56 protein-coding genes and 1 tRNA gene (1 of these 57 only partly in view) are annotated in these 54,996 nt (G+C 60.6%); 36 read left to right on the top strand and 21 right to left on the bottom strand.

Translation table 11 applies throughout. The annotated features are described in order from the left end of the window. The 5 genes from ssuD to ACWGXF_RS20250 form a co-directional block, all read left to right on the top strand. Window positions 1–358: the end of an FMNH2-dependent alkanesulfonate monooxygenase gene (ssuD, locus tag ACWGXF_RS20270; RefSeq protein WP_202789018.1), read on the top strand. Its footprint begins 866 nt before the window's first position; only the last 358 of its 1,224 coding nucleotides appear in the window; its start codon lies off the left edge, out of view; it ends in the stop codon at window positions 356–358. A 10-nt stretch (window positions 359–368) separates the two neighbouring features. Beyond that, window positions 369–1,211: an aliphatic sulfonate ABC transporter permease SsuC gene (ssuC, locus tag ACWGXF_RS20265; protein WP_003066538.1), complete on the top strand. Its 843-nt coding sequence runs from the start codon at window positions 369–371 to the stop codon at window positions 1,209–1,211. 143 nt (window positions 1,212–1,354) lie between these two features. Continuing rightward, a complete protein-coding gene (locus ACWGXF_RS20260; RefSeq protein WP_039051089.1) occupies window positions 1,355–2,353 on the top strand; it encodes an ATP-binding cassette domain-containing protein in 999 nt (332 codons plus the stop codon). Window positions 2,354–2,422: 69 nt separating this feature from the next. Beyond that, window positions 2,423–3,355 (top strand): CysB family HTH-type transcriptional regulator, encoded by a 933-nt coding sequence (locus ACWGXF_RS20255; protein WP_012839005.1) that lies wholly within the window; start codon window positions 2,423–2,425, stop codon window positions 3,353–3,355. A gap of 319 nt (window positions 3,356–3,674) precedes the next feature. Next, entirely contained in the window at window positions 3,675–3,890 is a 216-nt protein-coding gene (locus tag ACWGXF_RS20250) for a TOBE domain-containing protein (RefSeq protein ID WP_003053517.1), read from the top strand. Between the two features lie 306 nt (window positions 3,891–4,196). Here the strand turns inward: ACWGXF_RS20250 and putA are convergent, their stop codons facing one another. Further along, window positions 4,197–8,045, bottom strand: coding sequence for a trifunctional transcriptional regulator/proline dehydrogenase/L-glutamate gamma-semialdehyde dehydrogenase (gene putA, locus ACWGXF_RS20245; RefSeq protein ID WP_256630894.1), 3,849 nt, complete (start codon window positions 8,043–8,045; stop codon window positions 4,197–4,199). 115 nt (window positions 8,046–8,160) lie between these two features. Between putA and ACWGXF_RS20240 the strand changes: the two genes are divergently transcribed. Both ACWGXF_RS20240 and ACWGXF_RS20235 read left to right on the top strand, forming a co-directional pair. Continuing rightward, window positions 8,161–8,637, top strand: coding sequence for an Lrp/AsnC ligand binding domain-containing protein (locus ACWGXF_RS20240; RefSeq protein ID WP_003066527.1), 477 nt, complete (start codon window positions 8,161–8,163; stop codon window positions 8,635–8,637). Window positions 8,638–8,833: 196 nt separating this feature from the next. Beyond that, a complete protein-coding gene (locus ACWGXF_RS20235) occupies window positions 8,834–10,378 on the top strand; it encodes a methyl-accepting chemotaxis protein (protein WP_314353406.1) in 1,545 nt (514 codons plus the stop codon). Window positions 10,379–10,489: 111 nt separating this feature from the next. Here the strand turns inward: ACWGXF_RS20235 and ACWGXF_RS20230 are convergent, their stop codons facing one another. Genes ACWGXF_RS20230 through ACWGXF_RS20215 form a run of 4 tightly spaced genes read right to left on the bottom strand, consistent with a single transcriptional unit; the run spans window position 10,490 to window position 12,864 of the window. Beyond that, window positions 10,490–10,966: a DUF2269 family protein gene (locus ACWGXF_RS20230; RefSeq protein WP_256630892.1), complete on the bottom strand. Its 477-nt coding sequence runs from the start codon at window positions 10,964–10,966 to the stop codon at window positions 10,490–10,492. Then, complete coding sequence (locus ACWGXF_RS20225) at window positions 10,963–11,400, bottom strand: DoxX-like family protein (protein WP_202789222.1); 438 nt, start codon at window positions 11,398–11,400, stop codon at window positions 10,963–10,965. The genes ACWGXF_RS20230 and ACWGXF_RS20225 overlap by 4 nt, the downstream gene beginning before the upstream one ends. Continuing rightward, entirely contained in the window at window positions 11,393–12,277 is an 885-nt protein-coding gene (locus tag ACWGXF_RS20220; protein WP_054075569.1) for an NAD-dependent epimerase/dehydratase family protein, read from the bottom strand. Before ACWGXF_RS20220 ends, ACWGXF_RS20225 begins: the two co-directional genes overlap by 8 nt. A 47-nt stretch (window positions 12,278–12,324) precedes the next feature. Next, the gene (locus ACWGXF_RS20215) at window positions 12,325–12,864 is read right to left on the bottom strand and encodes a GbsR/MarR family transcriptional regulator (protein ID WP_012838998.1); all 540 of its coding nucleotides are present in this window, start codon (window positions 12,862–12,864) and stop codon (window positions 12,325–12,327) included. Window positions 12,865–13,096: 232 nt separating this feature from the next. Between ACWGXF_RS20215 and ACWGXF_RS20210 the strand changes: the two genes are divergently transcribed. After that, the gene (locus ACWGXF_RS20210; protein ID WP_202789220.1) at window positions 13,097–13,408 is read left to right on the top strand and encodes a hypothetical protein; all 312 of its coding nucleotides are present in this window, start codon (window positions 13,097–13,099) and stop codon (window positions 13,406–13,408) included. Between the two features lie 152 nt (window positions 13,409–13,560). After that, window positions 13,561–15,060: a 23S rRNA (uracil(1939)-C(5))-methyltransferase RlmD gene (gene rlmD / locus ACWGXF_RS20205; RefSeq protein WP_039051244.1), complete on the top strand. Its 1,500-nt coding sequence runs from the start codon at window positions 13,561–13,563 to the stop codon at window positions 15,058–15,060. Window positions 15,061–15,095: 35 nt separating this feature from the next. Here rlmD and ACWGXF_RS20200 read toward each other — a convergent pair whose 3' ends face one another. Continuing rightward, complete coding sequence (locus tag ACWGXF_RS20200) at window positions 15,096–16,013, bottom strand: ZIP family metal transporter (RefSeq protein WP_003064130.1); 918 nt, start codon at window positions 16,011–16,013, stop codon at window positions 15,096–15,098. Between the two features lie 3 nt (window positions 16,014–16,016). After that, entirely contained in the window at window positions 16,017–16,652 is a 636-nt protein-coding gene (locus ACWGXF_RS20195; RefSeq protein ID WP_012838994.1) for a superoxide dismutase, read from the bottom strand. 46 nt (window positions 16,653–16,698) lie between these two features. Between ACWGXF_RS20195 and ACWGXF_RS20190 the strand changes: the two genes are divergently transcribed. Beyond that, entirely contained in the window at window positions 16,699–17,052 is a 354-nt protein-coding gene (locus ACWGXF_RS20190; protein WP_167332964.1) for a hypothetical protein, read from the top strand. 131 nt (window positions 17,053–17,183) lie between these two features. On the opposite strand, the gene ACWGXF_RS20185 is transcribed toward ACWGXF_RS20190, so the two are convergent. The 3 genes from ACWGXF_RS20185 to ACWGXF_RS20175 form a co-directional block, all read right to left on the bottom strand. Further along, window positions 17,184–17,684 (bottom strand): DUF2325 domain-containing protein, encoded by a 501-nt coding sequence (locus ACWGXF_RS20185; protein ID WP_012838992.1) that lies wholly within the window; start codon window positions 17,682–17,684, stop codon window positions 17,184–17,186. Between the two features lie 310 nt (window positions 17,685–17,994). Further along, window positions 17,995–18,348: a hypothetical protein gene (locus ACWGXF_RS20180; protein ID WP_003064119.1), complete on the bottom strand. Its 354-nt coding sequence runs from the start codon at window positions 18,346–18,348 to the stop codon at window positions 17,995–17,997. A 145-nt stretch (window positions 18,349–18,493) separates the two neighbouring features. Beyond that, on the bottom strand, window positions 18,494–19,186 hold the full coding sequence (locus ACWGXF_RS20175) for a Bax inhibitor-1/YccA family protein (protein ID WP_003053535.1): 693 nt from the start codon (window positions 19,184–19,186) through the stop codon (window positions 18,494–18,496). A gap of 192 nt (window positions 19,187–19,378) precedes the next feature. Here ACWGXF_RS20175 and ACWGXF_RS20170 point away from each other — a divergent pair, with 192 nt between their 5' ends. Continuing rightward, entirely contained in the window at window positions 19,379–19,786 is a 408-nt protein-coding gene (locus tag ACWGXF_RS20170) for a GlcG/HbpS family heme-binding protein (RefSeq protein ID WP_003053536.1), read from the top strand. A gap of 203 nt (window positions 19,787–19,989) precedes the next feature. Here ACWGXF_RS20170 and hemP read toward each other — a convergent pair whose 3' ends face one another. The 8 genes from hemP to ACWGXF_RS20130 form a co-directional block, all read right to left on the bottom strand. Further along, complete coding sequence (gene hemP / locus ACWGXF_RS20165) at window positions 19,990–20,199, bottom strand: hemin uptake protein HemP (protein WP_003069932.1); 210 nt, start codon at window positions 20,197–20,199, stop codon at window positions 19,990–19,992. A 250-nt stretch (window positions 20,200–20,449) separates the two neighbouring features. Further along, entirely contained in the window at window positions 20,450–20,866 is a 417-nt protein-coding gene (locus ACWGXF_RS20160) for an ExbD/TolR family protein (protein WP_039051230.1), read from the bottom strand. 3 nt (window positions 20,867–20,869) lie between these two features. Continuing rightward, the gene (locus ACWGXF_RS20155; protein ID WP_003069935.1) at window positions 20,870–21,592 is read right to left on the bottom strand and encodes a MotA/TolQ/ExbB proton channel family protein; all 723 of its coding nucleotides are present in this window, start codon (window positions 21,590–21,592) and stop codon (window positions 20,870–20,872) included. Window positions 21,593–21,615: 23 nt separating this feature from the next. After that, window positions 21,616–22,344, bottom strand: coding sequence for an energy transducer TonB (locus ACWGXF_RS20150; RefSeq protein ID WP_012838990.1), 729 nt, complete (start codon window positions 22,342–22,344; stop codon window positions 21,616–21,618). Window positions 22,345–22,488: 144 nt separating this feature from the next. Next, window positions 22,489–22,782, bottom strand: a complete 294-nt coding sequence (locus tag ACWGXF_RS20145) for a (2Fe-2S)-binding protein (RefSeq protein ID WP_034358951.1) — start codon at window positions 22,780–22,782, stop codon at window positions 22,489–22,491. Between the two features lie 95 nt (window positions 22,783–22,877). Next, the gene (locus ACWGXF_RS20140; RefSeq protein WP_452102405.1) at window positions 22,878–24,005 is read right to left on the bottom strand and encodes an alpha-hydroxy acid oxidase; all 1,128 of its coding nucleotides are present in this window, start codon (window positions 24,003–24,005) and stop codon (window positions 22,878–22,880) included. A gap of 120 nt (window positions 24,006–24,125) precedes the next feature. Then, window positions 24,126–24,806: a Fe2+-dependent dioxygenase gene (locus tag ACWGXF_RS20135; RefSeq protein ID WP_256630887.1), complete on the bottom strand. Its 681-nt coding sequence runs from the start codon at window positions 24,804–24,806 to the stop codon at window positions 24,126–24,128. Window positions 24,807–25,114: 308 nt separating this feature from the next. After that, window positions 25,115–27,391, bottom strand: coding sequence for a TonB-dependent receptor (locus ACWGXF_RS20130; protein WP_256630886.1), 2,277 nt, complete (start codon window positions 27,389–27,391; stop codon window positions 25,115–25,117). Between the two features lie 373 nt (window positions 27,392–27,764). Here ACWGXF_RS20130 and ACWGXF_RS20125 point away from each other — a divergent pair, with 373 nt between their 5' ends. The 5 genes from ACWGXF_RS20125 (at window position 27,765) to ACWGXF_RS20105 (ending at window position 32,520) form a co-directional block, all read left to right on the top strand. Further along, on the top strand, window positions 27,765–28,415 hold the full coding sequence (locus ACWGXF_RS20125) for a PepSY-associated TM helix domain-containing protein (RefSeq protein ID WP_039051232.1): 651 nt from the start codon (window positions 27,765–27,767) through the stop codon (window positions 28,413–28,415). Window positions 28,416–28,442: 27 nt separating this feature from the next. After that, a complete protein-coding gene (locus ACWGXF_RS20120) occupies window positions 28,443–28,964 on the top strand; it encodes a DUF2271 domain-containing protein (RefSeq protein WP_012838986.1) in 522 nt (173 codons plus the stop codon). Between the two features lie 149 nt (window positions 28,965–29,113). Further along, complete coding sequence (locus ACWGXF_RS20115) at window positions 29,114–29,914, top strand: DUF4198 domain-containing protein (RefSeq protein ID WP_003069955.1); 801 nt, start codon at window positions 29,114–29,116, stop codon at window positions 29,912–29,914. 87 nt (window positions 29,915–30,001) lie between these two features. After that, window positions 30,002–31,120 carry an FAD:protein FMN transferase gene (locus ACWGXF_RS20110; protein ID WP_232096806.1) on the top strand — a complete coding sequence of 373 codons (1,119 nt, stop codon included), beginning with the start codon at window positions 30,002–30,004 and terminating at the stop codon, window positions 31,118–31,120. Beyond that, entirely contained in the window at window positions 31,117–32,520 is a 1,404-nt protein-coding gene (locus tag ACWGXF_RS20105; RefSeq protein ID WP_452102403.1) for a sulfite reductase subunit alpha, read from the top strand. Before ACWGXF_RS20110 ends, ACWGXF_RS20105 begins: the two co-directional genes overlap by 4 nt. Window positions 32,521–32,623: 103 nt before the next feature. Here the strand turns inward: ACWGXF_RS20105 and ACWGXF_RS20100 are convergent, their stop codons facing one another. Continuing rightward, window positions 32,624–33,019 (bottom strand): helix-turn-helix domain-containing protein, encoded by a 396-nt coding sequence (locus ACWGXF_RS20100; protein WP_012838983.1) that lies wholly within the window; start codon window positions 33,017–33,019, stop codon window positions 32,624–32,626. Window positions 33,020–33,124: 105 nt separating this feature from the next. Here ACWGXF_RS20100 and ACWGXF_RS20095 point away from each other — a divergent pair, with 105 nt between their 5' ends. Then, window positions 33,125–33,385 carry a helix-turn-helix domain-containing protein gene (locus ACWGXF_RS20095; RefSeq protein WP_012838982.1) on the top strand — a complete coding sequence of 87 codons (261 nt, stop codon included), beginning with the start codon at window positions 33,125–33,127 and terminating at the stop codon, window positions 33,383–33,385. A gap of 572 nt (window positions 33,386–33,957) precedes the next feature. Here ACWGXF_RS20095 and ACWGXF_RS20090 read toward each other — a convergent pair. After that, window positions 33,958–34,266: an SWIB/MDM2 domain-containing protein gene (locus tag ACWGXF_RS20090; RefSeq protein WP_003053560.1), complete on the bottom strand. Its 309-nt coding sequence runs from the start codon at window positions 34,264–34,266 to the stop codon at window positions 33,958–33,960. A 278-nt stretch (window positions 34,267–34,544) separates the two neighbouring features. On the opposite strand from ACWGXF_RS20090, the gene rraA reads away from it, so the two are divergent. Then, complete coding sequence (gene rraA, locus ACWGXF_RS20085) at window positions 34,545–35,060, top strand: ribonuclease E activity regulator RraA (protein ID WP_256630884.1); 516 nt, start codon at window positions 34,545–34,547, stop codon at window positions 35,058–35,060. Between the two features lie 16 nt (window positions 35,061–35,076). On the opposite strand, the gene ACWGXF_RS20080 is transcribed toward rraA, so the two are convergent. After that, a complete protein-coding gene (locus tag ACWGXF_RS20080; protein WP_280008579.1) occupies window positions 35,077–35,988 on the bottom strand; it encodes a DMT family transporter in 912 nt (303 codons plus the stop codon). Between the two features lie 6 nt (window positions 35,989–35,994). Here ACWGXF_RS20080 and ACWGXF_RS20075 point away from each other — a divergent pair, with 6 nt between their 5' ends. The 18 genes from ACWGXF_RS20075 to ACWGXF_RS19990 all read left to right on the top strand — a co-directional run. Further along, complete coding sequence (locus ACWGXF_RS20075) at window positions 35,995–36,258, top strand: hypothetical protein (protein ID WP_256630882.1); 264 nt, start codon at window positions 35,995–35,997, stop codon at window positions 36,256–36,258. A 235-nt stretch (window positions 36,259–36,493) separates the two neighbouring features. Then, window positions 36,494–37,825, top strand: a complete 1,332-nt coding sequence (gene aceA / locus ACWGXF_RS20070) for an isocitrate lyase (protein WP_003053566.1) — start codon at window positions 36,494–36,496, stop codon at window positions 37,823–37,825. A gap of 323 nt (window positions 37,826–38,148) precedes the next feature. Next, window positions 38,149–40,068: a threonine--tRNA ligase gene (thrS, locus tag ACWGXF_RS20065; protein WP_452102402.1), complete on the top strand. Its 1,920-nt coding sequence runs from the start codon at window positions 38,149–38,151 to the stop codon at window positions 40,066–40,068. An 82-nt stretch (window positions 40,069–40,150) separates the two neighbouring features. Beyond that, window positions 40,151–40,783, top strand: a complete 633-nt coding sequence (gene infC, locus ACWGXF_RS20060) for a translation initiation factor IF-3 (RefSeq protein ID WP_012838978.1) — start codon at window positions 40,151–40,153, stop codon at window positions 40,781–40,783. Between the two features lie 193 nt (window positions 40,784–40,976). Then, a complete protein-coding gene (gene rpmI, locus ACWGXF_RS20055; protein ID WP_003053571.1) occupies window positions 40,977–41,180 on the top strand; it encodes a 50S ribosomal protein L35 in 204 nt (67 codons plus the stop codon). 26 nt (window positions 41,181–41,206) lie between these two features. After that, the gene (rplT, locus tag ACWGXF_RS20050; protein ID WP_003053572.1) at window positions 41,207–41,566 is read left to right on the top strand and encodes a 50S ribosomal protein L20; all 360 of its coding nucleotides are present in this window, start codon (window positions 41,207–41,209) and stop codon (window positions 41,564–41,566) included. 200 nt (window positions 41,567–41,766) lie between these two features. Then, window positions 41,767–42,819: a phenylalanine--tRNA ligase subunit alpha gene (pheS, locus tag ACWGXF_RS20045; protein ID WP_003069975.1), complete on the top strand. Its 1,053-nt coding sequence runs from the start codon at window positions 41,767–41,769 to the stop codon at window positions 42,817–42,819. Window positions 42,820–42,984: 165 nt separating this feature from the next. Next, a complete protein-coding gene (gene pheT / locus ACWGXF_RS20040; RefSeq protein ID WP_256630880.1) occupies window positions 42,985–45,438 on the top strand; it encodes a phenylalanine--tRNA ligase subunit beta in 2,454 nt (817 codons plus the stop codon). 28 nt (window positions 45,439–45,466) lie between these two features. Beyond that, window positions 45,467–45,793 (top strand): integration host factor subunit alpha, encoded by a 327-nt coding sequence (locus ACWGXF_RS20035; RefSeq protein WP_012838976.1) that lies wholly within the window; start codon window positions 45,467–45,469, stop codon window positions 45,791–45,793. 241 nt (window positions 45,794–46,034) lie between these two features. Continuing rightward, window positions 46,035–46,484 carry a MerR family transcriptional regulator gene (locus ACWGXF_RS20030; protein WP_202789213.1) on the top strand — a complete coding sequence of 150 codons (450 nt, stop codon included), beginning with the start codon at window positions 46,035–46,037 and terminating at the stop codon, window positions 46,482–46,484. Window positions 46,485–46,514: 30 nt separating this feature from the next. Then, window positions 46,515–46,591 (top strand) — tRNA-Pro (locus tag ACWGXF_RS20025). Window positions 46,592–46,796: 205 nt separating this feature from the next. Further along, window positions 46,797–47,372 carry a hypothetical protein gene (locus tag ACWGXF_RS20020; protein WP_256630879.1) on the top strand — a complete coding sequence of 192 codons (576 nt, stop codon included), beginning with the start codon at window positions 46,797–46,799 and terminating at the stop codon, window positions 47,370–47,372. Between the two features lie 41 nt (window positions 47,373–47,413). Next, the gene (locus tag ACWGXF_RS20015) at window positions 47,414–48,925 is read left to right on the top strand and encodes a TolC family outer membrane protein (RefSeq protein ID WP_039051241.1); all 1,512 of its coding nucleotides are present in this window, start codon (window positions 47,414–47,416) and stop codon (window positions 48,923–48,925) included. A 38-nt stretch (window positions 48,926–48,963) separates the two neighbouring features. Further along, the gene (locus tag ACWGXF_RS20010; RefSeq protein WP_256630878.1) at window positions 48,964–49,209 is read left to right on the top strand and encodes a hypothetical protein; all 246 of its coding nucleotides are present in this window, start codon (window positions 48,964–48,966) and stop codon (window positions 49,207–49,209) included. A 182-nt stretch (window positions 49,210–49,391) separates the two neighbouring features. Then, window positions 49,392–51,530 (top strand): type I secretion system permease/ATPase, encoded by a 2,139-nt coding sequence (locus ACWGXF_RS20005; protein WP_256631260.1) that lies wholly within the window; start codon window positions 49,392–49,394, stop codon window positions 51,528–51,530. Beyond that, window positions 51,527–52,939, top strand: coding sequence for an HlyD family type I secretion periplasmic adaptor subunit (locus ACWGXF_RS20000; protein ID WP_039051242.1), 1,413 nt, complete (start codon window positions 51,527–51,529; stop codon window positions 52,937–52,939). Before ACWGXF_RS20005 ends, ACWGXF_RS20000 begins: the two co-directional genes overlap by 4 nt. Window positions 52,940–52,972: 33 nt before the next feature. Beyond that, window positions 52,973–53,611 (top strand): response regulator transcription factor, encoded by a 639-nt coding sequence (locus tag ACWGXF_RS19995; protein ID WP_003069989.1) that lies wholly within the window; start codon window positions 52,973–52,975, stop codon window positions 53,609–53,611. Window positions 53,612–53,869: 258 nt separating this feature from the next. Beyond that, window positions 53,870–54,996, top strand: a 1,127-nt coding sequence (locus ACWGXF_RS19990) for a retention module-containing protein (RefSeq protein WP_452102401.1), incomplete at its 3' end; no start/stop codon positions are given.

Here is a 54,996-nt window from a genome sequence, read left to right as displayed (position 1 = left end):
CCTGGAGATCAGCCCCAATCTGTGGGCCGGCGTGGGCCTGGTGCGTGGCGGTGCGGGCACGGCCCTGGTGGGCAGCGCCCAGGCTGTGGCCGACCGTATCAAGGAATATGCCGATCTGGGCATAGACACTTTTGTGCTCTCGGGCTACCCGCATCTCGAGGAAGCCTATCGCTTTGCCGAACTGGTCTTCCCGCTGCTGCCCGTCAACGTGCAGGAAAAGCTCGGCGGTGGCAACCCCGGCGGCCCGTTCGGCGAGACCGTGGCCAATCTGTACTCGCCGCGAGCCGCCGCTTCGGGAGCCGCTGCTTCGGGAGCCGCCGCTCCAGAGCGCGAGCAGGTCCGAGTGTCGCAAAGCTGAAGGAGAGTGTATGAGTGATGTTCAAACGCTGACCTTGCAATCCGCTGCCCAGCCTGCAAGCCCGCCGGTGCCGCGCCTTGAGTTGCTGGCGCGTCAGTTCGCTTTGCGGCTGCTGCCCTGGCTGTTGCCGGTCGCGCTGATCGCTGCCTGGCAGGCCGCATCAGCCTATGGCTGGCTGTCCACGCGGGTGCTGCCCGCACCGCTGGATGTGTTGCGTGCAGCCTGGGCTCTGGCAGAGTCGGGCGAGTTATGGACCCATGTCAAGGTCAGTGCCGGGCGTGCGCTGGCGGGGCTGGCCATTGGCGGCAGCCTGGGCCTGCTGCTGGGTCTGCTCACAGGCTCGCTGCGCTGGGCCGAGACGCTGCTCGATTCCACGATCCAGATGGTGCGCAACATCCCTGCGCTGGCGCTGATTCCGCTGGTCATTCTGTGGTTCGGCATCGACGAATCGGCCAAGCTGTTTCTGATCAGCGTCTCGGTGTTCTTTCCCATTTATCTGAACACCTTTCACGGCATTCGCAACGTGGACCCTGGTCTGATCGAGATGGGCCGCAGCTACGGCCTCACGCGCTGGCAGCTGTATCGCGACATCGTCTTGCCGGGAGCGCTGTCTTCCATCCTCGTGGGCTTGCGTTTTTCGCTGGGGCTGATGTGGGTGATCCTGATCGTGGCCGAGACCATCTCGGCCCAGGCGGGCATCGGCTACCTGACCATGAATGCGCGTGAATTTCTGCAGACCGATGTGGTGCTGGTAGGCATCTTGCTCTACGCAATCCTGGGAAAGCTGGCCGATGTGTTTGCCCGTTCGCTGGAGCGCTGGTGGCTGCGCTGGCATCCGGGGTATCAGGGGTGACTCCCCCTGAGCCGCTGCGCGGCTTCCCCCTCTCTCTTCGGGAGGGGGACGACATCCTCGCTGCGAGACGGCTCTTGCTGGATGTCTCTGGCCTGGGTAGTGCGCTTTTTGGGGCTTGGTGGAAAGAATGAGAGGAGCTTGCGATGAGTAGTTTGTGGAGTCGTTTGACGCAGTCGCTGGTGGGTGCAGGTGCGCTGAATGCGCGTCAGCCGCTGGTGGCCTGGGAGGCTTCCTGGGACGAGGCCGAGGCCTTGCAGGCGAGTGGAAAGCTGTGGCAGCGGACCAAGGATGCGGAAGAAGAGCAGCAGGGCAGCAGCAAGCAGCCGGATGTGCAGCAGAAAGCGGCCCAGGGTGTGCATCTGCAGACGCTGCAGCTGACCAAGCGCTATGGCGAGCGTGAAGTGCTCAAACAGGTGCAGCTCGATGTCCGGCCGGGCGAGTTCATCGCCATCGTTGGGCGCAGCGGTTGCGGCAAGTCCACCTTGCTGCGCCTTGTGGCAGGGCTGGAAGAGGCCAGTGCCGGGCAGCTACTGATCGATGCGGGCGATGCGCGCGAGCAGCGCCGGCAGAACAGGGATACGCGCATCATGTTTCAGGACGCGCGTCTGCTGCCCTGGAAGCGGGTGCTGGACAACGTGATTCTGGGGTTGCCCGATTCGGCACGCGAGCGCGGCCGCAAGGTGCTGGCGCAGGTAGGACTGGCTGACCGCGAAAACGAATGGCCGGCGCGGCTGTCTGGCGGCCAGCGCCAGCGCGTAGCCCTGGCCCGTGCCCTGGTTCACCAGCCGCGACTGCTGCTGCTCGATGAACCGCTGGGCGCTCTCGATGCGCTGACGCGCATCGAGATGCACCGCCTCATCGAAGGTCTGTGGCGCAGCCATGGCTTCACGGCCTTGCTGGTCACGCACGATGTACAGGAGGCCGTGGCCCTGGCCGACCGCGTGGTGCTGATCGAGGATGGGCGCATTGCGCTCGACGAGCGCATCGATTTGCCGCGTCCGCGTGTGCATGGCGATGCCCGCTTTGCCGCGCTGGAGACACGCATTCTGGATCGCGTGCTGCAAAAGCCCGAGTCAGAACAGGCAACCGGATTGCCGAGCTGGCCTGGCGTGCCGGCTACGGGTCTGCGCTGGGCGATTTGAGCATCCAACGAAAACAAAGAGAAACAGGCGGCTGGCGCAGCCACAAGCTGTGCCGCCTGCCATCAAGATATGAATTTTCAGCAACTGCGTTCGGTCCGGGAAACGGCAAGGCGTGGCTTCAATCTGACCGAGGTGGCGGCCATGCTCCACACCTCGCAGCCCGGTGTGAGCCGGCAGATTCGCGAGCTCGAGGAGGAGTTGGGCATCGATATCTTTGTGCGCGCCGGCAAGCGTCTGACGGGCCTGACGCCGCCCGGCACGGCCTTGCTGCCTATTGTCGAGCGCATGCTGCTGGAAGCCGACAATCTGCGTCGCGCAGGAGAGGACTTCCACGCCAGCGAACGTGGCGGCCTGTCGATTGCTGCTACGCATTCCCAAGCACGCTATGCCTTGCCCCAGGTGGTGCGTGATTTCCGCAGGCTCTACCCCCAGGTTTCGCTGCATCTGCATCAGGGCTCGCCACGCCAGGTGGCCGAGATGCTGCTATCAGGCGAGGCCGATATCGGTGTGGCCACCGAGGCACTGGGCAGTTATGAGAACCTGGTGACCCTGCCTTGCTACCGCTGGTCGCACAGTGTGGTCGTGCCGCCCGGCCATGAACTGCTCGATACGGACGGAGCACTGACGCTGCAAGCGCTGGCGCGCCACCCCATCATCACCTACGAGCAGGGTTACACGGGGCGTGCCCATATCGACAAGGCGTTTGCGGCGACCGGGCTGGTGCCCGATGTGGTGCTCACCGCCATGGATGCCGATGTGATCAAGACCTATGCGGAGCTGGGCATGGGCGTGGGCATCATTGCCTCCATCGCTTTCGATGCCGAGCGCGACCGCCATCTGCGCGCTATCGATGCCCGTCATCTGTTCGAGGTCAATCTCACGCGCCTGGCTCTGCGCCGCGATGCCTGGCTGCGTGGTTATGCCTATGCCTTCATCGAGAGCTTTGTGCCTACGCTGACCCCCGGGGTGGTGCGTGCGGCACTGCAATCTGCCGAAGGCTGAATTTCAACTCGAACCTCCCGAAAGAGCTTCAAGCCCCTGGTATTGCACTGCATGGGGCGACTGTGCAGCAGGGGCTGGCACAGGTGGTGCTCAATGCCTCCAACTTTTTGCGCAGCTTGGGCATCCTTGTAATCCGCGCGATGCATGGCCACGCAGGCTTGTGCCACGCTACGGTCGCTTATTTTTATAAGATGTTTTTGATATAAAAATTTTTGTTTTTATTCTTTTGAGTTTTTTGAAGAAGGTTTCAGAATTGTTTTCATGCAGTGCAGCAAACACTGTTTTTCAGAACCTTCATGACTTCTCAGGAGAATTTTGTATGTCCATTCAAGCCATCAACGTACGCAATCAGTTCAAGGGCAAGGTCAAGGAAATCATCCGCGGTGACGTGGTCTCGGAAGTGGATGTGGAAACGCCCTGGGGCATCGTCACTTCGGTGATCACCACGCGCTCGGTCAATGATCTGGGCTTGGCGGTGGGCTCGGAGGTTGTAGCTCTGGTCAAGTCCACAGAGGTGTCCATCGCCAAGCTGTAAATCTCATTTACTCTCAAAGAGCACCCAGCGCAGGTACTGCTTGCGCTGGGTGCTCTCTTTTTTGGACCCGCTAATACCACCCTTGATATATCGTTGCTTCGCCTTGCCGTACTGGGCACTGTCTGCGGCTGTGCGCCTGGTCTCAATGGCAAACCTGCGGTTGGTAGCGGTTCTGACGGGCGTGGTGAGCATCGGGCGCATAGCGCCAAACAGGCATGGCCTAAGCAGTGGACAGCAAGCAAGGGCCTTGGCGGACCCCCGCGAAGCAGAGAGGGGGAAGGTGCAAAGCGCCTCAGGGGGGGTTGCCTATTCCAGCGTCATCAATGCCGCATTGCCGCCCGCTGCCGCCGTGTTGTGCGATAGAGCGCGTTCATGCCAGAGCCGCTCCAGCCGGACGGGTTGGCCTGTCACACAGCGTGTGGGCAGTATCAACGGGCCCGGGCGCCTTGCCAAGGCCTGCGCCCAGCGCAGAAATTGGGGGGCGTCGCATTCCAGCAGTGCTGCATCCATGGCCTCGGTCTCCGCAATTTCCTCGACGCTCAGCTCGGCAGGCAGCAGCCGCACATGAAGGCGCAGTGACTCTGGCAGCTTGCCGTGAACTGTGGTGCCGAGCGGGCCGGGTACCCACAGGGCTTGCGAGCCGCAGGCCAGTGCGGCAGCCAGTTGCAGCAGCAGCATGGTTCTTTCCTGCGCCAGGCACAGTGTGCGCGGCTTGCCAAGCAACTGGTAGAGATCGCGCTCGCCTGTGGGGCCGGGCAACAGACGCGCGGCATGCAGATCGGGCAGGGCCGATTGCAGGTGCTCGCAATCGTGGCTGACGATGGCTTCACCATGCTGCCTGGCCCAGTGACCCAGTTGCTGCAAGGCGGTCGCCGCTGCTGCCGTGACGGGTGCGGCACTGGCCTGTGTCTGTCCGGATTGATGCAGCAGCAGACTGAGCAAACGCAGGGGCGAGCCGGGTGTCTGCTGCAGGCGAGGCAGATACAGGGGGCCGCCGGCCTTGGGACCGGTGCCCGACAGCCCCTCGCCGCCAAAGGGCTGAACACCGACCACGGCCCCCACCATATTGCGATTCACATACAGATTGCCGACATGTGCCGCCTGGGCGACTAGCTGCACGGTTTCGTCGATGCGCGTGTGCAATCCCATGGTCAGGCCGTAGCCGAGGGCATTGATGCGCTCCAGCAACTGCGGCAGCTCGCGCCTTTGATAGCGCAGCACATGGAGCACGGGGCCGAAGACTTCGTGCTTGAGCTGATGCAGATCGGGCAGCTCGATCAGCGTGGGCGCTACAAAATGCCCTTGTGCGGCAGTTTCCGGGCTCAGCGGCGATTGATGGATGCGCAGACCCAGAGCCCTGAGTCTGGCGATATGCCGCTCGATAGCAGTCTTGGCATCGGCATCGATCACGGGTCCCACATCGGTAGCCAGCTCGACCGGATTGCCGCAATGCAGCTCTTGCATGGCACCGCGCAGCATGGCCAGCAGCCGGTCGGCGCAGTCGTTTTGGACGCACAGCAGGCGCAGAGCCGAGCAGCGCTGGCCTGCGCTGTCAAAGGCGGATGCAGCAATGTCCTGCACGGCTTGCTCGACCAGGGCGGACGAGTCCACCAGCATGGCGTTCTGGCCGCCGGTTTCGGCCACCAGCACCACGGGCTGGCCGTCGGGGCGCAGCCTGGCGGCGGTCTGCAGAGCCAGCAGTCGCGCCACCTCGGTGGAGCCGGTGAACAGCACGCCTGCCACGCGCGCATCGGCCACCAGCGCGGCGCCCACGGTCTCGCCCCGGCCGGGCAGCAGTTGCAGCACGTCTGGCGCAATGCCGGCCTGATGCAGCAGGCGCACGGCTTCAAGGGCGATCAGCGGGGTTTGCTCGGCGGGCTTGGCCAGCACCACATTGCCAGCGCCCAGGGCGGCTGCGACCTGGCCGGTGAAGATGGCTAGTGGAAAATTCCAGGGGCTGATGCAGACCACAGGGCCTATGCCGGGGGCGAGCAGATCCGCATCGGCCTGCCGCCGAATCTGAGCCGCGTAATAGCGCAGAAAGTCCACGGCCTCGCGCACCTCGGACACGGCATTGGCCGCAGTCTTGCCGGCTTCGCGCATCAGCAGGCTCATCAGCGGCTGCATCTGCGTTTCAAAGAGCTCGGCGGCGGTCTGCAGCAGACTGGCGCGCAGCTCGGCGGGGCTGGCTTGCCAGGCGGGCTGAGCCTGTGCGGCCGCCTGCATTGCCTGCTGAATCTGCGCGGGCCCGGCATCGCTGACATAGCCCAGCAACTCCTGATGGCTGGCCGGGTTGGTTATGGCTGTGCCGATGGCATCGGCGGCATGCACGGCATGGACACCCTGGCGAAGTTGTGCGGGCCGGCTTTGCACAAGCGTTTGAGACAGAGCGCTCAACACACCGTCATCGCTCAGGTCCAGACCAGATGAGTTGCGGCGCTGTTTGCCCAGCAGCTCGCGCGGCAGCACTATGCGGGGGTGGGGCAGGCCTACGTCATCGGCCGCAAGCAGTGTTTCCACCTCGGCTCGGGTTTGGGGATCCGGCTGCCCCTCAGCCCACGTTTGGTCTGCAGGGGCAGCTATCAAATCAGAGATGGGCCAGTCGGGGTTGGCGATGCGGTGCACGAATGAGCTGTTGGCGCCGTTTTCCAGCAGGCGGCGAACCAGATAGGCCAGCAGTGTCTCGTGCGTACCCACGGGAGCATAGATGCGGCAGGGGCGGCGTGCGGCCTTGTCCTCGGCCTCGACCACATGCAGGTAGAGCTGCTCGCCCATGCCGTGCAGGCATTGAAACTCATAACGTCCAGCGCTGTAGGGCTGGGCACCTGCCAAGGATTCGATGCTGGCCACGGTCTGGGCGTTATGGGTGGCGAATTGCGGGTAGATGGCGCTGGGTGCGGCCAGCAGCTTGCGAGCGCAGGCAATATAGGCTACATCGGTGTGGTGCTTGCGGGTGTAGACCGGATAGTCGCTCAGACCGTCGATCTGGGCGCGCTTGATTTCGCTATCCCAGTAAGCGCCCTTGACCAGGCGCACCATCAGGCGGCGTCCGCTGCGTCGGGCCAGGTCGATCAGATAGTCGATCACATAGGGACAACGTTTTTGATAGGCCTGAATCACAAAGCCCAGGCCGTTCCAGCCTGCCAGGCCAGGGGCGTGGGCCAATTGTTCCAGCAGGTCCAGCGACAGCTCCAGGCGGTCGGCTTCTTCGGCGTCGATATTGAGTCCTATGTCGTAGCTGCGTGCCAGCTCGCACAGCTGCAGCACGCGTGGCAGCAGCTCGCTCATCACGCGCTGCCATTGCGCGCGGCTGTAGCGCGGGTGCAGGGCGCTGAGCTTGATGGAAATGCCCGGCCGTTCATAGACGCCCTTGCCGTCAGCGGCCTTGCCGATCGCATGAATCGCATTCACATAGGACTGCATGTAGCGCTGCGCATCCTCTGCGGTGAGTGCGGCCTCGCCGAGCATGTCGTAGGAATAGCGAAAGCCTCTGGCCTGCAGCTCGCGTGCGCGCTCCAGAGCCTGGGAAATGGTCTCGCCCATCACAAACTGTTCGCCCATCAGGCGCATGGCCATGTCCACGCCCTTGCGCACCAGCGGCTCGCCGCCCCTGGCTGTGATGCGTTTGAGCGCCGCGAGCAGGCCTGACTCGCTATGCGTATCGACCAGCTTTCCGGTGACCACCAGTCCCCAGGCAGCTGCATTGACAAAGAGCGAGGGGCTCTTGCCCAGATGAGCCTGCCAGTCGCCGCCGCGCAGCTTGTCGCGGATCAGTGCATCACGGGTAGCCGTATCGGGGATGCGCAGCAAGGCTTCGGCCAGGCACATCAGTGCCACGCCTTCCTGCGAGGACAGCGAAAACTCCTGCAGCAGACCTTGCACCAGCCCCTGGCGCCCAGCGCTGGCGGGTTGGGCGCGCAGTTGCTCGACCAGCTTTTGCGCATGGGCAGCGACCTGGGCAGCCTGGGCGGGCGGCAGCGTGGCGGCAGGCAGCAGCCGGGCCACGGCATCGGACTCGGCCATGCGGGTGGCGCAACTGATGGCTTGACGCAGTTCATCGGCAGGGCGGCTGGAATCTGGCAGCGCAGTGAAAGTCGGCATGTCTGTGCAGGTGTCGTAGAGCCTGGACGCGAGCGGGTGCGCGGCCTTCACCATGTTCACAGCTGCATTGCATGCGGCCCGGGCGCAGCTGTCTACATAGGGAAAATCATTGCTGGTTTGTCGAAAAATGAATCACTATATTGAGTGAACTAAAAAGAGGAATTCACCAATGAATGACGCTTCAGAAGTGGATATCGACAGGATTGATCGAAAAATACTGGCAATTCTGCAAACCGATGGGCGTATCTCCAATCTGCGCCTGGCCGAACAGGTGGCGCTGTCGCCCACAGCCGTACAGGCCCGTGTGGCCCGGCTCACGCGCGATGGTTACATCCTGGGCTACGAAGCGCGGCTGAATCCGCAGAAGCTGGGCGTGGGCATGACGGTGTTTGTCGAGGTGCTGCTGGATCGCACCACGCCCCATGTGTTTGATGAGTTCAAGGCTGCCGTGCTGGCCTATCCCGCCATCATGGAATGCCATATGGTGGCCGGCGGCTTTGACTATCTGCTCAAGACCCGCATGGCCGATATGGCGGCTTACCGTGACTTCGCGGGCCGGGTGCTGTGGCAGCTTCCGGGCGTGCGCGAGACCAGAACCTATGCGGTGATGGAGGAGATCAAGGATGATGCGCGGCTGCCTTTGTAGGAGAAAAGCGCGTTTGCATGAAGAGTTCAGGACTCTGTATCTACGTTGACGCGGGCGAGCAACAACTGCTTTTTCAGGAATAGATGGGCCGCAAAAAACATGTAAATAATTGATACACACAGAGGTGGTTGCCGCAGTGCAGGCTGCGGCACAAGCTGTGCAGTTTTTCTCGATTAATGACCAAAAAGCGGCATCTATGAGAGTCAATGCACCAGTGACACAGCGGGAGTACAGCTTTGATGAGCACGCGACTCTGATGTCCACCACGGACACGGAGAGCTACATCAAATATGCCAATCAGGCGTTCATGGAGGTCAGCGGCTTCGAGCCGCAAGAGATCCTCGGCCAGACGCACAATCTGGTGCGCCACCCGGACATGCCCCCGGCCGCTTTTGCCGATATGTGGGCCACCCTCAAAAGCGGCGAGCCCTGGAGCGCACTGGTCAAGAACCGGCGCAAGAACGGGGACCACTACTGGGTTCGGGCCAATGCCATTCCCATCATCCGCAATGACAAGGCCAAGGGCTATATGTCGGTGCGCACCCAGCCCGAGCGCAAAGAGGTCGAGGCGGCGCAAAAGCTGTATGAGTCCATGCACGACAAGGGCGGTTCAGCGCCTGAGCTGCACAAAGGCATAGTCTCCAAGAAGGGGTTGGGGAAGTTGCTGTCGATCTGGCGGCACATGGGGGTGCGCCGGCGCATTCGCCTGAACTCGCTGGCCTTGTGGGGCGCCCTGGTGCTTGGGGCCTGGCTGCTGGGTCAAAGCCAGATGCAGTTCCTGTCGATGGCGGCCTTCATGACGGTGGCCCTGATGCTGATGACGCTGTTGCTCGAGAGCCAGTTCGCCACGCCGCTGGAGCTGCTCAAGCGTCAGTCGCTGAACGTGGCAACCGGCAACAACCGGCAGACGGAATACTTGCAGCGCTCGGATGAAATCGGCACCACGCTGCGCACGGTCAACCAGATCGGTCTCATGTTCCGCTGGCTGGTGGACGATGTGAACCAGCAGGCGCTCAATGTTCAGCAGGCCTGTAACGAGATCGAGCAGGGCAACAGCTATCTGCACGGGCAGACGGAGCAGCTGGCGGTGAATGTGGCCCAGACCTCGGCCTCCATGGAGCAGATCACGGCCCGGGTTCAGTCCAGCGCCGATACGGCGCAAAAAGCCGGCGTGCTGGCCAGCGAAGCCAGCGCGGCGGCCTTGCGCGGGGGGCAGTCCATGGATCAGATCGTCTCCACCATGGAGTCGATCACGGCCAACTCCCGCCGCATTGCCGACATCGTCGGCGTGATTGACAGCATTGCCTTTCAAACCAATTTGCTGGCGCTGAATGCGGCCGTGGAGGCCGCCCGCGCGGGCGAGCATGGCAGGGGGTTTGCCGTCGTTGCCGGCGAGGTGAGGGCCCTGGCGCAGCGCAGCGCCGATGCTGCCAAGGAGATCAAGGCGCTGATTCAGGCCAGCACGGCCACCATCGAGGCCGGCTCTCTGGTGGTCAGCGATGCGGGGAGCAATATCGGGGATATCGTCTCCCAGGCGCGCAGCGTGGCGGACTTCATTGCCGAGATCAGCAAGGCCACGCGCGAACAAAGCGAGGAGATCAGCCAGGTAGGGAAGTCGGTGGCGGACATGGACTATCTGACGCAGCAGAACGCGCAGCTGGTGACCCAGGGGGCGCAGGCTTCCAGCAGCATGCAATGGCAGGTGAAGAATCTTGTGGAAGCGATTGGCGTGTTCCGCTAGCCCGCGCTGCGAAGCGCCGCCATGCAGCCGGGGCCGGGCCATGGCGGCCATCGGCAGCCGGCTGTTTCCGCGTTTGAGCGGGAGGCACGTGATCTGCCCGCGACAAGCGCCTCAGCCCCAGAGCTGTGGCTTGTTCACCATCAAATAATAGGTGCCAGCCATGGCCACAAAGGCAGGGTAGCCCAGGGCCTCCCAGCGCAACTGGTATTGCCGGAAAAGCGGCGGCAGGGCCTGGCTCTGGCTATGGGCCTGATTTGCCATCGCTGCCATGCGGATCTGCAGCCAGACCACGGGCAGCCAGCAGATGCCGGCCAGCGCATAGAGGCCCAGCGAAAGCGCGAGCCAGGGAGTGATGAGTGGCCAGCCTGCAAGATAGGCCATGGCAATGCCCGTGACCGGCTGAATGAAGACGCAGGGAGTAGTGAACCACCAGTCGGCCCGCACCACCAGGCGGCTGACCACTGCCTGGGCAGCGACCGAGCCGTTGCGGTTGGCAAAGAACATGTAGAAGGCCGAGCCGAGGCCGGTACCGACCAGCAGCACGCTGGAGAGGATGTGCAGTGTCTTGAGCAACAGATAGGTATTCATGATTCAAGCCTGTTGTACGAGTGATCTGTTTGCAGCAAGAACCACAGCATGGCGGCGATGGGCAGGTTCTTGAGCAGCGGCCCCAGGGGGTGCAGCCACAGCGTGGGTTGAAGAGCCGTGCCGATCACGGTCATGGCCGTCATCAGCAGCAGGGCGCTCAGGTAGATGGCGCGGCCTGGACGCAGCAGCAAGGCCAGACCCAGAGCCAAATCGGCCAGCAGGCCGGACCAGATGAGCAGTGCCTGCCAGCGTGTATCGCCAATGCCGCCCTGGTCCAGCAAGCGGGCACCTTCGTGGTTGAGGCCCGAGAGTCCGAGATAGTCCAGTGCGCTGACCAGAGCCGTGCCCAGCCAGACGACGACCAGACTCGCGTGCATGAATTGGGCAGCTTGCTTCTGCGGGTTGGGTCTGCTGCTGTTTTGCAACTCAGGCATGGCGGCGGCCTTCCTTGGGCAAGGTGGCCAGCATGGCATCCGGAGCCACGGGAGCGCGCCCCAGCAGCGAGGCCAGGGTCTGAGGATCGGTAACGTTGTCGTTTTCCAGCAAGGCCATGGTTTCACTGCACCAGGGCAGGGAAGGGATCTGGTCGCCGACTCTGGCGCTGCCCTTGCTCATCCAGTCGGGCAGGGCATATACCGATGCCGGGCCGTAACCCATCTGGTTGCGCAGGCTGGCGATGAAGGCTTCTGTCGAAAGTGGCTGGGGGCCGCCGATTTCGACGATACCTTCGGATGTGTCCGATGTCGCCATATGCGCGAGCACTTCGGCGAGGTCGCGCACGGCCACGGGCTGTATCTGGCTGCTGCGCATGAGTTCGGGCAGCAGCAGAACGGGCAGCCTGGCCAGATTCAGGAACAGCTGGCTGCTGGCTCCGCCCGCACCAAAGATGATGCTGGGTCGCACGACAACGGGATGGAGCCCGCCTTGTCTGCCCAGCGCCAGCAGATGCTCGTCGGCTGCGCGCTTGGTGCTTGCGTACTGGGTGCCGCCCTGACCCGCGCCCAGGGCCGAGACCTGTACCACGCGGCGCACGCCGGCCTGGGCACAGGCATCGAACAGCGCGATGGGAGCCAGAGAGTGCAGGGTCTGCAGATCCTGGTCGGGCTTGTCGCGCAAAGCACCGACGGCGTTGATGACGGCATCGATGCCCTGCAGATGCTCAAGCCATGCCTCGGCCGTGGTGCAGGAGCCAAAGTCCAGCGGCGGCTGGCTGTGGCGGCTGCGCACCACGGGGTCGTGGTCCAGCAGGGCCAGCGCATTTACGATATGTCGGCCCAGAAAGCCTGTGCCGCCGCAGATCAGAACTCGCATACGCTACTCCTTTGCAGTTTTCTGCCTTGACAGAATTCAGTTTGGCTTCAATCGTTGCCGCCATCCTTGCCTCGGACAAAGCGCTGGACGCTGGCGCCAAGGCGCAGGATCTTGTCCAGCGTGGCTGGAGACAGGCGCAGCATTTCGTCGGTCCAGATGCCCAGCGAATCCATGAGGCGCAGCGTCTCGTGCACGCGGTCCTGGGCATCGGGCGTTTCCTGCTCGAATTCGGGCTGGGCGATCAATTCGCGCAGCAGTGCGCTGGTGGGGTCGAACTCGCGCTGCTTGCGCTCTCGCACAATGGTGCGCAGCAGCTCCCAGACATCGGCCGAGGTCTCGAAATACTCGCGCCGGTCACCGCTCTTGCGGCTGCTGCGAATCAGGTTCCAGTTCAGCAGCTCCTTGAGGCTGTTGCTGACGTTGGAGCGTGCCGCGCCCAGGGTTTCGCAGATTTCGTCGGCATTGAGGGGACGGCCATGAAAGAACAGCAGTGCATGAATTTGTGCCACCGTGCGGTTCACGCCCCAGGCGTTGCCCATATCTCCCCAGTGATGCACAAAGCGTTCAGCGATAGGACTCAGTTGCATGAGATGAAGTGTGGTCTTGCTTGAAATTTCTGTCAATACAGAAATTTATATTCGTGCGAATGCCCGAGCGGGATCCGCAAGGTGTTCGTGCAGACTGTGCGCATAGGGGGGGCATGGCGGCAAGCAATTTTCTTGCAATGAAGAAATTTCGCATCGACCCGGTCGCTGCGTCGCTAATCGTAAAATAGCCGCATTACAGGGGCATGGAGCCCCGTCAGGGAAGGGAGAGTTCATGACCGCTGCATCCGTCCTGCGTGCCGCCTTGGTTCTGTCGGCCTGTGCTTGGGCCCAGGTCGCATCGGCTGCCTGCTATTTTGTCTATGCACCCAATAACGAGCTGATCTATCGCTCCAATGTGGCGCCGGTCGACCTGTCTCTGCCCCTGCATCAGACGGTGTCGCAGCTCTCCCCCGGAGCCCGCATGTTTTTCTCGCTCGACGAGTACAACTGTGCCACCGAGGTCAACCTGATCGCCGAGCGCGCCCAGATTGCTGCGGCGCGCAATAGCCGCGAGCGCAGGCTGCGTGAAGAGCAACGCTTCTGATTGCATAGCTGTCAGACAAGCTTCGGCGGCACATTGAGGCTTGATTTTGCCTTGCAGAGGGCCTACCGGCTGGGCGCGTGATATGGGCGTCCATGCAGTTTTTTGCCGTGGTCGGCTCTCGGGTATGGGGTGGCCTGAGACAATCGGGCACCATGAGTGAATCCCGCGACAACAAAATTCCCGAAAACCTGCCCGAAGTCCCGTCTGATGCCCCGGCGCTGCCCGAGGGCTGGCTGGAAGTGCTGTCCATGGACATGGATGCCCAGGGCGTAGCCCGCAAGCCCGACGGCAAGGTGGTCTTCATCGACGGCGCCCTGACCGGTGAAATCGTCAGCGCCAACACCCATCGCAAGAAGAACAACTGGGAAGCGGCCACGCTGACTGAAATCCACCGCGAGTCCTCGCAGCGTGTGACGCCCGGTTGCCCTAATTTCGGGCTGCATGCCGGCGCCTGCGGTGGCTGCAAGATGCAGCATCTGCATGTGGCGGCCCAGGTCGCCATCAAGCAGCGTGTACTGGAAGACAACCTCTGGCATCTGGCCAAGGTCAAGCCCGAGACGCTGCTGCGCCCCATCGAAGGCCCGGCCTGGGGCTATCGCTTTCGCTCGCGCCTGTCGGTGCGCTATGTGGCCAAGAAGGGCAAGGTGCTGGTGGGCTTCCACGAGCGCAAGAGCCGCTACATCGCGGACATGGAGGTCTGCAAGATTTTGCCGCCCCATGTGGATGCAATGCTCATGCCCATGCGCGCACTGATCGCCAGCATGGATGCGCGCGAAACCTGTCCTCAGATCGAAGTGGCTTGCGGCGACCATGTCACTGCCCTGGTGCTGCGTCATCTGGAGCCTCTGTCGGATGCCGACAAGCAGCGCCTGCGCGACTTTGCTGCCGAGCAGAACGTCCAGTGGTGGCTGCAGCCCAAGGGTCCGGATACCGTGCACCTGATGGAAGAAGGCGGTACACAGCTGTCCTATGGTCTGCCGGACTTCGGCATCATCATGCCGTTCAAGCCGACCGACTTCACCCAGGTCAATCCACATATCAACCGCGTGCTGGTCACGCGCTCGCTGCGCCTGCTGGATGCTAAAAAGGACGAGCGCGTCATCGACTGGTTCTGCGGTCTTGGCAACTTCACGCTGCCCATTGCCACCATGGCGCGCGAGGTACTGGGCATTGAAGGTTCGGAAACCCTGGTCAAGCGCTCGCACGAGAACTATGCGGCCAACAACGCCACCCGCAGCGAAGACGACAAGCTGGCTTCCACCAGCTTTGTGGCGCGCAATCTGTTCGAGATGACACCCGCCATGCTGATTGCTGACGGCAACTCCGACAAGTGGCTGGTCGATCCTCCGCGTGAAGGTGCGTTTGCCCTGTCCAAGGCACTGGCCGATATTCACCAGATCCGCATCGGTGCCAAGCAGACCGGCGTTGCCAGCGAAGAGCAGCCCGATTTGCTGCCTCCGCTGCCCGAGGGTCAGGAAAGCTGGCAGTTCCCCAAGCGCATTGTCTATGTGAGCTGCAACCCGGCCACGCTGGCGCGTGATGCAGGCTTGCTGGTGCACCAGGCCGGCTATCGCTGTGTGGCGGCGGGTGTGGTGAACATGTTCCCGCATACGGCGCATGTGGAGTCCATGGCCGTTTTCGAGCGGGCATAGCGAGCAAGCCCTGAACTGCGCCTGAGCGGCGCAGTTCAGCCGCCAAGCGACGTATCCAGAATCATCATCAGCACAAAGCCCAGCATGAGTCCTGTGGTGGCCCAGGCTTCATGGCCCTTGCGGTGGGATTCGGGAATGATTTCGTGGCTGATGACAAACAGCATGGCTCCGGCTGCAAAGCCCAGGCCCCAGGGCAGCAGCATGGTGGAGCTGCTGACCACGATGGCGCCGATCACGGCGCCCAGAGGCTCGACCAGCCCTGTCAGTGCACCCAGCACTACCGCAAAGCCTCGGGTATAGCCGGCAGCCAGCAAAGAGGCTGCGACCACGAAACCCTCGGGTACATCCTGTATGGCAATGCCCAGCGTGAGCGAGCTTGCGCGCAGCCCGTCGTTGGCTGCATAGCCCACGCCGATGGCCAGACCTTCGGGCAGGTTGTGAAGGGTGATGGCAATCACAAACAGCCAGGTGCGTCGCAGCTGGCGGGCATGGCTGCCTTCGCGGCCTTTGATGAAGTGCTCGTGCGGCAGCAGGCGGTCCATGGCCAGCAGAGCGGCACCGCCGAGCAAAATGGCGACGCCGATCATGGCGCCGCCCAGCCATTCGCTGCTCCCGCTCGGGGTGGCGGCCCTGGCGGCTTCCAGTCCGGGCAGAATCAATGAAAAGGCGCAAGCGGCCAGCATCACTCCTGCGCCAAAGCCAAATAGAGTGTCCTGCGTGCGCTCGGATGGATGTTGGGTCAGCAGCACAGGAAGAGCGCCCAGCGCCGTTGCCAGCGCCGCCACGCTGCCGCCCAGCAGTGCATTCAGTGCTGCGGGATTGCTCTGCAGCTGTTTCCAGAGCATGGATGCCAGCACCAGAGCGCCGGCCACAGAGATCAGCAGCCCGAGTCTGGTCCTGAGCGGCAGAGGGGTATGGCTGGAAGAGGCGGTCTGCAGTCCGTCCGGGCCCATGGTTCAGCTCCTGACAGCCTGGGTGGCGGTAGCGAAGCGGCGCGCCACTTCGTTCCAGTCCACCACGTTGTAGAAAGCGGCGATGTATTCGGGACGGCGGTTCTGGTATTTCAGGTAATAGGCGTGTTCCCAGACATCCAGGGTCAGGATTGGTGTGTTGCCGCTGCCAATGCCAGGCATCAGAGGGCTGTCCTGATTGGCGCTGCTCTCCACATGCAGCTTGCCGCTGTGGTCCACGCTGAGCCAGGCCCAGCCGCTGCCGAAGCGACTGATGGCGGCCTTGGTGAACTCGGTCTTGAAGTTCTCGAAGCTGCCCAGGTCCCTGTCAATGGCTGCCGCAAGAGCGCCCTGCGGCAGGCCGCCCCCTTTGGGAGACATGACTTGCCAGAACAAGCTGTGATTGGCATGGCCGCCGCCATTGTTGCGCACGGCCTGGCGCAGCGGCTGAGGCAGCGATTCGATCTTGACGAGCAGATCGTTCAGCGGCCATTGCGCGTACTCGCTGCCTTCGAGTGCCGCGTTGAGGTTGTTGACGTAGGTCTGGTGGTGCCTGGAGTAGTGAATCTCCATGGTTTGCGCATCGATATGCGGCTCCAGCGCTGCGTAGTCGTAGGCCAGTGGGGGCAGGGTGTAGCTCATGAGTAAAAGCCTTGGCGGTGAGAGAAGGGAGTCAGTGCATTGATGAATGCGCGGACTCGAAGCTGGCAAGGCGAGAGTGCCTGTTGCTGGCAAGGTGGACGGGTGCTGGGGCGCAGATGCCGCAGGCGCTATGGGGCCGTGCTGCCGCGTGCTCAGCCTGCGCGGCCAGGAGCTGCGGCAGATGACGATATATCGCCAGACTCAGGGACTGGCTGGTGGAGTCCTGCTGCAGCAATGGCATCAGGGCCTGTTGCGCCTCATGCAGGCATTCAAATGCGGCGCCCGCCCGGTCCGCTTCGACGAGGGCATCTGCCAGATTCAGGTGGGCAACGACATAAGCGGCGATACGGTCATCGTCGGCAATATCGCCGGACTCCGCGACCAGCAACTGCAAGCCTAGCTGTTGTGCATGTCTATAGTGTTCAAGTGCGGAGAGATGGCGATGCTCCAGCGTTGCGGCCAGTGCTGTGCGGGTCTGCTGCTTCCAGGCAGACAGCAAATCTGCAGCCCAGGTTTTTCCTGTGCCATGGCTCATGGAGCACCCTCGATGCAGGCTTGGGCAGCAACGACCTTTCCGTTCTCTCCCGATGGGTGAATGCGAACCACCCGCAAGGCGGTCGGCTGATCCACCAGCAGGCAGGTCTTGCCGGTGCGCTTGCAGTGATCCTTCACGCGCCAGTAGGCTCCATCGCTGATGCAACCTGTCTGGCAAATTACCAGGTCGGCGGCGTGCAGACTGTCTTCCAGTAGCTGCTGCTCGGACAAGGCCTGGGTGTCGGTATCCTCAACCAAAGGCCAGTCGATGCCGGACACTGTCTGTTCAGCTGTGGGTTGAGGTGTTTCCCGCAGCAGATCCAGTGCCATCGCCTGGGCCAGGGCGTGGCGCTGCTCACGCTCCCAGGCAAGAGCGCTGTCGCGGACAATGACCTTGGCCCTGAGCTGTACGAGCTGCTGCCGGAGTGCTTCGACTTCCCGTGCCAGCGACTGCATCTGTGCCGTGCAGCGGGTCTGCACTTCCGTATAGGTCAGCATGAGGGCCTCATGCTCAAGGCGTATTTGGTTGAAGTCATCATCTGGCACGGCAGTCTTGTCCCCATGGTTGAGAGCACAACAGAACTTGTCGCTGGGATGCGCGTATGTGCGGCTAAGAATGGAATCAATAGTCAATGAATATAAATGAGAATTGTTTGTATTCAAAGTCCATAAAGGAAATATGACATCCGAGGTGCTTGGCGTGAGAGATGTCGAACATGAAAAAAGCCGTAGCAGTGTTGCTACGGCCTGTGGGGGCGTTGGCTGGCACTGGCCCGGAACTCATGATCCGGGCCTGGCACAAGCGATTTCAGCTGCGGTTGCGACTGGCGCTGTTTTCGGGCTCCGCAGTGCTGCGTTTTTCGGCTGCGCTCTGACCCAGTACGGAAGGTACGCCTTCGATCTTGTTGGAGCGCATGTATTCATCCATGTCCTTCCAGCCCGCAAACACAAGCGCCTTGGGCGCCTTGGGGTTGAGGACGTAGCAATCCTCCAGCCCGCGCATGGCATGCCGACAGGCACCACCAATGGCCTTGGCTTCGGACTCGCGCGCCACGGTGCGTGGGTCTGGACCCAGGCCCGGAATGTCTTCAATCTTGCAGCCTGCCAGTACCAGAGGCAGCAGGGCAATGGCAAGTGCGCGGGGAAGGTGGTTTGGCTTCATCTTGTCTGCTTATCGGCAGCGGCAGTCGGAAATTTAGGCAATGACTGAAATATCCATCAATGCGATGACCGCGCTTGACGTCAAGGTTACCGGAAACAAAAAGGAGTGCGCAAGGCACTCCTTTTTGCTTGGGTGGTGGCGAGGTTTAGTCGCGGTCGCCGCCCATGATACCCAGCAGGGCCAGCAGGCTCTGGAACACGTTGAACAGGTCCAGATACAGGGCCAGGGTGGCACTGATGTAGTTGGTTTCGCCGCCGTCGATGATCTGCTTGAGGTCATACAGCATGTAGGCGGAGAAGATACCGATGGCCAGCATGGAGATGGCCATCATGCCTGCCGTGGAACCCACGAAGACATTGATGATGGCGCCTACCATCAGCACCAGAGCACCCACGAACAGGAACTTACCCATGCCCGACAGGTCGCGCTTGATCACGGTGGCCAGCATGGCCATCACGAAGAACACACCAGCGGTGCCGGCAAAGGCGGTCATGATCAGCTGGGTGCCGTTGGAGAAGCCCAGAATCATGCCGATCAGGCGCGATAGCATCAGGCCCATGAAGAAGGTGAAGGCCAGCAGCACGGGCACGCCAGCGGCGCTGTGCTTGGTCTTTTCGATCGCGAACATGAAGCCGAAGGCGCCGACCATGAACACGATCAGGCCCACGCCGCCCGTCAGCGCGCGAGTCATGCCAGTGGCTACGCCCAGCCAAGCGCCCAGCACGGTGGGGATCAGGCTGAGTGCCAGCAGCCAGTAGGTATTGCGCAAGACACGGTTGCGCTCTTGCTGCGAGACACCGTAGCCCGCAGAGCCCAGTGTGGTGACTTGTTCGTTCATGTAGCCATTCCTCCTTCAGGAATTGTGTGTTGAAACATTGTCATTCTAGGTGGGGGTCTTGAGAAGCCTTTGCAATACCCCGTTGCAATGCGGCAGTTTTAGGATGGAATGTTTTTCACATCGCATCTACTTTTGCCTGCAAAGTACAGAATATGCTTGCTGCATTGACAATCCAACGGAGCTTTTTATCTTATGAAGACCAAGCACGAACTCGAACTGGCCGATGTGAAAGCCATCGCTGCGGCTGCCGAAGCTGAAGCACTGAAGAACAACTGGCCCGTGACGATCTCCATCGTGGACGACGGCGGCCATCTGCTGCTGTTGCAGCGTATGGATGGTGCTGCTCCCATCTCTTCGCATATCGCCCCCGCCAAGGCACGCTCTGCAGCCGTGGGCCGCAAGGACACCAAGGCTTTTGAAGACATGATCAACAATGGCCGTACCGCTTTCCTGAGCGCTCCGTTTGTGGACGGTCTGCTCGAAGGTGGCGTGGCCATCGTCAAGGACGGTCAGGTGCTGGGCGCTGTGGGTGTCTCGGGTGTGAAGGCCAACGAAGACGCACAGGTTGCCAAGGCCGGCATCGCAGCCCTGGGCCTGTAATGGCTTGATTTCTGCCGCTGCAGCGGCAGAGTCCAAAACAAAACCCCTGCCGCTTGATGCGCGCAGGGGTTTTGTTTTGGCGGGTTGCGAATGAGGAAAAAACGCGTGGCTATGTGAAGCGTAAGCACAAGAGAGGGCAGGTGCTCTACAACGACTATGGCTGGCGAATCGACACTTGCAGTGTCGCCCCACGATGAAACGGTTTATTTGGTCAGAATGAGCTTGCCCAGCTTGGTGGCCTGCAGGCGATAAGGAGTGCCGTTGTGCAGGATGGTGACTGCCTTCTGGCCGTTGAGCAGCAGGGCGCTGTCCAGGCCCAGGCTGGAGCCGGAAGCGGCTGAGGGGGTTGCAGCAGCCATGGAGGGGGTGCTACGGTTGTTGGGCTGTGAGGTCGCAACAAGCGGTGCAGACATGCCGTGATTCCTTAAGATCAAAAACTGGTGTAATGATAACAATTCTCAATTGAAAAGCAAGTGATACTTAATCTCATTCGCAAAAAACTGCCATTTATTTTTAATGTGGAATCTGTCCCGCCGCATCTGAAGACTTGTGCCTGCGGTCCATCAGCAGTTTGTGCCTGTGCCGGGCGGCTTGAGTGCTGTTTTGATGCAGGTTCCACAATAAAAAAACGGCCCCTGAGGGCCGTTTTTTGCAAGCATGGGCTTATTTGGATGGGTCGGTCACAAAGCCTATTTTCTTGACGCCAGCGCGCTGGGCGGCGGCCATGGCCTGGGCCACGCGCTCGTAGCGCACTTCCTTGTCGCCGCGGATATGCAGGTCGGGCTGCGGCTCCTTGGCGGCCTCGGTCTGAAGATTGGTCTCCAGTTGCTCGTCACCGATTTCCTGGCCGTTCCAGGAATATTTACCGTCGGCCGTGATGCCCAGCTGCACGGTGGCAGGCTTGGTGTCCTCGGGTTGGTTGGTGGCGCGGGGCAGGTCCACGTTGACCGAGTGTTTCATCACGGGCACGGTGATGATGAAGATGATGAGCAGAACCAGCATGACGTCCACCAGAGGCGTCATATTGATCTCGTTCATCACATCATCGCTGTCCCCATCGTCCATGGTTCCGAATGACATGGCTTAGGCGCCTTTCTTCAGGGGCAGCACATTGCCAGAGACCTGGCCGTCCACGGAAACGCGGGCACCGGTCACGAAGTAGGCGTGCACGTCGTGGGCGAAGCTGTTGAGGGCGTTCAAAATGCCCTTGTTGCCACGTACCAGAGCGTTATAGCCCAGCACGGCGGGGATGGCGACGGCCAGACCCAGAGCGGTCATGATCAGCGCTTCGCCGATGGGGCCGGCCACCTTGTCGATGGATGACTGGCCGGACATGCCGATGGCCACCAGAGCGTGGTAGATGCCCCAGACGGTGCCGAACAGGCCGATGAAGGGGGCGGTCGAGCCCACGGAGGCCAGAATGGCCAGGCCGGATTGCAGGCGGGCCGTGAATTCGTTGATGCCATTGCGCAGGCAGCGGGTCACCCAGTCGCTGATGTCCAGCGTGTCATGCAGGTGGACGCTGGTCTTGCGGTGGTGGGCGGAGGCTTCACGGCCTTCGAGCACCATGAAGCGGAAGGGGTTCTGCTTGTCGTCACCCAGCTTTTCCAGGCCGGTGGCCAGATCGGGGCTGTGCCAGAAGTCCTGTGCCTGGGTGGCGAACTTCTTGAATTTCACAATATCCAGCGCCTTGAGAATGATGACCAGCCAAGAGGCCACCGACATGACCAGCAAGATGATGGCCACGCCTTTGGTCACGAAGTCGCCCTGTGTCCAGACGTGGGCAATGCCGAATTGGGATTCCATGGGTACTCCTGAGAACTGCAGATTTATTTGAGAACAAAGTTGATGGGCACGATGTGCCACATGGGTTCGGCCACGCCGTTGCGCTTGCCGGGGACAAACTTCCACTGGCGCACGGTGTTGACGGCGGCGTCATCCAGGCGTTCAAAGCCGCTGGACTGCTTGATTTCGATTTTCTCGGGCTGGCCCTGCTCGTTGATATAGACGCGCAGCAGCACCTTGCCTTGTTCCCCCATGCGCTTGCTGACCGAAGGATAAGCGGGAGCGGGGTTGTTCAGATAGGCCGCATTGCTCGATGGCTGCTCGATCTTGGGCGGAGCCGGTGGTGCGGGAGGCGCAGGCGGAGCCGGAGGTGCCGGGGGCGCGGGTGGCGCCGGTGGTGTCTTGTCCGGTTTGCTGTCGCTGTCCTCCAATGCCCCCTGAGGTGCAGCCGGTGCCGGTGTCGGGTCCTTGATGGCCTTGGGCAGCGGAGTCTTCTTGACCTCGGGCTTGGGCTGCGGTTTGGTCTCGGGCTTGGGCGCTGGCGCCGGAGGCTTGGGTGGAGGGGGAGGGGCCGGCGGGGCAGGTTCGGCAGCCGGCGGTGCCACAAACTGGGCAATCACGCTGGCGGGAATCACTATCTCTGGCGGCTTTTGCTGTGCCAGGCCATGCTGCATGGCCCACAGGGCGGCAGCGTGCACGACAACCACAGCACCAGCAACTGCCATATTGCGGCTCGGGCCGCTGGCAGGTGCAAATCGATCAGACTGGGACATAAGAACGAGAATAGCAACCAGCGCAGGCTGGGATCAGAAAGGAAAAGCGCTGGTCAACCGGCAATAGCAGGCACAGGAAGCAGGGCACGCAGACAGGATCGCATCATTCACGCAGGATCCACCAGGTGCATACCATCACGAGAATCAGACTGCCAAAGACGGCTGAGAGGACGGAGAGGTGGGCCATGCTTTGCTTTCCAGAATGTTGGTGGCAAGCTGAACCGTCTGCACCGACGCGCAGGATTGCGCTTCGTTGTGGATGGCCGCGATCGGATGGCTTGCACTGCACTGGGCGACGACATCGCGTGCGCAGCCTTCGCAGCGCCCGCATTGTGTGGCAACACCCAATTCAAACTGGATTTCGTCAAAGCTCATCCCCGCATGCGCGTGGCGTGCTATTTCTCGGTCAGAAACCCGGCGGCATACACAGACGATCATGGCTACAGGCAGTTGTTGCTGGCTATTGATGTAATAGGCGGAGTATAAATGAGAATCCATCGCATTTGCAACGCATGCCGCAAAATTACGCACAATCAGCAAGTGGTTAAAAGCCGGGGAGAGATCTGATCGAGGCTGGCGCAGCCGGTCTGGGCCATGGCCAGCTCCAGCTCGGCGCGCAATAGATGCAGCATATGTGCCACCCCCAGCATACCGGCCGCCGCCAGGGCATGCATTTGCGGTCGGCCCAGCAGCACGGCGCTGGCACCCAGGGCGATGGCCTTGAGCACATCGGTGCCCTGGCGCACGCCGCCGTCCATCAGCAGCGGAATATGGGCAGGCGTGGCCGCGCGAATGGCAGGCAGCACTTCGAGGGCGGAGACGGCGGTGTCCAGCACTCGCCCGCCATGGTTGGAGACCACGATGGCATCGGCCCCCAGCTCCACGGCTTGCGCGGCGGCGCGGGCCGAGAGCAGGCCTTTTACGATCAGCGGCAACCGGGTTTGCTGACGCAGCCAGACCAGGTCGTCCCAGGTGGGCGCGCCTCGGGCCAGCTCGCTGCCGAACAGAATGTGCTCGCTCATCAGATCGCCGGTCTGCCGTTGCTGGGGAATGCCACGCAGATTGACGGCCTCCACGCCTGGCGGCAGCGGGTAGCTGGAGCGCTTGATATGGGCGTCCACCGTCCAGACCAGCGCCTGATAACCGGCATCTTCGGCGCGGCGAATCAGCTGCAGCGTGTGCTCGCGCGTTGGCTGCTGGTAAAGCTGGAACCACAGCGGGCCGCTGCGCCCCAGCTCCTGCGCTGCAGCTTGCGCGGCCTGGGCGATTTCTTCGAGCGTGCAACTGGATAGAGTGCTGACCACCATGCCGGTGCGCATGGCCATGGCCGCGCGCGCCGTGGCGAGCTCGCCTTCGGGATGCGCCAGCTGTTGATAGGCAACTGGTGCCAGCAGCAACGGCCAGTCCAGACTCTGGCCCAGCAGGCTTTGCCGCGTATGCGCGGAGGACAAATCGGCGAGCGGCTCAGGACAGAGACGGATGCGGTCGAAGGCCTGGCGGTTGTGGGCCAGAGTCAGACCCTGGTCCGCACCGCTTTCCAGGTGGGCCCAGGCCTGAGCCTCCATATGCTCGCGGGCCAGCCGGGCGTAGTCCGCCAGGGAGCCTATCTGCGCGGAAATCTGCGTCAGTGGCGGTTTGACGGGCTGGCCAGCGACATTCAAAGGTTCAACAGTCATAAATCAAGCCGGTTGGATGGGGGCGAGGCAGCAAAGCAGGTGCGGTGTAGGGGGAGACAGCCGGCGAGGGCTACCCGGCAGCGCAGGCTGTCGTCTCCCGGGGGGCTAGCTTTCAGACCACATGCGCAAGAGATTGTGATAGGTACCCGAGAGGGCGGCGATGCGCGGATGCTCGGGCTGCTCTTGCGTGAGTTGCTGAATGCTCTGGTCCAGATCAAACAGCAGACGGCGCTGCTCTGCCGACTTGACCAGGCTGTGCGTCCAGAAGAACGAGGCATAGCGTGTGCCGCGCGTCACGGGGTTGACTCGGTGCAAGCTGGTGCCGGGGTAGACGATGGCATCGCCGGCCGCGAGCTTCACGCTTTGCTGGCCGAAAGTGTCTTCCACCATCAGCTCGCCGCCTTCGTATTCGTCGGGGTCGCTGAAGAACACCGTGGTGGAGACATCGGTTCTGACCTTGATGGCCGTGCCCGGAATGGTGAAGAAGGCGTTGTCGATATGGTTGCCATAAGTGCCTCCACCCTCATAGCGATTGAAGCGCGGCGGCAGGACCTTGAGCGGCAGGGCTGCCGACATGAACAGCGGGTTGCGGCCCAGCCGGTCCAGGATCAGATCGCCTATCTGCTGGCCGGTCTTGCTGTCCAGCGGCAGTTGCAGATTGCTCTTGACCTGAGCGGCCACGTGGCCGGCCGTGGTCTTTCCGTCCTGCCAGCTGGCGGCTTCCAGCGCCTGACGGCAGTGGCGTACTTCATCGGGAATGAGCAGGCTGGGGATGCGTAGCAACATGGCAGGAGTGAGGCGATATCTATCTGTTGATGATCCGGGTTACATCATTAACCATAGCTGGTAGCGCTTGATGACTATAGATTTCAATGACTTATTGGCTTGAAAACATTTGTGGACAGGCGCTATAAGCTATGGTTTTGATGGCAAAGATCAGGCTTTGCGAGCGGCAATGCGCTTGACCCGCCAAGTGTGCATGTAAAAAGCCCCGCTGGCATCAGAGGCCTGCGGGGCTTTGGGGCATGGTTTGCAGCCAGGCTGCGCCAGATCAAGCGCAGGCAGGACTGCCATTGCTTCTGTCAGTACATGAATTAGTACGTGAACTTGAGCGAGGCCACGGCCGAGCGGCCAGCGCCCATATTGGCGTAATGAGGCGAGCGCACGCCGGTGTAGTACACCTTGTTGCCCAGGTTGTAGACGTTCAGCTGGAAGCTCAGGTTCTTGTCGATCTGGTAGGCCATCATCGCGTCGTAACGGGCATAGCCGGAAGCGCCCTTGGTCACGATGCCCCCCTTGCCTTGAATGTAGCTGGCAGCAACGTCGCTCTGAGCATAGATACCCAGGCCCAAGGTCAGCTTGGCCATGGGCTTGTAGCTGGTCCACAGGCTGAAGCTGTGCTTGGGCGTGTTGTAGAAGGGCAGGCCATTGCGAACATCGTCCTTGCCCATGTTCTTGAATTCGCTATCCATAAAGGTATAGCCGCCGAACACGCTCAGATTGGACAGGATCTGGCCGGTAAAGCCCAGTTCGATGCCATTGACTTCCTTGTTGCCGCCCATGTACGTGCCGGTTGCATCGCTGATGCGCACATTGGTCACTTCATTGCGGAAGACTGCGGCAGTCAGGTTCAGCTTTTTGTCCAGCAGGTCCCACTTGGTGCCCAGCTCGATGGACTTGGTCTTTTCCGGCTTCAGGCTGATCAGCGCATCGGTGGTCGTGGTCAGGTCCTCGCTGCCGTTGCCCAGAGTCGAGCCACCGGGGCGCGAAGAGGTGCCGATGTTGGCGTAGATGCTGCCATTGGATGCGGGCTTGTAGACCACACCCAGCTGGTAGTTGAACATCGTATCGCTGCGGCTCAGGTCATACGCCGGGTAGGCGCTGGCGCCACGGCCGCCGGCGGGGCCGGAAGCGTTGAGCTTGTAGTGGTCCACGCGCAGACCTGCATTCACCAGCCATTGCTCGTTGAGCTTCAGAGTATCAAAGCCGTAAACAGCAATGGTGTCGATTTTGTTGACGGTGGATTGCGTTGGGAGAGTCAAGGGGACATTCCAGGCTGCATTGGCGCCGCTGGGGTTGCTCAAGGTGGTGCACCAGGGGTCGGACACCGAGGTGCACACGCCGGTGCCGCTCTGGATGGCGCCCGAGCTGCCGTCAGCCTTTTCCTTGGACAGTTCCAGACCGAAGGCATAGCTGTGGCCGATGGAGCCGGTCTGCTCCTTGCCGGTAAATTCGGTGACGTTCTGCAGCGTGGTGGTGTCATAGACACGGTAGTTGCCACGGCGCCAGACATAGCCATTGAGGGCATTGCCCTTGGAGTCGTCGGGCTGGGTCCAGATATAGTCCTGCTTGGTCTTGCTATAGCGCAGGCTGTTGCGGATCTTGTTGGTGTCGGTGAACTTGTGGGTGACCGAAGCGGTGAACAGATCGCTCTTTTCCTTCTCGTAGTCACGGTTGTTCAGGCCGTACCAGTTGTCGCGGCTGTTGCCGTAAGTGGGGCGAATCTTGGAGCCGCCGGGCAGTTGCGTTGCGTTGGTTGAACCGGCTGCGTTGACACCATTGCTATACAGATAAGGCACGCCGCCGTCGGGGGTGTTGTCGGTCTGCAGATGCTGCCAGGACAGCGTCACTTCGGTGGCTGTGCCCATGCCGAAGGTCACGGTGGGGGCAATGCCCCAGCGCTTGTTGTCAGGACCGTTGCGGCCGGGAACGTCGGCACTGTGGCCCATGGCGTTCAGGCGAATGCCGGTGGTCTCGTTGATCTTGCGGTTGATGTCCAGCGTGCCGCGCAGATAGTTGTCGGTGCCCAGGCCCACGTCGCCGGAGATGAAGTTCTCGTTCTTGGCCTTCTTGGTGGAGATATTGATGGAGCCACCAGCGCCGCCACGACCGGCATAGGCCGAGTCGGCGCCCTTGATGACTTCCACGGCTTCGACGTTGAACAGCTCGCGGGTGCCGGAGGCGATGTCACGCATGCCGTCCACAAAGGTGCTGGACTGGGCGTCCATGCCGCGGATGAAAGGCTGGTCGCCGGTGGGGTTGCCGCCTTCGCCGTTGCCGAAGGTGATGCCGGGGGTGGAGCGCAGGGCATCTTGCAGGCTGGTGGCGCCGGTCTGCTTGATGATCTCTTCATTGATGACCTGAACGGTCTTGGGCGTGTCCAGCAAAGGGGCGGTGAACTTGCCTTGAGGGCTGGCTTCGGTTTTGAAGCTGGCGTCGGCAGAGGCTTCCACATTCACGGTGGACAAGGTGGTTTCCTGCTGAGCCATCGCGCTGGCGCCAATCAGGCACAGGCCTGCGGCAATCACGATTTGCTTGAGCTCGCAGCGCAAGCCGTTGGAGTCGGTCGGGGTCAGATGGTTGTTGGACATGCTTTTGATGAAGAGTCGATTTTTGAAAAAGCGTGCGGATTCTAGGTGATATTGATAATAATTCTCGATACCATTCAATAATGGAGCCCGATAATCTACGTTTTGTTGCAGTACGGCAACAGACAGGCTGCCTGGATAGACGGTGCGTGTCCTGCTGATCTATGCAGTTACGAGTTTTCGGGGTGGCGTAAACGCCCTGGCCTTGGGGGGCGCTTTGTTTACGTCAAGTAAAGTAAATAAAAGTGAGATGCATTTAGAATTTGCACAACTAGAATGCCGCCTTGCTGCGCAAGCAAGGCTTGGCCTTGTGGCGCTATGTCCCAAAGGTCGGCTCGGCCCGGCCCGGCGGCAACGCAATCCCAGAAAGTTCTGAATGACCGCGGCTTCCTCCAACGCCCCGCAGCGGGCGTACTGGCTCAAAAAATTACATGAGTGGCACTGGATCAGCTCCGCCATCTGCCTGATCGGCATGCTGCTGTTTGCAGTGACGGGATTCACCTTGAATCACGCCGGGCAGATCGAGTCCAAGCCCAAGGTCGAATCGCGTGATGCGCAACTGCCCCCGGATCTGCTCGAAAAACTGCAGCAAGCCCAGAAGCAGGGCGTGGAAGCGGCGGACAAGAATGTCGTGGGCTTGCCTGCCGAGGTGGATGGCTGGCTGGCTCAGCAGATCAAGGTCAGTGCCAAGGGGTTTGCCGTGGAGTGGAGCGAAGACGAGGCCTATGTGCCCATGCCGCGCCCGGGCGGCGATGCCTGGCTGCGTGTGGACCTGAAGGAGGGCTCGGTCGAGTACGAGAAAACCGACCGGGGCTGGATCTCCTACCTCAACGACTTGCACAAGGGGCGCAATACGGGCGGAGCCTGGAGCCTGTTCATAGACGTCTTTGCGATTGGCTGCCTGGTGTTCTGCATCACGGGTCTGCTGATCCTGAAGATGCATGCGCAGCGCCGCCCCATGACCTGGCCCATGGTGGGCCTGGGTCTGGTGCTGCCCGCCTTGCTGGTGTTGCTGCTCGTGCATTGAGCCCAAGAATTTTGTGAAGGAAGAAAAATGGCGAAGCGGATTTTCAAGACCACGGTGGCGCTGAGCGCCGTGGTGGGCCTGCCGGCAATCGCGGGCGGGATGAATGTGGCTGTGACCGTGCCCCAGTTGCAGGTGGCCGAATACCACAAGCCCTATGTCGCCGTGTGGCTGGAAAAGGCCGACGGCGGTGTGGCTGCCAATCTGTCCGTCTGGTATGACGTGAAGATGAAGAATGCCGAGGGTACCAAGTGGCTCAAGGACATGCGCCAGTGGTGGCGTCGTACCGGCCGTGAGCTGAGCTTTCCCATCGATGGTGTGACCCAGCCGACCAAGCCCGTGGGCACCCATGCGCTGTCTTTTGCCGAAGGCAAGAACCCGCTGCCCCAGTTGGCTCCCGGCCAGTACAAGCTGATGGTGGAAGCTGCGCGTGAAGTCGGTGGCCGCGAACTGGTGTCCATTCCCTTCGAGTGGCCCGTCAAGCAGGCCACCAGCCTGAGCGCCAATGGCAGCACCGAGCTGGGCGCGATCAAGCTGGAATTGAAGCCTTGATCACCCCCTGAGGCGCTCCGCGCCTTCCTCCCTCTCTGCTTCGCGGAGGGGCAACACCTTCGCTGCGAGGCGGCTCTTGCTCGGTGTTCCTGGCTTGGGCCTCGCCTCATTTTCGGATTTGTCATCCTTTCTGTTTTCAAGGACCTGATATGAAGTTCCAAACTCGTGCCATCGTCGCTGCAACTCTGGCTCTGGCTGCCCTGGGCGCCCAGGCGCATGATCTGTGGTTCAAGCCTTCCAGCACCGTGCTGTCCAAGTCCGACTGGGTGACGGTGGATGCGGCCGTGTCCAACGATGTGTTCTTCTTCAACCACCGTCCGCTGGGTCTGGAAGCCGTCAAGGTGACCGCACCCGATGGTGCAGCCGTGGAAATGAAGAATGTCGCCAAGGGCGAGTTGCGCAGCATGTTCGACTTCAAGCCAGAAAAGACCGGTACCTACCGCGTCACCATGCTGATGACCGGCGTGATGGGTGGCTACAAGGATGCCAACGGCCAGCCCAAGCGCCTGCGCGGTTCGGTGGAAGAAGTGCTCAAGCAGATTCCTGCCGATGCCAAGGAAGTGCGCGTGACCGAGAATCTGCGCCGCATGGAAACCTTTGTGTCTCTGGGCAAGCCCTCGGCGCTGGCGCTGACCGGCAAGGGTCTGGAGCTCAAGCCCGTGACTCACCCCAATGATCTGGTGGCCAGCGAAGAAGCGACTTTCGAATTCCATCTTGACGGCAAGCCCGCTGCGGATCTGGAGCTGGAGCTGGTGGCCGACGGTATTCGCTATCGCGACGGTGTGGACGCCATGAAGCTCAAGACCGATGCCAAGGGTCAGGTCAAGATCAAGTTCCCCCGTGCAGGTCTGTTCTGGCTGAATGCCGATGCCACGGACAAGAAGACCAGCATTGCCAAGGCAACGGAGCGCCGCCTGGGCTATATCGCGACTCTGGAAGTCCTGCCTTAAGCGTTAGCGCTTGATGGACTGAATACGCGCGCCCGCTACGGGCGCGTCGTTGTTTTCGCTGCTGTTTTCTTCATTGTCTGGATGCCCATGCCCACCCCCCCCCGCGTACGCTTTGACGCCAGTCTCTGGCAACTGCCCTCGTCGGCGGCACAGAGTCAGGCTCGCCCCCGGACGCCGGCGCTTGACTTTGGCGTGCAGCGCTGGAGACCTGCAAGCCTGCAGCACCAGCAGGACGGGCGCATTCACCGCCTGTCCGGCCAGACCATGGGCACGCACTGGTCGCTGCGCCTGGCCAACCCGGATTACCTGCCCACGGAGCCGGTGCAGGCCCTGCTGGAGCAGGTTTTTGAGGATGTCATTGCCCAGATGAGCAACTGGGAGGCGGATTCGCTGATCACCCGGTTCAATCGTTCAAGACCCGGTGAAACGCATGTAGTGCCGGCGGAGTTCGCCCATGTTCTGGAAGCGGCCTTGCATTGGGCAAGGCTTTCAGGCGCGGCGATGGACCCCGGCATGGGAGCGCTGGTTTCGCTATGGGGGTTCGGGCCGCGTCAGAACCCGCTGCAGCCGCATTCAGGGCAGGCACCGGCCGGCGAGGAGATCGAGCGCTTGCTGAAGACCAGCGGCCATGGCCATCTGCGCTGGAATGCACAGACCCGGCAGTTGCAGCAGAGCGGTGGTCTGGAGCTGGATTTTTGCGGCATTGCCAAGGGCTTTGCCGTGGATTGGGCGGTGCAAAAGCTGCAGGCGGCTGGCTGGGCTGCAGGCATGTTCGAAATCGGCGGTGAGCTGCGCAGCTGGGGGGAGCGCCCTGATGGGCGGCCCTGGCAGGTGCAACTGGGCACGGGCGGTTCTGTCGAGGCCGAGTCGCTGGTCGTGGCCTGCAGGGAGGGTGGATTTGCCACCTCGGGCGATTTCTGGCATCAGTTCACGCAGGCTGGCAGGCGCTATTCGCACACGCTGGATCCGCGCACGGGCTGGCCGGTGACGCATGATCTGGCCAGCGTGACCGTGTTCCATGAGGAATGCATGCACGCCGATGCGCTGGCCACCGTGCTCACGGTGCTGGGTCCGCAGCAAGGCATGGACTTTGCCCGTCAACATGAGATTGCGGCTGTGCTCACATCGCATCTCGCCTCCGGTGGCAATGAGGCCTGCAGACAGGTGCTCAAGACACCGGCCTGGATCAACCAATTTGAGGCATGACAGTGGAATGGATTTTGACGCCCGAGCGCATCTATGGGGCTATGGGGTTGGTGGCCGCCTACGCAGGCATGTGCTGGGGTATTGGCACCAAGGTACGCAAGCAGCGCCTGGCCGATGAGGCCGAGAGCAAGGCCTCGCAGGGCGATGCTGCTGCGCCTGCCGTCCTGGTCGCCTATGCCAGCCAGACGGGGCAGGCCGAAGCTCTGGCACGCGCCACGGGCAAGATGCTGGTCGATGGTGGTCTGCAGGTGCGTCTGCTGCCCGTCGAGAAGCTGACGACCGAGCTGCTGCAGCAATATGCACACAGCCTGTGGCTGCTGTCCACCACGGGCGAGGGCGATGCGCCCGATCATGCGCTGGGCTTTGTGCAGCAGCTCATGGCCACTCAGCCTGCGCTGACCCGGCACCAAAGCCTGGTGCTGGCGCTGGGTGATCGTGAATACCAGGAGTTCTGTGCGTTTGGTGTGGAGGTGCACGAATGGTTGCAGACCTGCGGCGCGCGCAGCGATCTGGTCTGCGTGGACAATATGGATGCCTCGAGCTTGCAGAGCTGGCAGACCCAGGTCGCTCAGATGCGACAGGACTTGCTGGGCGAGTCTGCGCCCGCCCAGGAACCGGATTCGGACTGGTTGCAGGCGCCGGTCAGCATACCCTTTGTGCTTGGTCGGCGGCGTTTGCTCAATCCCGGCAGCCAGGGCGGGGCGCTATACCTGCTGGAGTGGACGCCGCAGTCCGGCGAGCTGCCGCACTGGGAGTCGGGCGATCTGGTGTCTCTGTGCGTGCCCGCCGACCCTGAGCGCGCGCGCGACTACTCGATCGCCTCGATCACGGCCGACGGCAGCCTGCAACTGCTGGTGCGCGAGAGCACGCGCGCCGATGGTTCGCCGGGCCTTGCGTCGCACTGGTTGTGCTGCGGCATGGCCGAGGGAGATGTGCTGCCGTTGACCTTGCGCGAGCACCGAGGCTTCAGACTCGGTGACAACGCCGGGCGACCGCTGATTCTGATCGGCAATGGCTCGGGCCTGGCGGGCCTTCTCAGCCATATCAAGGCGCGTGTGCAGCAGGAGCTAAGTGATCAATGGCTGTTGTTCGGAGAGCGCAGTCCACAGCATGACGCGCTATTTGCCGATCAATTGGGCGCATGGTTCAGGCAGGGCCGACTGGCACGGCTGGATCAGGCCTGGTCGCGCAACGGCAAGGATTCGCGCTATGTGCAGGATTTGCTGCGCAGCCATGCAGAGGAAGTCCGGCAATGGGTGGAGTGTGGTGCGGCCATCTATGTTTGCGGCAGCCTGAACGGCATGGGTCAAGGCGTGCATCTGACGCTGCAGGCCATTCTGGGCGAGGCCAAGGTGACCGAGCTGTTGGGCTCGGGCCGCTACCGACGCGATGTGTACTGAGCACGTCCGGGCGGGGGATGGCAGCAGGCCCTGTCACCGTCTTGGAGCAGGGCTGCACCGCATCCTATAGGTGCCGCACCGCTCGGACATCGGGCAGGACGGATCAGAGGGCGTCTTCACCCGATCGATGTGGCCGATCCTGGAGGGCCTGCTTGCGGTCTTCGGCGGACATGGCATGTGCCGCAGACAGCAGTTCTGCGGATCGTATGAGGTGCTGCCTTCCATCCGCATTGCAGCTGCGATACCCGTGAAGGAGGCGGAGTTCATCGTCTGACAGAGCCTCTGCAGGGTGAACTGCCGGTGTGCGGTGTCCTGCCAGCACATACAACAGGTCCACTCCGTGTGCGCTCAGCGCGGTCATCTGAAAGCCATCCGGCGCTGTCTTGCCGGATTCCCAGGAAAAAAGAGTTTGCTTCGTAGTGCCAGCAAGTGCAGCGAAGGCCGGCTGGCTCATGCCCAGCCGGTTTCTTTCTTCGCGCAGCCGTTCCCCTAGGGTCATAAAAACTTGTCCAAGGTGTATTGCATGGGAAAGAAATCTTTCCCATAATTCGCCAAAAGCACGACGACGTGCTTCAACCTAAATAATTAGGCGAAAGGCTACCAGATGCATCCCGAGCAAATCAAAGCGGCGCTGCGCATGAAAGGCATTTCCCCCACGGCATTGGCGTCCGAAATGCGCGTGGCCAACAGCAGCGTGTCGCAAGTCATCAGCGGTCGTGCGGTATCGGCCCGCATTCGACAGCGCATTGCAGAAATCACAGGCATGCCCGTCGACATGCTCTGGCCGCCTGTCAACGAGCGCCATGCACTGCACAGCACACGCCCAGAAGGAGCGGACGCGCGTATCGCAAGGGGGGCGCCATGAGTCGCACGGCGTGCCGCAATCACACGGCCCTGCGCGGCAGGAGAGGCGTTCAATGAGCTTTGGAATTGCAGCACTGATTTTCTTGGCCGGTCTCCTCTGCGGATGTCTCATGGGCATTGCCGGCGTCGTGACGGCTTTGGACGGTTACTGAGGGACAGCGCTCAAGCTTGTGGACCTCCCATGGCCGGGGCTGCCGGGGAGGCGTTCGCCGCACCGAGACCCGAACGTGCGCACGCGTCTCCATGCTTGTGGAGCCCATGTCCTGGCTGCCCGGCAGCTGCAGTCTTGCAGGAATGTGCGGTTCAGGGTGCAAGCATGGCGGGGCACGATGGCGGAGATAGCCCGGGGTCAGCTTCGTGAGGGCCGCGCGGTTGTCGGAAAGACCTGCCGGCCGGTTCCGTCCTGACCAGCGTTCGCGGCCGTGATTCCGTCGGCGTCGAGACCGAGGCATGCACGCATGCATTGCTGCGGTAAAGCCGTCCCAGTCGCGTCGGCCTGTACGCGACACTTGCCTCAGAAATACAAAAAGCTGGCTCGGGCCAGCTTTTTTGTGGTCAGCGCAAGCGCAGTGCTTACTTGACGTGCTTGCCGATCAGACCGGCCATCTCGAACATGGAGACTTGGGGCTTGCCGAAGACTTCCTTGAGCTTGGCGTCGGCGTTGATCATGCGCTTGTTGGCAGCGTCTTGCAGGTTGTTGGCCTTGATGTAGACCCACAGCTTGCTGATGATTTCAGTACGGGGCAGGGGATCCTTGCCAACCACGGCAGCCAGAGCGGCGCTGGGGGTCAGAGGTTTCATGAAGGCAGCGTTGGGAGTGCGCTTCTTAGCGGCGGGAGCTGCTGCCGGTGCTGCAGCGGGTGCCTTCTTTGCAGTTGCCATATTGCTTATTCCTAATTGGGTAGTGGACTTATCACCAGCGAAATACAGCTGCAATCCACTGGCTGAGTCTGATGCTAATGGCAAAAAATCGCTCTTCCAAGCTAGTGGGCTGTTTTTTTGCCTCGATTTGTTGCTCTCAGGCCCTTTAGTGTCCGTTTTCACGGGTTTTTCCCCGAGAGTGTTGTGAAAAAGTTGCTCTCTGTGTGTGTCCGCTGGTGCTTGTGCTATGTCAGGTGCTCAGGGCAAGATGCGGGAGACTTGGTTCTGTGGAGATTTTCATGAGCGATTCCTCGGCTTCTCTTGGCTTCAGCACCTGCGATTTGTGCGATGCGCATATCAGCGATGACAGCAGCGACTTTCGTGTGCTGCCGCCCGTGTTCCACAGCTATGGCGGGAATGTCGGCTTTATGGGGGAGGTCAGCACCGTGCAGTGTCTGGACGACAACAGCCTGGTGCGAGCGGCGCTGGCCGAGCCGGGAGGTGGTCGTGTGCTGGTGGTCGATGGCGGCGGTTCGCTGCGCCGCGCTCTGGTGGGGGGGAATGTGGCGACATCGGCGGCCCAGAACGGCTGGGCCGGGGTGCTTGTCTATGGTTGCGTGCGCGACGTGGGCGAGTTGAAATCGACGTCCGTGGGTCTGTATGCGCTGGCGCTCAACCCCATGCCTACCGTCAAGCAAGGCCAGGGGCTGCGCGATGTCTATGTGCAGATCGCCGGCCTGTGGATTCGCCCGGGCGACTGGCTGTATGCCGACGCCGACGGCATTGTGCTGAGCCGCCGCAATCTGCTTTCCTGATTGAAATCGACGGCGCCTAGCGCCTGATCTGCAATGAACCGGGCCAGGTTGCAATCACCACGCTGGTCAGTGCTATGCCGAAGGCCAGCAATTGCATGCTGCCGATGCGCTCGCCCAGGGCCAGCATGCCCACCACAGCGGCGCTGATGGGTAGCAGCACGGTAAAAATGCCGGCCCGTGATGCGGGCACGGCGCGCAATCCCGTCATCCACAGCCACACCGTCCAGACGCAGGCGGCCAGGGCGTAAAACAGCAACAGACCCCACGCGGGCACCGAAACCCGGGAGAAATCAAACTGCCAGGCCAGATAGAGCCCGGCGGGTGTGGAAAGCACAAACCCCCAGAGATTGATCAGCGCCGTAATGCGCTTGGGGCTTACGCTGGCGGTGAGCTTTTTGCCGATCACGGCATATGCGGCCTCGCACAGCACGGCGGCAATCAGCAGCAACTGGCCCAGGCCTTGCTGAGGATGTGCGGCAAGGCTGCTGCTTTCGGTCTTGCTCAAGGCATTCAGCCCTATGCCGGCCACTGCGAAAGCAATGGCTGTCCATGTACGTGCGCCAACGGCTTCGCGCAGAAAAAGCCAGCTCATGATGGCGACTGCGGCAGGAATTGCGGCCATGGTGACGCCCGCCGTGACCGCGCTGGTCAAGGCCACGCCGCTGATCATGCAGAGCGTGAAAAGGAAATTGCCGAAGAAGGATTCAAAAAACAGCAGCCACTTGGTCTGTCTGGTCAGAGTTGTCTCGTGCGCCGGTGGCCTGAGCCAGCCCAGCATGGCCACGGCACCGATGCCAAAGCGCAGCCAAGCCAGCAGCATGACCGGAAAGATGGCAGCCAGAGGCTTGGACAAGGCCACATAGCTTCCTACCAAAGACATGCTGAGCGCCAGGCAGAGATAGGCGATGGGGCGGCTGGGCGTGTGCATGGCGAAATGAATTTCAATGACAAGAGAAGGGGATGCAAAGCAGTGTGGCAGGGCTGTTGCATGCATTTGACCCAGGGGAGGGAACTGTTGTTTTTTGGTTCTCGCCGCCTTGGGCGCCATGTCTTTGTCGTGTCACCTGTTTTTGTTCAAGTGGCTTGGCCTGTTTTCGTGCCGGGTAATCGGCAGATCAAGACAGGCACCGGGACTTTTTTCGTACTGCGTTTAAAGGATGCCGACTCCGAAGGCCATGCTTCCGCAAATTTTTCATGAAGCAAGAATTCAATTTCTTATTATGAAAAATTGAAATGTTGCGCTGCCGCAAAATTTCTCAATACGAGAAATGCGTTTTCTTATTGTGAAAAATAAAAATAAGCTATTGATTTTATTGAATATAAATTTCAGTCTTTTATAAGACATAAGACTCTGTGGAAGAACGTTGCAGACATAAAGTAGATCCCAAGGACGAACACCAATTCATCTTGTTTTAACCGCTAAGGAGTGCACCATGCCCCAATCCCTGACTCAGCAACTGAGCCGTGAACAGCAAATCGCAGCCCTCGAAAAAGACTGGGCACAGAACCCACGCTGGAAGAGCGTCAAGCGCGGCTACAGCGCTGCCGATGTGGTGCGTCTGCGTGGCAGCCTGCAGCCAGAGTACACCCTGGCCCAGCGCGGTGCCGAAGTGCTGTGGGACAAGATCAACGGCAGCTCGAAGAAGGGCTATGTGAACGCCTTCGGTGCCATCTCCGCAGGCCAGGCCATGCAGCAGGCCAAGGCCGGTCTGGAAGCCGTGTACCTGTCTGGCTGGCAAGTAGCCGCCGACGGCAACACCTCCGAGACCATGTACCCCGACCAGTCGCTGTACGCCTATGACTCCGTGCCCACCATGGTGCGCCGCATCAACAACACCTTCAAGCGCGCCGATGAAATCCAATGGGGCAAGGGCATCAACCCCGGCGACAAGGAGTTCATCGACTACTTCCTGCCCATCGTGGCTGATGCGGAAGCCGGCTTTGGCGGCGTGCTCAACGCGTTCGAGCTGATGAAGAACATGATTCAGGCAGGTGCTGCCGGCGTGCACTTCGAAGACCAGCTGGCTGCGGTCAAGAAGTGCGGTCACATGGGCGGCAAGGTGCTGGTGCCCACCCGCGAAGCGGTCGAAAAGCTGATTGCCGCCCGTTTTGCCGCCGATGTGATGGGCGTGCCCACCATTGTGCTGGCCCGTACCGATGCCGAGGCGGCCAACCTGATCACCAGCAACCATGACGAGAACGACATCCCGTTCCTGACTGGCGAGCGTACTCAGGAAGGCTTCTACCGTGTCAAGAACGGTCTGGAGCAATCCATCAGCCGCGGCGTGGCCTACGCTCCCTACGCGGATCTGGTGTGGTGCGAAACCGGTGTGCCCGATATCGGCTTTGCCCGCGAATTCGCTCAGGCCGTGCATGCAGCCTGCCCAGGCAAGCTGCTGAGCTACAACTGCTCGCCTTCGTTCAACTGGAAGAAGAACCTCAACGACAGCCAGATCGCTTCCTTCCAGGAAGATCTGTCCGCACTGGGCTACAAGTTCCAGTTCATCACGCTGGCCGGCATTCACAGCAACTGGTACAACACCTTCAAGTTTGCCCACGAGTACGCTCGCGGCGAGGGCATGAAGCACTACGTGGAAATGATCCAGGAGCCCGAATTCGCGGCACGTGACAAGGGCTACACCTTTGTCTCGCACCAGCAGGAAGTGGGCGCAGGTTACTTCGACGATGTGACCACCGTGATCCAGGGCGGCTCTTCCAGCGTCAAGGCGCTGACCGGTTCCACCGAGGAAGAGCAGTTCCATTGAGCCACGATGAATCGTGACTCTGTCTAGGTAGAAAAAGTGGGGTTATGCGCCCGGGGCGAAAGTCTCGGGCGCTTTTTTGTTTGCCGGGTTAAAATGGCGCGACTTCAATTCACAAGGGCGAGAAAGGCATCAACGGTTATGACACCGCGAACTACATCGGAGATGTACTTCAGCTGCTGATGGCAGCTGGCGGTTCGCGCCTGCCCGAGATTTCTCGACACCCTCATCAAAGCGCGGACTGGTTCCGCGCTTTTTGCTTTCAGGCAACTCCAAAGCTCTGGCGCTGGCCCTCACCCACACAAATTTGGTTTGACAAGGAATTTATGATCAACATCACGCTCCCCGATGGCTCCAAGCGCGAATATCCAGGCCCGGTTTCGGTTGCCGAAGTCGCTGCTTCGATCGGCTCCGGCCTGGCCAAGGCCGCATTGGCCGGCAAGATCAACGGCAAGGTCGTGGACACCAGCTTTGTGATCGAGCAGGATTCGCCGCTGTCCATCATCACCGCCAAGGATGCCGACGGTCTGGAGGTGATCCGCCACTCCACCGCTCACTTGCTGGCCTATGCCGTCAAGGAGCTGTTTCCCGATGCGCAGGTCACTATCGGTCCCGTGATCGAAAACGGCTTCTACTACGACTTTTCTTATAAGCGTCCCTTCACGCCCGAAGATCTGGCCGCCATCGAAAAGAAGATGACCGAGCTGGCCAACAAGGACGAGCAGGTGGTGCGCCGCGTGCTGCCGCGCGACGAGGCCGTGCAGTACTTCAAGGGCATCGGCGAAGCCTACAAGGCAGAGATCATTGCCTCTATCCCCAGCAACGAGGATGTGAGCCTGTACCGTGAAGGCGCCTTCGAAGACCTGTGCCGTGGCCCTCACGTGCCCAGCACCGGCAAGCTCAAGCACTTCAAGCTGATGAAAGTGGCCGGTGCCTACTGGCGTGGCGACCATCGCAACGAGATGCTGCAGCGCATCTACGGTACCGCCTGGGCGACCAAGGACGAGCTCAAGGACTATCTGTTCAGGTTGGAAGAAGCCGAAAAGCGCGACCATCGCAAGCTTGGGCGCGAGCTGGATCTGTTCCACATCGACGAACACTCGCCCGGCACCGTGTTCTGGCACCCCAAGGGCTGGGCGGTCTGGCAGCAGGTCGAGCAGTACATGCGCCGCGTCTATCAGGACAACGGCTACCAGGAAGTCAAGGCTCCGCAGATTCTGGACAAGGGCCTGTGGGAGAAGACCGGCCACTGGGACAAGTACCGCGAAAACATGTTCACCACCGATTCGGAAAAGCGTGAATATGCCTTGAAGCCCATGAACTGCCCGGGCCACATCATCATTTTCAAGCAAGGCATCAAGAGCTATCGCGATCTGCCTCTGCGCTTTGGCGAGTTCGGCAACTGCCATCGCAACGAGCCCACCGGTTCGCTGCACGGCATCATGCGCGTGCGTGCCTTCACCCAGGACGATGGTCACATCTTCTGTACCGAAGACCAGATCCAGGCCGAGGTGACGGCTTTCACTTCGCTGCTGCAAAAGGTGTATGCCGACTTCGGCTTCACCAACATCCTGTATCGCCTGTCTACCCGTCCCGAAAAGCGCATCGGCACCGATGAAGCCTGGAACAAGGCCGAGAACGCGCTGGCCGAAGGTCTGCGTGCATCGGGTTGCGAGTTCGAGTATCTGCCGGGCGAGGGTGCGTTCTACGGCCCGAAGATCGAGTACACCCTGAAGGATGCGCTGGGCCGTGAATGGCAGTGCGGCACCATCCAGGTGGACCCGAACATGCCCGAGCGTCTCGATGCGGAATTCGTGGGCGAGGATGGCGAGCGCCATCGACCCATCATGCTGCACCGCGCGATCCTGGGTTCGCTCGAGCGTTTCATCGGCATTTTGGTCGAGCATCACTCGGGCGCACTGCCTGCCTGGCTGGCTCCCGTGCAGGCTGCCGTGCTCAATATCACGGACGCTCAGGCCGACTATGCGCAGGAAGTTGCGCAGAAGCTGCAAAAAGCATTGCCGAATCAAAGCCTTAGAGTGGTGACAGATCTGCGCAATGAAAAGATTACGTATAAAATACGCGAGCATTCCATGCAGAAGCTGCCCTACATCCTTGTCGCGGGCGACAAGGAGAAGGCTGCTGGTGCGGTTGCAGTGCGCGCCCGGGGTAACAAAGACCTCGGAGTGATGTCGGTTGATGCATTCATTGAATTGCTCGCCAAGGACATCGCGGCCAAGGCCTGAAGCAGATTAATTTTTGTGGCGGGCCGGTCAGCGTGCAAGGCACGCTAGCCGGCTACGCTGTTGTAGCCATTTCAATCCAAGGGTGAAAACCATAGCTACTGAATTTCGCGATCGGCGCCACCGTGAAGAGCGCAAGCATCGACTGAACCGAGAAATCATGGCGCCTGAAGTGCGTCTGTCTGGTCCCGACAACGAGCCTCTGGGCATCGTGCCGCTGCAAGAAGCGTTGCGCATGGCCGGCGAGCTGGATGTCGACTTGGTGGAAATTGCGGCCAACGCATCTCCTCCGGTCTGCCGTCTGATGGATTACGGCAAGTTCAAGTACCAGGAACAGAAGAAGGCTGCTGAAGCCAAGGCCAAGCAGACCGTCATCGAAATCAAGGAAGTGAAGTTCCGCCCTGGTACGGATGATGGTGACTACAACATCAAGCTGCGCAATATCCGCCGTTTTCTGGCGGATGGCGACAAGTGCAAGATCACGCTGCGTTTCCGCGGTCGTGAAATCACGCACCAGCAGCTGGGTCTGAATCTGCTCAACCGTCTGCGTGACGATCTGGCCGATTCCATCCAGGTGGAGCAGTTCCCCAAGCTGGAAGGCCGTCAGATGATCATGATGGTGGCACCGGCTCGTGCAGGCGGCAAGAAGCCCGCTGGTGGTGCAAAACCACAGGCTGATGGCGCCGCAGCTGCACCTGAGGCTGCAGATAAGGCATAATTGCGGTTTTGCCTTATCGGCAAAAGTGGGCTTGGCCCACTTTTGTTTTGTGCGGCAGACAAAGAATTTGCAGGCTTGCCTGCAAGACGTCAGCCCGGCCTGGCCGGACTGACAAACAAGTGCCTCGGAGGCCAGCGAAGTGTGTGCGGGTTGCACACCGCCTTGCGAGCACAAATTCAATAGGAGCATTCACATGCCCAAAATGAAGACCAAGAGCAGCGCGAAGAAGCGTTTTCGCGTTCGTCCCGGTGGTACCGTCAAGCGCGGTCAAGCCTTCAAGCGTCACATCTTGACCAAGAAGACCACGAAGAACAAGCGTCACCTGCGTGGCATTGTCAACGTGCATTCCGGCGATATGGGCTCCATCGCAAAGATGTTGCCTTCCGCAGGCCTGTAATTCACTGACGAACTAGGAGAAAACACATGCCTCGCGTCAAACGTGGTGTAACGGCTCGCGCCCGTCACAAAAAAGTTCTGAATCTGGCCAAGGGTTTCCGCGGTCGCCGTGGTAACGTCTTCCGCGTTGCCAAGCAAGCGGTCATGAAGGCTGGTCAATATGCCTACCGTGACCGTCGTACCAAGAAGCGCGTGTTCCGTCAGCTGTGGATCGCTCGTATCAACGCTGCTGCACGTGAACTGGGTCTGACTTACAGCCAATTCGCCAACGGCCTGAAGAAGGCTGCCATCGAAATCGACCGCAAGATGCTGGCCGATATCGCCGTGCACGACAAGGCTGCTTTTGCAGCTATCGTCGACCAAGTCAAGGCCAAGCTGGCTGCCTGAGGTCACGATCGGTAGTTACTCTTGTAGGACTTTTGCAGACAAGAATCCCCACAGGCATTTGCCGATGGGCGAGCATCTTGCTTGAACTTGATTGCAGAAGTCGTGTCTTGTTCAGTAGCTGCTGATGCACAAACAGCAAGGGCTAGGGCTTGAAAAGGCACTAGCCCTTGTTTATTTTTACAAGTCGATAAAGAGTCGATATGAACGAGTTGGATTCTCTGGTCGAAAGCGCACAGCAACTGTTTGCGCAAGCCCACACCCCCGCTGATCTGGAAAATGCCAAGGCGCAGTTTCTGGGCAAGTCGGGCAAGATGACCGAGCTCATGAAGGGCATGGCGCAGCTTTCCGTCGAAGAGAAAAAGTCGCGCGGCGCCGCCATCAACGTGGCCAAGCAAGCGATCGAAGCGGCCTTGACCGCCCGTCGCAAGGCTTTGGCAGACGCCGAGCTGCAGGCCCATCTGAAGGCCGAGGTGCTGGATGTGACTCTGCCCGGTCGCCGTCGTGGCGCGGGAGGGCTGCACCCCGTCTCCATCACCATGGAGCGTATCGAGGGCATCTTCGGCTCCATGGGCTTTGATGTGGCCCAGGGCCCCGAGATCGAATCCGACTGGTTCAACTTCACGGCGCTGAACACGCCCGAAGACCATCCCGCGCGCTCCATGCACGACACCTTCTATGTCGAAGGCGGCACCCAGCACGCGCCCAATCTGCTGCGCACGCACACCAGCCCCATGCAGGTGCGCCATGCCGTGCAGCATGTGAAGAATTACCGCAACGCGCTCGATGCCGGTCAGACCATGCCCGAGATCCGCGTGATTGCTCCCGGCCGCACCTACCGTGTGGACTCGGATGCCACCCACTCGCCCATGTTCCACCAGTGCGAAGGCCTGTGGATCGGCGAGAACGTGAGCTTCAAGGACCTGAAGGTCGTGTTCACCGACTTCTGCAAGACCTTCTTTGAGCAGGATGATCTGGTGCTGCGCTTTCGCCCCAGCTTCTTCCCGTTCACAGAGCCTTCGGCCGAAATCGACATCCAGTTCCAGAGCGGCCCGCTGGCCGGCAAGTGGCTGGAAGTGGCGGGCTCCGGCCAGGTGCACCCCAATGTGGTGCGCAACATGGGGCTGGATCCCGAAAAATACATCGGCTTTGCCTTTGGCATGGGCCCCGACCGCCTGACCATGCTGCGTTATGGCGTGAATGACCTGCGCCTGTTCTTCGACGGCGACATCCGTTTTCTGTCGCAGTTTCAGTAATTGAAAAGTGAGCTGCTAGCGCATGCTATGAAACGATTTCAGATAGTTTTGATGCTGAAATCCTTATATGCCGAGCGCTAATGGCTCATCTTTTTGAGATACGCATGCCCAGCCAGTGGCAGACCGCTTGCGGTGCGACTGGCATGAACGCCAAAGAGTCTGACTATGCAATTTCCTGAATCCTGGTTGCGCGAATACTGCAACCCCAACCTGACCACCCAGCAGCTGGCCGATACCCTGACCATGGCCGGTCTGGAAGTGGAAGAGCTGGATCCTGTGGCGCCTCCCTTCACCGGCATCGTGGTCGGTGAAATCAAGGAAGCCGTGCAGCACCCCGACGCCGACCGCTTGCGCATCTGCCAGGTCGACGTGGGTGGCCCCGAGCTGCTGAATATCGTCTGCGGCGCGCCCAATGCGCGCGTGGGCATCCGCATTCCCTGCGCCACCGTAGGCGCCGAGCTGCCGCCCGGCGCCGATGGCAAGCCCTTCAAGATCAAGATCGGCAAGCTGCGCGGCGTGCAGAGCTTTGGCATGCTGTGCTCGGCCAAGGAGCTGGGCATTGACGAAGACGCCAGCGGCCTGCTGGAGTTTCCCGCCGATGCGCCCCTGGGCCAGAACGTGCGCGAGTACCTGAATCTGGACGACACGCTGTTCACGCTCAAGCTCACGCCCAATCTGGCGCACTGCCTCAGCGTCTACGGCGTGGCGCGCGAGCTGTCGGCGCTGACCGGCACGCCGCTCAAAGCCCTGTCCTTCCCCGCTGCGGCCGTGGCCTTGCAGGACAAGCTGCCCGTCAAGATCGAGGCGACCGATCTGTGCGGCCGCTTCTCGGGTCGTATCGTGCGCAATGTCAACACCCAGGTGAAGACGCCCCAGTGGATGGTGGATCGCCTGGCGCGTTGCGGCCAGCGCTCGGTCAGCCCGCTGGTGGATATCTCCAACTATGTGATGTTCGAGCTGGGCCGTCCCAGCCATATCTTCGATCTGGACAAGATCAGCGGCGGCCTGAATGTGCGCTGGGGCAAGGAGGGCGAAACGCTCAAGCTGCTCAACGGCAATACCATCAAGATCGACGATTTCCTCAAGGTCGGCGTGATTGCCGATGACAAGCAGGTCGAGTCGCTGGCCGGCATCATGGGCGGCGACGCCACGGCCGTGTCCGACGACACGAAGAACATCTACATCGAAGCCGCGTTCTGGTTCCCCAAGGCCGTGGCCGGCCGTTCGCGCCACTTCAACTTCTCGACCGATGCCGGTCACCGCTTCGAGCGTGGCGTGGACCCCGAGTTCACCACGGAGCACATCGAGCGCATCACCGCGCTGGTGCTGGAAATCTGCGGCACGCCCGAGACACAGGTCGGTGCCATGGACGACCAGAAGCCCAATATGCCCGCCTCCAAGGCCGTGCAACTGCGCGTTGCGCGTGCGGCCAAGGTCATCGGCATGGACGTGACCCAGCAGCAATGCCTGGATGCCTTGAACGGCCTGGGCCTGCCTGCCACTGTGGCATCCGAGGGAGTCATTTCGGTCACCGCGCCAACCTTCCGCTTCGACATCAATCTGGAAGAAGATCTGATCGAAGAAGTGGCCCGCATGATCGGCTACGAAAACCTGCCGACCACCAAGCCACTGGCCCCGATCTCGCCCAAGCTGCGCGCCGAGAACGAGCGCAGCCCCTACGCCGTGCGCCACGAGCTGGCGGGCCTGGGCTACCAGGAAACCATCAACTTCAGCTTTGTCGAAGAAAAGTGGGAGCAGGAGCTGGCCGGCAACAACAACGCCATCAAGCTGCTTAACCCCATTGCCAGCCATCTGAGCGTGATGCGCTCGTCGCTGCTGGGCTCGCTGCTGCAGGTGCTCAAGTTCAACGTGGACCGCAAGGCTCAGCGCGTGCGCGTGTTCGAGCTGGGTCGCGTGTTCTTCAAGGACGACTCCGTGGTCGACTCCGACACCACCGTCAAGGGCTTTTATCAGCCCATGCGTGTGGCGGGTCTCGCTTATGGCGCTGCCGACCAGCTGCAATGGGGCAGGGCAGAAGCCAAGGTCGACTTCTACGACGTCAAGGGCGATGTGGAAGCACTGCTGGCCCCGGCCAAGCCCGTGTTCGAGCCCGCCGAGCATCCGGCCATGCACCCCGGCCGCTGCGCGCGCGTGCTGCTGGACGGCAAGGCCATCGGCTTTGTCGGCGAGCTGCATCCCCAGTGGCGCCAGGAATGGGATCTGGCCCAGGCTCCGGTGATGTTCGAGCTCGAGCTCGATGCCGTGCTGGCCCGTGAGGTCCCCGTGTTCAAGTCCGTGGCCAAGCACCAGGCCGTGGAGCGCGACATTGCCGTGGTCGTCAAGGAAGCCGTGACTCACGCCCAGGTGATGGAAGCCGTGCAGCAAGCCGTGCAGGGCGGCATTCTGCGCTCGGCCGTGCTGTTCGACGTATTCCGTCCCAAGAAGCTCAAGGCTGGCGAGGAAGCGGCGCCGGGCAGCCTGGCTCAGGACGAGAAGAGCCTGGCCGTGCGTCTGACGCTGGGCAGCGACACCGCGTCGCTGACCGATGCGGAAATCGATGCCGCCATGCAGGGCACAATTGCGGCTCTGGTTGAACGCGTTGCGGCTCGCCTGCGTTGATATGTTCAATCCACAAGGAGATCGACCCATGGAGCTTGCCGTAGAGAGCATCGACAGCCCCGCGTTGACCAAGGCGCAGCTGGCCGATCTGCTGTTTGACGAAATCGGTTTGAACAAGCGCGAAGCCAAGGACATGGTGGATGCGTTTTTCGACCTGATCTCGCAAAAGCTGGTGGAGGGCGAAGATGTCAAGCTTTCGGGCTTTGGCAACTTCCAGATCCGCACCAAGGCGCCACGGCCCGGTCGCAACCCGCGCACCGGTGAGCTGATTCCCATCGCTGCGCGCCGCGTGGTGACCTTCCATGCCAGCAGCAAGCTCAAGGAGCTGATCCAGGGCGAAGGCTCGGGGTCATAAGCGATTGGTAAATCCACTGATGCGCGGACAGGCTAAGCATCGGTGACTGAGGAGCTGACAGTTTTGCGTCGCGAGCGGTGCAAGGTCCTGTCAGCTCTTCGCGCTATATTGCTAGGACTTGCGCAAACAGGAATGCATGGCGGGCATTTCTAATGACAAAACACCGTGCCTGACCCGAATTTGTGCAAGTCGTGATTGCATATCTTTCACCCATCCCTTCACTGACCGCTTGCAACCAGCCATGGCTTCTTCTTTGCCAGCAATTCCCGCCAAGCGCTATTTCACCATCGGTGAGGTCGCGGATCTTTGCGACGTCAAGCCTCATGTGCTGCGTTACTGGGAGCAGGAGTTTGTGCAGCTCAAGCCCATGAAGCGTCGTGGCAACCGCCGCTACTACCAGCATCATGAGGTGTTGATGGTGCGTCGCATTCGCGAGCTGCTTTACGAGCAGGGCTTCACCATCAGCGGCGCACGAAATCGTCTGCGCGAACTGGTGACGGGTCATGGCAAGGCAGTCGAGCAGCAGCCGGTGCTTGTGCATCCGGCCCAGCCCCTGCAGGGGGAAGAGCTGGCGCAAAGCCATCTGTTGGCTGCAATGCTGGAGCAGGGCCGCTCGGAGCCTGCCGGTGCAATGGGCATGGAGGAGGTCAAAGAGGAGCTTTTGCAGATCAGGGCGCTGCTTTCTCTTTGATGTCGAATTTCTGTGTATAATTCAAGTCTTCGGAATGTAGCGCAGCCTGGTAGCGCACTTGCATGGGGTGCAAGGGGTCGCGAGTTCGAATCCCGCCATTCCGACCAATTAGACAAGGGCTTCTGACTATTCAGTCAGAAGCCCTTTTTCTATTTCAGATCAATTCATTGTCAATTGTTTGATTACGACTTTGACTTTGACTTTGGATGTAGGCTGATTTCCCTTTGTAACGCGTGCGCCGCTATGATGGTTGCGGTGCTGGAAGCGGTATTGATTCTTAATTTCTTTGATATAAAGAAGGAATGAAAAGAATTGCCAATTCCCGGCAAAAAATTCGAAGTTCGGCTGGTTGAGTGGTTTTTTGAAACAAATCATTGCATGCCTTGTGCTAGATTTGCAACTGAATCCATTTGTTTGATGGTGTTGCCAGGAGATCTGCCATCAACGCACGGCTTCGCATGCAGGGTTATGCGTCAAGAACACCGGCCGGAAACCGGAGGCTCCGCCTTGCTATCGTGGAAAGGAAAATCTCCAAATGCGCTGTGTCTAGCCGATAGACGCTCCACAGCCTGTCCGCGCGATTTGTTTGGCCAAGGGATTGGCGATGTCATCCCTATACCGCTGCTGAGTGGTGGTGCGTCAAGCAAAAATAGTGAGTTTTGTCGATCAGGCAACAAGCTTGACCTGACCGTCAGTCTCCTGTGCGGTGTTGGCATGACGCCAAAGGCTGTGAGCACGAGAGTTACAGAATTCCATTTTGCGAGTTCTGAGGCCGTATGCAATGCCTTTTCGGGCAGCAGCGAGCCGATCCGCATTAACAACCAGCTTCCGCGGGAACGATTTGCAGAAGTCGCACCGATTGCTCTCGCCAATTTGTTGGCGAGCTAGGCATCGCATTGCCCGGTCGGAGTCAAACAAGAGGGATAACAATGAAATTCAGTCAGATTGCACAAGTGGTAGCCACTCTGGGTGTGGCCTCGTGGGCCATGGGGGGTATGGCTCAGACGACCATGAATGCGCAACAAGCCAACGAGCAGGGTGTTGCACTGCAAAAGGTTGTCGAGCAGGCACTGATGACTCATCCCGAAGTGCAGGCGCGCTTTCAGGATTTCAGTTCGTCCGCTGAGGGGCAGAACGTGGCTCGGGGAGGTTGGCGTCCGCAAGTCACCGCGCAAGGTTGGGTCGGTCGCGAGTGGCGCAGCCATATTCAGGATGCTCCATCGCAGAACTGGAACCGTCCGGGCTGGAACCTGCAACTGCGTCAGCTGATCTTTGATGGCTTCACCACTAGCAGCAATATCCGTCAGTTGGGCTTTGAGAAGCTGGCCAAGTTCTACGATCTGCGCGCCACCACTGAAAATTTGGCCAATGATGTTGTCGCCGCCTATCTGGATGTGCAGCGTTATCGCGAAATGGAGAAGCTGGCCCGTGAAAATTTCGGCACCCACCAGGTGACGCTGGGGCAGTTGCGTGAGCGCCAGCAGTCCGGCGTGGGCCGCGGTGTTGACCTGGAGCAGGCAAGTGGTCGTCTGTCGCTGGCGCAGACCAATCTGATGACCGAGAGCAACAACCTCAACGATGTGCTGCAGCGCTACCGCCGCGTGGTGGGTGAGTATCCTGCGGCCACGCTGGACCCGGTGCCCGATGTGAGTGCCAAGCTGCCTGCTTCCGGGGCGGCCAAGGATTTCGGCGCGTCGCTGCGCGCGAGTCCGCTGCTATTGTCGAAGCAGGCTCTGGTGCAAGCGGCAGAGGCCGGTCAGAAGGCTGCCAAGGGGGCGCATATGCCCAAGCTCGAGCTGCTGGCGTCCACGGGGCGTGATCGTGATCAGAACTCGCCGGCCTACTGGGATGTGCAGAGTTCGCGAGTGCAGCTGATGCTGACTTACAACCTGTATCGCGGTGGTGCGGACGAGGCACGCCTGCGTCAGACGATTGCCCAGGGCTATGCCGCACAGGATGTGCGCGATTACACCTGTCGCAACCTCCAGCAGGAGCTGTCGATTACCTGGAACAACATGGCCCGCCTGCGTCAGCAAACGCCGTTCCTGCGTGAGCATGTTCTCTCCACGGCCAAGGTCCGCGTGGCGTATCAGCAGCAATTCAAGATCGGTCAGCGTTCGCTGCTGGATCTGCTCAATACGGAAAACGAGTTGTTCGATGCCCAGCGCGCTCTGGTCAACGCTCAATATGACCTGAAAAAGGCCGAGTACCAGTGGCTGACTTTGTCCAGCCAAATTCTGCCTGTGCTGGGGCTCGCGCAGCCGCATGACGACAGCCGTCCGGATGAGCAGCAGGCACTGAACTTGCCGGATGATCTGCTGCGTAGCTGCAAATCCTCGGTGCCGGACACCAGCAATCTGACGCCTGTGCCTGCCAGCGCAGCGGTTGATCTGGGGGCTCCAGCCCAAGCGCCGGCATCTGGTGCGGCGGGCCGCCAGTGATAGCAGGTGGCGTCTGGTGCAGCTTTTAGTGGGAGTTGATGAACAAGATGGATAAAAGCGATTCACCACCGTCGGAGCAGTCCTCCCGGCAGGAGTTGTCGGCACTGGATGCGGATTTCATCCGCGTTCTCGAGGACTTGATTGACGCCTTGCTTGCCAATGGGGCTTTGCGCTTGACGGATCTTCCGCCGCAGGCGCTGCAGAAGCTGAACCAGCGCAAGCAGGCGCGCCAGCGTATGCGTAATTCGCTGGACTTGATTGATGACGACGAAGAGCTTTTATAGGTTGATTGTTGAAGATGACCAGACCAGACTTTGAGCCTTCATTGGCATCGAGCAACGGTACGGATGTGACTCAGAAGGCCGGGCAAGGTTCTTTGCCGGAAGCCGCTGCTGCGGCGGAGCAGGTCGGTCCGGCCTTTCTGGGGGCGCGAGGCTCGGCGCATGCACCGGCCGGGGACTGGCGCATGCCGGCCCATGAGACCCATGCGGATCCCTTGCTGGATTGCCTGGTGCAGCTCACCAACCTGCATGGCAAGCCCTACACCGCGCAGGCACTGAGCAATGGTCTGCCGTTGGTGGATCAGCGCCTGACGCCTTCATTGCTGGCTCGGGCTGCGGCTCGTGCGCAGTTCAGCACGCGTATCGTGCAGCGCAGTCTTGACGCCGTTCCTCAGGGCTTGCTGCCGGCAATTTTGATTCTCCACGGGGACCGCGCCTGTCTGTTGCTCAGAACGCTGGAGAGTGGTCGCTTCCTGGTGCAGTACCCGGAGTCGGAGAGTCCGGTCGAGGTAGAGGCTCAGGCTTTGCTGCAGGACTACGCGGGGCTGATGTGCTTTGTGCGTCCGCAGTTCCGCTTCGAGCCGCGCTCCGTGCAGCAAGGCATGGAGCCCCGCAGCAGCCACTGGTTCTGGGCGGTGATCCTGGAGAATCGGCGTCTGTACCGCGATGCCTTGCTGGCAGCCGTACTCATCAATGTCTTCGCACTGGCAATGCCTTTGTTCAGCATGAACGTGTATGACCGGGTGGTGCCCAACAACGCGGTGGAAACATTGTGGGTGTTGGCTATCGGCATTTCTTTGGTGCTGATCTTCAACTTTGTGCTGACGACGACGCGTGCCTATGTTGTGGATGCCGCGAGCAAGCGTGTGGATGTGCAGTTGTCCGCGCAGATCATGGAGCGCGTTCTGGACTTGCGCATGGAGAGCCGACCCGCATCCGTCGGTTCGTTTGCGGCCAATCTGCGCTCGTTTGAGTCGGTCCGTGATTTCATTGCGTCTGCAAGTCTCACAACCTTGGTGGATCTGCCTTTTGTGCTTCTATTTCTGGTGGCGATTGCATGGGTTTCGCCCTGGATGCTGATTCCGCCTGTGGTGGCGATTGCCGCGATCTTGCTGGTTTCCTTCTGGGCCCAGGTACGCATGGAGAGTCTGACGCTCAAGACCTTTCAGGCTTCGTCTCAGCGCAACGCGCTGCTCGTGGAGTCGCTGACCAATCTGGAGGCGGTCAAGACGCTCAATGCCCAAAGCGGAGTGCAGCGTTTGTGGGAGAGCTCCACTCAGTACATTGCCTACATGGGGGGCAAGATCAAGTTCATCTCGTCCGGTACGGTGAACTTCGTTCAGACCTTGCAGCAACTGGTCACCATAGCCGTGGTCGTCATCGGCGTGTATCAGGTGCAGGATGCGTCGCTTTCCATGGGCGGCATCATTGCAGCCTCCATGATTGCAGGGCGTTGTCTGGCACCCTTTGGTCAGGTGGCGGGGCTGATGATGCAGTTTCACAATGCGCGCACCTCGCTCAATTCCATTGACAACTATATGAAGATGCCGGTCGAGCACGAAGCTGAGCGCGAATTCGTTTCACGTCCGGATCTGCGTGGCGCCATCGAGTTTCGCAATGTCAGCTTCAGCTATCCGGGAAGCGAGCAGGCCAGTCTTTCGGGAGTGAGCTTTTCGCTCCGACCTGGCGAACGGGTTGGCATCATTGGGCGTATCGGCTCGGGCAAGACCACGCTTGAAAAGCTGGTCCTGGGGCTGTATCAGCCCAGTGAAGGCTCGGTGCTGATCGATGGTATGGATGCCCGCCAGATAGACCCGGTGGATCTGCGTCGGGCCATCGGGCATGTGCCTCAGGACCCGATGCTGTTCTATGGCAGCTTGAAGCACAACTTGCTGGTGGGTGCGCCATTCGCGGATGAGACGGACATGCTGCATGCGGCACGCATCGCGGGTGTGGATGATTTCGCGGCGCGCAATCCCAAGGGCTACGACATGTTGGTTGGCGAGCGGGGTGAGTCACTTTCTGGCGGCCAGCGCCAATCCATTGCTGTCGCTCGTGCCCTGATCAACGACCCGGCCATATTGTTGCTGGACGAGCCCAGCAGCAATCTGGACAACCAGAGCGAGGCACAGCTCAAGCGTCGCCTGGAAGAGGCCTCCCAGGGCAAGACCATTTTGCTGGTCACTCATCGCACGGCCTTGTTGACCTTGGTTGACCGGCTGATCGTGATTGATGGCGGCAGAATTGTTGCCGATGGAGCCAAGGATCAGGTGATCGAAGCCCTGAAGCAGGGGCGGATTGGTGGAGTAGGAGGGCGAGCATGAGCGAGTCCAAACCCCCAAAAAAGCCGTCGCGCTTCAAGGATGTGCTCAAGGCGCGCTGGACGCGACTGGAGCGATGGCTGCTTGACGGCAGCGAGGTTGTCGGAACGCATCAGCCGGATGACCTCAAGGCCGATGCTCAGTGGGCTGCAGGGCAGCAGCAGGCGCGTGGTTCGCGTCTGTTGATATGGGTATCTCTGGTCACCGTGGTGGTTCTGCTGCTCTGGGCTTGCCTGGGGCGCATTGATGAAGTGGTGCGAGGCCAGGGCAAGGTGGTTCCCTCGCGTCAGGTTCAGGTGGTGCAGAGCCTGGATGGCGGCATCGTCAAGGAAATTCTGGTGCACCCCGGCGAGCATGTGGAGCAGGGTCAGGTCATCTTGCGCATCGATCCAACGCGCTACAGTTCGTCCCTGGGCGAGAACAAGGCCGAACTTCTGGCATTGAAGGCCAAGGCTGCGCGTCTTCAGGCCCTGGCATCGGGCGAGCCTTTCAAGGCTCCGGAAGATGTGCAGGCTCTGGCGCCTCAGTTGGTGGAGATGGAGCGGCGCATGTGGGAGAGCCGCTCCCAGGAGCTCAACACCAACGTCAATATTGCGCGTGACCAGTTGCGCCAACGTCAGCAGGAGCTGCGCGAAACCCAGGCCAACCGCGACCAGGCCTCGTCCAGTTGCAGCTTGACGTCCGAAGAGCTTTCGGTGACTCGCCCCTTGCTCAAGAGTGGCGCAGTGTCCGAAGTGGATTTGCTGCGCCTGCAACGCGATGTGGCTCGCTTCTGTGGTGAGGCCAAGGCGGCCGGTGCGCAGATCGGGCGCATTCAGGCTGCGATTCAGGAAGCGGAGCGCAAGATTCAGGAGTCGGAGCTGAATATGCGCAATCAGTCTCGCTCCGAGCTCTCGGAAACCCAGGCCAAACTGGGCACCCTGGAGCAAGGCAAGGTGGCGCTGGAGGATCGCGTCAAGCTGGCCGAAGTGCGCTCGCCCGTGCGCGGCACGGTCAACACCTTGATGGCGAATACCGTCGGCGGTGTCGTGCAGCCGGGCAAGGACATTCTGGACATCGTGCCGCTGGATGACACCTTGTTGATGGAAGTGCAGATCAATCCACGCGACATCGGTTTCCTGCATTTTGGTCAGCAGGCCGAAGTGAAGTTCACTGCTTATGACTTTGCCATCTATGGAGGTCTGCAGGGGAAGCTGGAGCAGATCGGTGCCAACACCGTTACCGACGAAAAGGGGAACTCCTTTTATGTCGTGAAGGTGCGCACGGAGAAGGCTCACGTGGGCGATGACTCGCGCCCCATCATTCCCGGTATGCAGGCCGAGGTGCATATCCTCACGGGCAAGCGCACCTTGATGCAGTATCTGCTCAAGCCGATTCTGCGTGCCAAGTCCAATGCATTGATTGAACGTTAGTTCATGGATCGCCAACAATTACAAAGGAACTCTATGAATGCCTTGCCTGTATTGATGCTGACTCAGGATGCCACGCTGTGGCAGGAATGGCAGCAGATCGCAGGCCCTCAGTGGATGCCTGCGCGCGGCCAGAGTCTGGCCGATTTGCAACGTTGGAAGCAGCAAGGTCGTACCGTGGTGGTGCTGGATGCAGCCCTGCCATCCTTGCCCGAGTCGACAGCGGCCCGCTGGATTGAGCTGCTGAAGGATCTTCAGGTTCTGGTTCTCAGCAACCGCCCCAGCGATGAGGAGGGGCGAAACCTGCTGTCCCGCGGAGCATCGGGCTACGCCCATGCGCAATCGAGCCCGGAGGTGCTGGCACGGATGCTGCAAAGCATGGCTGGCGGCAACATCTGGCTTGGACGTTCTCTGTTGCAGCGCTTGTTGCGCGATGTGGACGCCCGTCTGCCTGAGCATGAGTCGGACTGGGCCGAACCATTGTCTGCACGCGAGCAGGAGGTTGCCCGCTATGCATCGCTGGGTGACAGCAATGCGGAGATTGCCGAACGCATGTCCATCAGCGAGCGTACTGTGCGGGCCCATCTGTCTGCTGTTTTTGAGAAACTGCAGGTACAGGATCGATTGATGCTGACATTGAAGGTTCACGGTATCGGGCGCAAGCAGCTGGCTTGAACCTGATTTTTGGGTTACTGATGAATACGTAGTCACCTCTTTCCTCTGGAGTGCCTGTTGCTGAAAAGCCTGAAGCCTGCAATATGCAGGCTTCAGGCTTTTTTTGATTTACAGCAGCAGAGATCGAATAAAACAGATCCCGATTGGCTTTGGCGCCAATAGTGCTGTGGGGCCTTGGCTTTTACCATTCAGCTGAAATATTGGAGAGGTGCCTTTGTGCACCTTCACTTTTTAATCTGACTGGATAGGCAGACCCTCATGGCAGCTCAAACCGTTCTCGTTACCAAACTCACTGGCCAGGCTTGGATGCGTGGTTCTGATGGCAATCTGACGGTGCTCCGTGAAGGCATGCGTATTCCCGCTGACGCCGAGATAGTGACGGCTTCCGGCAGCACCGTGCAGTTGCAGGCGGATGGTCAGCCACCGCTGATGGTGGGCGAGAACCAGGATGTGCATCTCACTGCGGACCTGATTCAGCCGCCCACCGTGGAAGAGGCGGCTGTGGCGAGCCCCGCGAATGCGCAGATTGACCAGATCATTGCGGCCATCAATGCCGGCCAGGATCCGTTCGATGAGCTGGATCCCACGGCGGCCACATTGTCGGGCGGCAGCGAGGGTGGCAGCACTTTTGTGCGCCTTTCCAGCATCATTGAGGCAGTGTCGCCGCTGGCGCTGGAGTATGGGCGTCCTGTACCAGCGACTACCGTCCTTCCACTTTTTAGTGGGGTGGGCGCTTTGGCGGACAACACGGATCAAGTTACGCCGCCTCAGCCTGTCACAAGCATTCCCCAGGCAAGTGCTGATTCGGGGGTGATCTTCGAAGATGCGGTATCCGCCTTGCAAGGCAATGTGCTCGCCAACGACAAATTGGGCGAAGGGGTCCTTACAGAGCATCGAGTTGTTCTGGTCGGCGCAGATCAGGGGCTGTACGGCAAGATTACCCTCAACTCCGATGGCAGCTACAGCTATCAGCTTGATAGCAGCTTGAATGCTGTGCAGGCATTGGGTGTGGGTGAGACCCTGGTCGAAACTTTTACGTATACCCTGGTCGATAAAGACGGCGCCAGTTCTTCCGCGACATTGACTGTCACCATCGTTGGCACCAATGATGCGCCGACGATCACGAGCGGTGCGCAAGCTGGTTCGATCACCGAAGTGACCGACGGCGCCACCGGTGAGAACACCACCGAGCACACCGCCAACGGCACGATCAAGTTTGCCGACGTCGACACCATCGACACCCACACCGCCACCGTCGTGGCAAACGGCAACAGCTACCTGGGCACCCTGACGCTGGGCGCCATCAATCCGGCCGACAAGAGCCTGGGCTGGGACTTCAAGGTCAGCGACAGCGTGCTCGACTCGCTGGGTGCAGGCCAGACCCT

The sequence above is a fragment of the Comamonas sp. HJ-2 genome (assembly GCF_053615495.1).
This window is presented reverse-complemented; position numbering and strand designations above follow the sequence as displayed.

Bases quoted from the DNA above. Each gene is read 5' to 3' on its own strand.
- ACWGXF_RS20105 (WP_452102403.1), top strand. From the start codon at position 31,117: ATGACAGTGGAATGGATTTTGACGCCCGAGCGCATCTATGGGGCTATG.
- ACWGXF_RS20220 (WP_054075569.1), bottom strand. From the start codon at position 12,277: ATGCGAGTTCTGATCTGCGGCGGCACAGGCTTTCTGGGCCGACATATC.
- thrS (WP_452102402.1), top strand. From the start codon at position 38,149: ATGATCAACATCACGCTCCCCGATGGCTCCAAGCGCGAATATCCAGGC.
- ACWGXF_RS20155 (WP_003069935.1), bottom strand. From the start codon at position 21,592: ATGGAATCCCAATTCGGCATTGCCCACGTCTGGACACAGGGCGACTTC.
- ACWGXF_RS20120 (WP_012838986.1), top strand. From the start codon at position 28,443: ATGGCGAAGCGGATTTTCAAGACCACGGTGGCGCTGAGCGCCGTGGTG.
- ACWGXF_RS20210 (WP_202789220.1), top strand. From the start codon at position 13,097: ATGACCGCTGCATCCGTCCTGCGTGCCGCCTTGGTTCTGTCGGCCTGT.
- ACWGXF_RS20125 (WP_039051232.1), top strand. From the start codon at position 27,765: ATGACCGCGGCTTCCTCCAACGCCCCGCAGCGGGCGTACTGGCTCAAA.
- ACWGXF_RS20000 (WP_039051242.1), top strand. From the start codon at position 51,527: ATGAGCGAGTCCAAACCCCCAAAAAAGCCGTCGCGCTTCAAGGATGTG.
- ACWGXF_RS20145 (WP_034358951.1), bottom strand. From the start codon at position 22,782: ATGATCGTCTGTGTATGCCGCCGGGTTTCTGACCGAGAAATAGCACGC.
- ACWGXF_RS20010 (WP_256630878.1), top strand. From the start codon at position 48,964: ATGAACAAGATGGATAAAAGCGATTCACCACCGTCGGAGCAGTCCTCC.
- ACWGXF_RS20200 (WP_003064130.1), bottom strand. From the start codon at position 16,013: ATGGGCCCGGACGGACTGCAGACCGCCTCTTCCAGCCATACCCCTCTG.
- ACWGXF_RS20230 (WP_256630892.1), bottom strand. From the start codon at position 10,966: ATGAATACCTATCTGTTGCTCAAGACACTGCACATCCTCTCCAGCGTG.
- putA (WP_256630894.1), bottom strand. From the start codon at position 8,045: ATGGTGAAGGCCGCGCACCCGCTCGCGTCCAGGCTCTACGACACCTGC.
- ACWGXF_RS20195 (WP_012838994.1), bottom strand. From the start codon at position 16,652: ATGAGCTACACCCTGCCCCCACTGGCCTACGACTACGCAGCGCTGGAG.
- ACWGXF_RS20225 (WP_202789222.1), bottom strand. From the start codon at position 11,400: ATGCCTGAGTTGCAAAACAGCAGCAGACCCAACCCGCAGAAGCAAGCT.
- ACWGXF_RS20095 (WP_012838982.1), top strand. From the start codon at position 33,125: ATGCATCCCGAGCAAATCAAAGCGGCGCTGCGCATGAAAGGCATTTCC.
- ACWGXF_RS20015 (WP_039051241.1), top strand. From the start codon at position 47,414: ATGAAATTCAGTCAGATTGCACAAGTGGTAGCCACTCTGGGTGTGGCC.
- ACWGXF_RS20260 (WP_039051089.1), top strand. From the start codon at position 1,355: ATGAGTAGTTTGTGGAGTCGTTTGACGCAGTCGCTGGTGGGTGCAGGT.
- ssuC (WP_003066538.1), top strand. From the start codon at position 369: ATGAGTGATGTTCAAACGCTGACCTTGCAATCCGCTGCCCAGCCTGCA.
- ACWGXF_RS20190 (WP_167332964.1), top strand. From the start codon at position 16,699: ATGCGCGGACTCGAAGCTGGCAAGGCGAGAGTGCCTGTTGCTGGCAAG.
- rlmD (WP_039051244.1), top strand. From the start codon at position 13,561: ATGAGTGAATCCCGCGACAACAAAATTCCCGAAAACCTGCCCGAAGTC.
- ACWGXF_RS20160 (WP_039051230.1), bottom strand. From the start codon at position 20,866: ATGTCATTCGGAACCATGGACGATGGGGACAGCGATGATGTGATGAAC.
- ACWGXF_RS20110 (WP_232096806.1), top strand. From the start codon at position 30,002: ATGCCCACCCCCCCCCGCGTACGCTTTGACGCCAGTCTCTGGCAACTG.
- ACWGXF_RS20100 (WP_012838983.1), bottom strand. From the start codon at position 33,019: ATGACCCTAGGGGAACGGCTGCGCGAAGAAAGAAACCGGCTGGGCATG.
- ACWGXF_RS20030 (WP_202789213.1), top strand. From the start codon at position 46,035: ATGGCTTCTTCTTTGCCAGCAATTCCCGCCAAGCGCTATTTCACCATC.
- rpmI (WP_003053571.1), top strand. From the start codon at position 40,977: ATGCCCAAAATGAAGACCAAGAGCAGCGCGAAGAAGCGTTTTCGCGTT.
- ACWGXF_RS20115 (WP_003069955.1), top strand. From the start codon at position 29,114: ATGAAGTTCCAAACTCGTGCCATCGTCGCTGCAACTCTGGCTCTGGCT.
- ACWGXF_RS20255 (WP_012839005.1), top strand. From the start codon at position 2,423: ATGAATTTTCAGCAACTGCGTTCGGTCCGGGAAACGGCAAGGCGTGGC.
- ACWGXF_RS20240 (WP_003066527.1), top strand. From the start codon at position 8,161: ATGAATGACGCTTCAGAAGTGGATATCGACAGGATTGATCGAAAAATA.
- ACWGXF_RS20035 (WP_012838976.1), top strand. From the start codon at position 45,467: ATGGAGCTTGCCGTAGAGAGCATCGACAGCCCCGCGTTGACCAAGGCG.
- ACWGXF_RS19995 (WP_003069989.1), top strand. From the start codon at position 52,973: ATGAATGCCTTGCCTGTATTGATGCTGACTCAGGATGCCACGCTGTGG.
- rraA (WP_256630884.1), top strand. From the start codon at position 34,545: ATGAGCGATTCCTCGGCTTCTCTTGGCTTCAGCACCTGCGATTTGTGC.
- ACWGXF_RS20005 (WP_256631260.1), top strand. From the start codon at position 49,392: ATGCCGGCCCATGAGACCCATGCGGATCCCTTGCTGGATTGCCTGGTG.
- ACWGXF_RS20130 (WP_256630886.1), bottom strand. From the start codon at position 27,391: ATGTCCAACAACCATCTGACCCCGACCGACTCCAACGGCTTGCGCTGC.
- ACWGXF_RS20180 (WP_003064119.1), bottom strand. From the start codon at position 18,348: ATGAAGCCAAACCACCTTCCCCGCGCACTTGCCATTGCCCTGCTGCCT.
- ACWGXF_RS20135 (WP_256630887.1), bottom strand. From the start codon at position 24,806: ATGTTGCTACGCATCCCCAGCCTGCTCATTCCCGATGAAGTACGCCAC.
- ACWGXF_RS20185 (WP_012838992.1), bottom strand. From the start codon at position 17,684: ATGCTGACCTATACGGAAGTGCAGACCCGCTGCACGGCACAGATGCAG.
- ACWGXF_RS20175 (WP_003053535.1), bottom strand. From the start codon at position 19,186: ATGAACGAACAAGTCACCACACTGGGCTCTGCGGGCTACGGTGTCTCG.
- ACWGXF_RS20150 (WP_012838990.1), bottom strand. From the start codon at position 22,344: ATGTCCCAGTCTGATCGATTTGCACCTGCCAGCGGCCCGAGCCGCAAT.
- pheT (WP_256630880.1), top strand. From the start codon at position 42,985: ATGCAATTTCCTGAATCCTGGTTGCGCGAATACTGCAACCCCAACCTG.
- ACWGXF_RS20170 (WP_003053536.1), top strand. From the start codon at position 19,379: ATGAAGACCAAGCACGAACTCGAACTGGCCGATGTGAAAGCCATCGCT.
- ACWGXF_RS20250 (WP_003053517.1), top strand. From the start codon at position 3,675: ATGTCCATTCAAGCCATCAACGTACGCAATCAGTTCAAGGGCAAGGTC.
- ACWGXF_RS20215 (WP_012838998.1), bottom strand. From the start codon at position 12,864: ATGCAACTGAGTCCTATCGCTGAACGCTTTGTGCATCACTGGGGAGAT.
- ACWGXF_RS20075 (WP_256630882.1), top strand. From the start codon at position 35,995: ATGAATTTCAATGACAAGAGAAGGGGATGCAAAGCAGTGTGGCAGGGC.
- aceA (WP_003053566.1), top strand. From the start codon at position 36,494: ATGCCCCAATCCCTGACTCAGCAACTGAGCCGTGAACAGCAAATCGCA.
- pheS (WP_003069975.1), top strand. From the start codon at position 41,767: ATGAACGAGTTGGATTCTCTGGTCGAAAGCGCACAGCAACTGTTTGCG.
- hemP (WP_003069932.1), bottom strand. From the start codon at position 20,199: ATGTCTGCACCGCTTGTTGCGACCTCACAGCCCAACAACCGTAGCACC.
- ACWGXF_RS20235 (WP_314353406.1), top strand. From the start codon at position 8,834: ATGAGAGTCAATGCACCAGTGACACAGCGGGAGTACAGCTTTGATGAG.
- ACWGXF_RS20090 (WP_003053560.1), bottom strand. From the start codon at position 34,266: ATGGCAACTGCAAAGAAGGCACCCGCTGCAGCACCGGCAGCAGCTCCC.
- ACWGXF_RS20080 (WP_280008579.1), bottom strand. From the start codon at position 35,988: ATGCACACGCCCAGCCGCCCCATCGCCTATCTCTGCCTGGCGCTCAGC.
- rplT (WP_003053572.1), top strand. From the start codon at position 41,207: ATGCCTCGCGTCAAACGTGGTGTAACGGCTCGCGCCCGTCACAAAAAA.